55 protein-coding genes and 1 other annotated feature (1 of these 56 running past the window's edge) are annotated in these 57671 nt (G+C 41.1%); of the genes, 17 read left to right on the forward strand and 38 right to left on the reverse strand.

Annotation, left to right across the window (positions count from 1 at the left end):
- The first annotated feature begins 304 nt into the window (after positions 1 to 304).
- Positions 305 to 1219, forward strand: a complete 915-nt coding sequence (locus tag ODU46_RS08510) for an SH3 domain-containing protein (protein WP_395382124.1) — start codon at positions 305 to 307, stop codon at positions 1217 to 1219.
- A gap of 53 nt (positions 1220 to 1272) precedes the next feature.
- On the opposite strand, the gene ODU46_RS08515 is transcribed toward ODU46_RS08510, so the two are convergent.
- Complete coding sequence (locus tag ODU46_RS08515; protein ID WP_398579511.1) at positions 1273 to 1797, reverse strand: hypothetical protein; 525 nt, start codon at positions 1795 to 1797, stop codon at positions 1273 to 1275.
- Positions 1798 to 1908: 111 nt separating this feature from the next.
- Here ODU46_RS08515 and ODU46_RS08520 point away from each other — a divergent pair, with 111 nt between their 5' ends.
- Entirely contained in the window at positions 1909 to 2091 is a 183-nt protein-coding gene (locus ODU46_RS08520; RefSeq protein WP_024384268.1) for a hypothetical protein, read from the forward strand.
- A 39-nt stretch (positions 2092 to 2130) separates the two neighbouring features.
- On the opposite strand, the gene malQ is transcribed toward ODU46_RS08520, so the two are convergent.
- Complete coding sequence (gene malQ, locus ODU46_RS08525; protein WP_208572397.1) at positions 2131 to 3651, reverse strand: 4-alpha-glucanotransferase; 1521 nt, start codon at positions 3649 to 3651, stop codon at positions 2131 to 2133.
- A gap of 301 nt (positions 3652 to 3952) precedes the next feature.
- Between malQ and ODU46_RS08530 the strand changes: the two genes are divergently transcribed.
- The 6 genes from ODU46_RS08530 (at position 3953) to pulA (ending at position 11368) form a co-directional block, all read left to right on the forward strand.
- Positions 3953 to 5212 (forward strand): extracellular solute-binding protein, encoded by a 1260-nt coding sequence (locus ODU46_RS08530; protein WP_024401029.1) that lies wholly within the window; start codon positions 3953 to 3955, stop codon positions 5210 to 5212.
- Between the two features lie 106 nt (positions 5213 to 5318).
- Positions 5319 to 6614: a sugar ABC transporter permease gene (locus tag ODU46_RS08535; RefSeq protein ID WP_024376014.1), complete on the forward strand. Its 1296-nt coding sequence runs from the start codon at positions 5319 to 5321 to the stop codon at positions 6612 to 6614.
- A gap of 1 nt (position 6615) precedes the next feature.
- Positions 6616 to 7458, forward strand: coding sequence for a sugar ABC transporter permease (locus tag ODU46_RS08540; RefSeq protein WP_024407722.1), 843 nt, complete (start codon positions 6616 to 6618; stop codon positions 7456 to 7458).
- A gap of 131 nt (positions 7459 to 7589) precedes the next feature.
- Positions 7590 to 8300 (forward strand): hypothetical protein, encoded by a 711-nt coding sequence (locus ODU46_RS08545; RefSeq protein WP_228377843.1) that lies wholly within the window; start codon positions 7590 to 7592, stop codon positions 8298 to 8300.
- Positions 8301 to 8309: 9 nt separating this feature from the next.
- Positions 8310 to 9293: a LacI family DNA-binding transcriptional regulator gene (locus ODU46_RS08550; RefSeq protein ID WP_002936122.1), complete on the forward strand. Its 984-nt coding sequence runs from the start codon at positions 8310 to 8312 to the stop codon at positions 9291 to 9293.
- Positions 9294 to 9316: 23 nt separating this feature from the next.
- Positions 9317 to 11368 (forward strand): type I pullulanase, encoded by a 2052-nt coding sequence (pulA, locus tag ODU46_RS08555; protein ID WP_398579512.1) that lies wholly within the window; start codon positions 9317 to 9319, stop codon positions 11366 to 11368.
- A gap of 151 nt (positions 11369 to 11519) precedes the next feature.
- Here the strand turns inward: pulA and nrdI are convergent, their stop codons facing one another.
- The 9 genes from nrdI to ODU46_RS08600 form a co-directional block, all read right to left on the reverse strand.
- Positions 11520 to 11972: a class Ib ribonucleoside-diphosphate reductase assembly flavoprotein NrdI gene (gene nrdI, locus ODU46_RS08560; RefSeq protein WP_398579513.1), complete on the reverse strand. Its 453-nt coding sequence runs from the start codon at positions 11970 to 11972 to the stop codon at positions 11520 to 11522.
- A 75-nt stretch (positions 11973 to 12047) separates the two neighbouring features.
- A complete protein-coding gene (locus tag ODU46_RS08565) occupies positions 12048 to 12986 on the reverse strand; it encodes a YitT family protein (protein ID WP_024384275.1) in 939 nt (312 codons plus the stop codon).
- The gene (aspS, locus tag ODU46_RS08570; RefSeq protein WP_398579514.1) at positions 12973 to 14724 is read right to left on the reverse strand and encodes an aspartate--tRNA ligase; all 1752 of its coding nucleotides are present in this window, start codon (positions 14722 to 14724) and stop codon (positions 12973 to 12975) included. The genes ODU46_RS08565 and aspS overlap by 14 nt, the downstream gene beginning before the upstream one ends.
- A gap of 231 nt (positions 14725 to 14955) precedes the next feature.
- The gene (locus tag ODU46_RS08575) at positions 14956 to 15408 is read right to left on the reverse strand and encodes a GNAT family N-acetyltransferase (protein ID WP_398579515.1); all 453 of its coding nucleotides are present in this window, start codon (positions 15406 to 15408) and stop codon (positions 14956 to 14958) included.
- Between the two features lie 9 nt (positions 15409 to 15417).
- On the reverse strand, positions 15418 to 16329 hold the full coding sequence (locus ODU46_RS08580; protein WP_221864984.1) for an aldo/keto reductase family oxidoreductase: 912 nt from the start codon (positions 16327 to 16329) through the stop codon (positions 15418 to 15420).
- A 67-nt stretch (positions 16330 to 16396) separates the two neighbouring features.
- Complete coding sequence (locus ODU46_RS08585) at positions 16397 to 17410, reverse strand: glycosyltransferase family 2 protein (RefSeq protein ID WP_164503943.1); 1014 nt, start codon at positions 17408 to 17410, stop codon at positions 16397 to 16399.
- A 44-nt stretch (positions 17411 to 17454) separates the two neighbouring features.
- The gene (locus ODU46_RS08590) at positions 17455 to 19854 is read right to left on the reverse strand and encodes a glycoside hydrolase family 3 C-terminal domain-containing protein (RefSeq protein WP_114866971.1); all 2400 of its coding nucleotides are present in this window, start codon (positions 19852 to 19854) and stop codon (positions 17455 to 17457) included.
- A 361-nt stretch (positions 19855 to 20215) separates the two neighbouring features.
- Entirely contained in the window at positions 20216 to 20695 is a 480-nt protein-coding gene (locus ODU46_RS08595) for a GtrA family protein (RefSeq protein ID WP_114866972.1), read from the reverse strand.
- 36 nt (positions 20696 to 20731) lie between these two features.
- Positions 20732 to 23641: a glycoside hydrolase family 3 C-terminal domain-containing protein gene (locus ODU46_RS08600; protein WP_398579516.1), complete on the reverse strand. Its 2910-nt coding sequence runs from the start codon at positions 23639 to 23641 to the stop codon at positions 20732 to 20734.
- A 240-nt stretch (positions 23642 to 23881) separates the two neighbouring features.
- On the opposite strand from ODU46_RS08600, the gene ODU46_RS08605 reads away from it, so the two are divergent.
- Positions 23882 to 24595: a LytTR family DNA-binding domain-containing protein gene (locus ODU46_RS08605; protein WP_205026783.1), complete on the forward strand. Its 714-nt coding sequence runs from the start codon at positions 23882 to 23884 to the stop codon at positions 24593 to 24595.
- Positions 24592 to 25899 (forward strand): GHKL domain-containing protein, encoded by a 1308-nt coding sequence (locus ODU46_RS08610; RefSeq protein WP_398579517.1) that lies wholly within the window; start codon positions 24592 to 24594, stop codon positions 25897 to 25899. Before ODU46_RS08605 ends, ODU46_RS08610 begins: the two co-directional genes overlap by 4 nt.
- A gap of 44 nt (positions 25900 to 25943) precedes the next feature.
- On the opposite strand, the gene ODU46_RS08615 is transcribed toward ODU46_RS08610, so the two are convergent.
- The 13 genes from ODU46_RS08615 to ODU46_RS08675 all read right to left on the reverse strand — a co-directional run bounded on the left by ODU46_RS08615 (position 25944) and on the right by ODU46_RS08675 (position 38273).
- A complete protein-coding gene (locus ODU46_RS08615; RefSeq protein ID WP_398579518.1) occupies positions 25944 to 27290 on the reverse strand; it encodes a metallophosphoesterase in 1347 nt (448 codons plus the stop codon).
- 82 nt (positions 27291 to 27372) lie between these two features.
- Positions 27373 to 28887, reverse strand: a complete 1515-nt coding sequence (locus ODU46_RS08620) for a flavocytochrome c (protein ID WP_398579519.1) — start codon at positions 28885 to 28887, stop codon at positions 27373 to 27375.
- A 135-nt stretch (positions 28888 to 29022) separates the two neighbouring features.
- A complete protein-coding gene (locus tag ODU46_RS08625; RefSeq protein ID WP_398579520.1) occupies positions 29023 to 29472 on the reverse strand; it encodes a thioredoxin in 450 nt (149 codons plus the stop codon).
- Between the two features lie 65 nt (positions 29473 to 29537).
- Positions 29538 to 30149 (reverse strand): 30S ribosomal protein S4, encoded by a 612-nt coding sequence (rpsD, locus tag ODU46_RS08630; protein ID WP_024407736.1) that lies wholly within the window; start codon positions 30147 to 30149, stop codon positions 29538 to 29540.
- Between the two features lie 207 nt (positions 30150 to 30356).
- Complete coding sequence (locus tag ODU46_RS08635; protein WP_002938218.1) at positions 30357 to 30608, reverse strand: Veg family protein; 252 nt, start codon at positions 30606 to 30608, stop codon at positions 30357 to 30359.
- A gap of 3 nt (positions 30609 to 30611) precedes the next feature.
- On the reverse strand, positions 30612 to 31967 hold the full coding sequence (gene dnaB / locus ODU46_RS08640; RefSeq protein WP_002938217.1) for a replicative DNA helicase: 1356 nt from the start codon (positions 31965 to 31967) through the stop codon (positions 30612 to 30614).
- Positions 31968 to 31998: 31 nt separating this feature from the next.
- Positions 31999 to 32451: a 50S ribosomal protein L9 gene (gene rplI, locus ODU46_RS08645; RefSeq protein ID WP_012775408.1), complete on the reverse strand. Its 453-nt coding sequence runs from the start codon at positions 32449 to 32451 to the stop codon at positions 31999 to 32001.
- A 10-nt stretch (positions 32452 to 32461) separates the two neighbouring features.
- Positions 32462 to 34423: a DHH family phosphoesterase gene (locus ODU46_RS08650; protein WP_230333834.1), complete on the reverse strand. Its 1962-nt coding sequence runs from the start codon at positions 34421 to 34423 to the stop codon at positions 32462 to 32464.
- 117 nt (positions 34424 to 34540) lie between these two features.
- Positions 34541 to 36457 carry a tRNA uridine-5-carboxymethylaminomethyl(34) synthesis enzyme MnmG gene (gene mnmG, locus ODU46_RS08655; RefSeq protein ID WP_114866978.1) on the reverse strand — a complete coding sequence of 639 codons (1917 nt, stop codon included), beginning with the start codon at positions 36455 to 36457 and terminating at the stop codon, positions 34541 to 34543.
- Between the two features lie 2 nt (positions 36458 to 36459).
- Complete coding sequence (locus tag ODU46_RS08660; RefSeq protein ID WP_105136710.1) at positions 36460 to 36915, reverse strand: NUDIX hydrolase; 456 nt, start codon at positions 36913 to 36915, stop codon at positions 36460 to 36462.
- The gene (locus tag ODU46_RS08665; protein ID WP_114866979.1) at positions 36905 to 37336 is read right to left on the reverse strand and encodes an NUDIX hydrolase; all 432 of its coding nucleotides are present in this window, start codon (positions 37334 to 37336) and stop codon (positions 36905 to 36907) included. Before ODU46_RS08665 ends, ODU46_RS08660 begins: the two co-directional genes overlap by 11 nt.
- Positions 37337 to 37352: 16 nt before the next feature.
- Positions 37353 to 37805, reverse strand: coding sequence for an NUDIX hydrolase (locus tag ODU46_RS08670; protein ID WP_114867046.1), 453 nt, complete (start codon positions 37803 to 37805; stop codon positions 37353 to 37355).
- A gap of 141 nt (positions 37806 to 37946) precedes the next feature.
- Positions 37947 to 38273 (reverse strand): helix-turn-helix domain-containing protein, encoded by a 327-nt coding sequence (locus ODU46_RS08675; RefSeq protein ID WP_014638837.1) that lies wholly within the window; start codon positions 38271 to 38273, stop codon positions 37947 to 37949.
- 125 nt (positions 38274 to 38398) lie between these two features.
- Here ODU46_RS08675 and ODU46_RS08680 point away from each other — a divergent pair, with 125 nt between their 5' ends.
- The gene (locus tag ODU46_RS08680; protein WP_024389859.1) at positions 38399 to 38788 is read left to right on the forward strand and encodes a nuclear transport factor 2 family protein; all 390 of its coding nucleotides are present in this window, start codon (positions 38399 to 38401) and stop codon (positions 38786 to 38788) included.
- A gap of 42 nt (positions 38789 to 38830) precedes the next feature.
- Here ODU46_RS08680 and mnmA read toward each other — a convergent pair whose 3' ends face one another.
- A complete protein-coding gene (gene mnmA / locus ODU46_RS08685) occupies positions 38831 to 39955 on the reverse strand; it encodes a tRNA 2-thiouridine(34) synthase MnmA (RefSeq protein WP_336372628.1) in 1125 nt (374 codons plus the stop codon).
- Positions 39956 to 40169: 214 nt separating this feature from the next.
- Here mnmA and sdaAB point away from each other — a divergent pair, with 214 nt between their 5' ends.
- Positions 40170 to 40841, forward strand: a complete 672-nt coding sequence (gene sdaAB / locus ODU46_RS08690; RefSeq protein ID WP_002938202.1) for an L-serine ammonia-lyase, iron-sulfur-dependent subunit beta — start codon at positions 40170 to 40172, stop codon at positions 40839 to 40841.
- A 12-nt stretch (positions 40842 to 40853) separates the two neighbouring features.
- Entirely contained in the window at positions 40854 to 41726 is an 873-nt protein-coding gene (gene sdaAA / locus ODU46_RS08695) for an L-serine ammonia-lyase, iron-sulfur-dependent, subunit alpha (protein WP_105136707.1), read from the forward strand.
- 40 nt (positions 41727 to 41766) lie between these two features.
- On the opposite strand, the gene ODU46_RS08700 is transcribed toward sdaAA, so the two are convergent.
- The 11 genes from ODU46_RS08700 to yfmF form a co-directional block, all read right to left on the reverse strand.
- Complete coding sequence (locus ODU46_RS08700; protein WP_336372627.1) at positions 41767 to 42372, reverse strand: DUF3642 domain-containing protein; 606 nt, start codon at positions 42370 to 42372, stop codon at positions 41767 to 41769.
- A gap of 111 nt (positions 42373 to 42483) precedes the next feature.
- Positions 42484 to 43152, reverse strand: a complete 669-nt coding sequence (locus ODU46_RS08705) for a response regulator transcription factor (protein ID WP_014638843.1) — start codon at positions 43150 to 43152, stop codon at positions 42484 to 42486.
- The gene (locus ODU46_RS08710) at positions 43149 to 44531 is read right to left on the reverse strand and encodes a HAMP domain-containing sensor histidine kinase (protein ID WP_208498269.1); all 1383 of its coding nucleotides are present in this window, start codon (positions 44529 to 44531) and stop codon (positions 43149 to 43151) included. Before ODU46_RS08710 ends, ODU46_RS08705 begins: the two co-directional genes overlap by 4 nt.
- Before the next feature lie 121 nt (positions 44532 to 44652).
- Complete coding sequence (locus ODU46_RS08715) at positions 44653 to 45207, reverse strand: LysM domain-containing protein (protein ID WP_114866984.1); 555 nt, start codon at positions 45205 to 45207, stop codon at positions 44653 to 44655.
- Between the two features lie 131 nt (positions 45208 to 45338).
- On the reverse strand, positions 45339 to 46133 hold the full coding sequence (locus tag ODU46_RS08720) for an energy-coupling factor transporter transmembrane protein EcfT (protein WP_105136703.1): 795 nt from the start codon (positions 46131 to 46133) through the stop codon (positions 45339 to 45341).
- Entirely contained in the window at positions 46126 to 46968 is an 843-nt protein-coding gene (locus tag ODU46_RS08725) for an energy-coupling factor ABC transporter ATP-binding protein (protein WP_002938195.1), read from the reverse strand. Before ODU46_RS08725 ends, ODU46_RS08720 begins: the two co-directional genes overlap by 8 nt.
- On the reverse strand, positions 46944 to 47780 hold the full coding sequence (locus ODU46_RS08730) for an energy-coupling factor ABC transporter ATP-binding protein (RefSeq protein WP_024407754.1): 837 nt from the start codon (positions 47778 to 47780) through the stop codon (positions 46944 to 46946). Before ODU46_RS08730 ends, ODU46_RS08725 begins: the two co-directional genes overlap by 25 nt.
- Positions 47780 to 48319: a CDP-diacylglycerol--glycerol-3-phosphate 3-phosphatidyltransferase gene (gene pgsA / locus ODU46_RS08735; RefSeq protein WP_014638849.1), complete on the reverse strand. Its 540-nt coding sequence runs from the start codon at positions 48317 to 48319 to the stop codon at positions 47780 to 47782. The genes ODU46_RS08730 and pgsA overlap by 1 nt, the downstream gene beginning before the upstream one ends.
- A gap of 19 nt (positions 48320 to 48338) precedes the next feature.
- Positions 48339 to 49193: a cytoskeleton protein RodZ gene (gene rodZ, locus ODU46_RS08740; RefSeq protein WP_015647575.1), complete on the reverse strand. Its 855-nt coding sequence runs from the start codon at positions 49191 to 49193 to the stop codon at positions 48339 to 48341.
- An 81-nt stretch (positions 49194 to 49274) separates the two neighbouring features.
- Entirely contained in the window at positions 49275 to 50558 is a 1284-nt protein-coding gene (gene yfmH / locus ODU46_RS08745) for an EF-P 5-aminopentanol modification-associated protein YfmH (protein WP_248019119.1), read from the reverse strand.
- Positions 50555 to 51808 carry an EF-P 5-aminopentanol modification-associated protein YfmF gene (gene yfmF, locus ODU46_RS08750; RefSeq protein ID WP_014638852.1) on the reverse strand — a complete coding sequence of 418 codons (1254 nt, stop codon included), beginning with the start codon at positions 51806 to 51808 and terminating at the stop codon, positions 50555 to 50557. Before yfmF ends, yfmH begins: the two co-directional genes overlap by 4 nt.
- 73 nt (positions 51809 to 51881) lie before the next feature.
- On the opposite strand from yfmF, the gene yaaA reads away from it, so the two are divergent.
- Both yaaA and recF read left to right on the forward strand, forming a co-directional pair.
- Positions 51882 to 52265: a S4 domain-containing protein YaaA gene (gene yaaA, locus ODU46_RS08755; RefSeq protein WP_029186223.1), complete on the forward strand. Its 384-nt coding sequence runs from the start codon at positions 51882 to 51884 to the stop codon at positions 52263 to 52265.
- A gap of 2 nt (positions 52266 to 52267) precedes the next feature.
- Positions 52268 to 53362, forward strand: a complete 1095-nt coding sequence (recF, locus tag ODU46_RS08760) for a DNA replication/repair protein RecF (protein ID WP_398579521.1) — start codon at positions 52268 to 52270, stop codon at positions 53360 to 53362.
- Between the two features lie 70 nt (positions 53363 to 53432).
- On the opposite strand, the gene guaB is transcribed toward recF, so the two are convergent.
- Together guaB and trpS are read right to left on the reverse strand one after the other, a co-directional pair.
- Complete coding sequence (guaB, locus tag ODU46_RS08765; RefSeq protein WP_074391306.1) at positions 53433 to 54914, reverse strand: IMP dehydrogenase; 1482 nt, start codon at positions 54912 to 54914, stop codon at positions 53433 to 53435.
- Positions 54915 to 55145: 231 nt separating this feature from the next.
- Positions 55146 to 56171: a tryptophan--tRNA ligase gene (gene trpS / locus ODU46_RS08770; RefSeq protein ID WP_114866988.1), complete on the reverse strand. Its 1026-nt coding sequence runs from the start codon at positions 56169 to 56171 to the stop codon at positions 55146 to 55148.
- A 46-nt stretch (positions 56172 to 56217) separates the two neighbouring features.
- Positions 56218 to 56424, reverse strand: a binding site (T-box leader).
- Positions 56425 to 56525: 101 nt separating this feature from the next.
- Here trpS and ODU46_RS08775 point away from each other — a divergent pair.
- Together ODU46_RS08775 and ODU46_RS08780 are read left to right on the forward strand one after the other, a co-directional pair.
- Entirely contained in the window at positions 56526 to 57398 is an 873-nt protein-coding gene (locus tag ODU46_RS08775; protein ID WP_114866989.1) for a YitT family protein, read from the forward strand.
- 64 nt (positions 57399 to 57462) lie between these two features.
- Positions 57463 to 57671, forward strand: the beginning of a protein-coding gene (locus ODU46_RS08780; RefSeq protein ID WP_012775415.1) for an ABC-F family ATP-binding cassette domain-containing protein. Its footprint extends 1414 nt past the window's final position; the window shows 209 of its 1623 coding nt (coding positions 1–209); the start codon lies at positions 57463 to 57465; its stop codon lies beyond the right edge, outside the window.

The raw sequence follows: 57671 nt of genomic DNA on the forward strand, positions 1-57671 counted from the left end.
AGGCTTGAACACCTTTATTGTATCGCGTTTGGAGTTTTTTTGGTATAACCTTCGTCGCACACCCGCATAGCGGGTGGTTTATTTGTCACGCACCTTACGGAGCGTGACGGACTAAAAGTCACATAATCAAAGCCTTCGGCCATCAGCCGAGGCTTTTTTCTACCACATTGCCTACTATCGTTTCCGATTCCTTATCACAACAACTCCTTATGCCAAATGAAAATCAAAAAGATTCATTTCAATTACGAATATATAGATGGGAGGTACACGTGATACCTCTACATCTACTACACAAGGAGAAATAATGAAAACATTCTTGAGAAGAAAAGGAATCACCTGTCAGCTTCTAGCCGCCATTTTCATTGTCGGTATCAATTTACAATCCCCACCTTCAGCCTCAGCCAATGCGCGAGGAGATGACTATCCCTACACAGCAATTGATGCAGTCGATCCATGGAGACTCTACACACGCCAGTGCACCTCCTTTGTAGCCTTTCGACTTAGCACAGTTAACGGTTTTACATTGCCACCTGCCTATGGTGATGCCAATGTTTGGGGCCATCGTGCCAAGCAAGAAGGTTATCAAGTTAACATGACACCTACTGTCGGCGCCGTTGCCTGGTGGGAAACTCCCATGCATGTCGCATGGGTTTCTGCAGTAAATGGAGATACCGTAGAGATTGAGGAATACAACTACGGTGTTCGCTATACCTACGGAAAGCGAGTTATCCCTAAAAATGCCGTTAGCGGCTACATTCATTTTAAAAACCTCGGAGCGGGAACAACCAACTCTCAACCCGCCTTAGCCCCAAGCGGCACCTATACTTTTACCAGCCAACTGGCCATCAAATCTCAAGCTAGTCTATCTAGCCCTACCCTCGATTACTATTATGCTGGCGAAAGCGTCCGCTACGACAAGGTTCTTGAAGCCGACGGACAACGCTGGATTAGCTATATCAGCTATTCTGGAGCTCGGCGCTATATCGCTATCCAACCTACCATTACTCAATCTATAAACAATAGCCTACCAGCATCAGGAAGCTACACCATCCAGTCCTACTCTAGTGTCCGCAACAATCCAAGTCTGTCCAGTCCTGAAATCACCTTCTACGGAGCTGGCTCAGTCGTTCGCTATGATAAAGTTATTACTGCCGAAGGTCGCACATGGATTAGCTATATCAGTTACTCAGGTGCCCGACGCTACATCGCCATCTCCTGATCACAAAAAAGACAATATTTAAAAGCACAATCTTTTTAGACTGTGCTTTTTCCTTAAATATCTGTAGAATTAATAGCTGTGCTCGGTTTTTCTTTCGGTTTACGCAGATGGAAGAAAATAGTTACCCCAAAATAGATAGCAAATAGGACAACTCGAATAATATAATTCATCATTGCCTGCGCCTCTACTGACTGACGCATAACTGAATCCGTATAAATTTGACCCAACCCTTTCTCACCAATAAAAGCATAGGTCGAAAATAGGAGAGTTACAAAAAGATAACCCAGGTAGGTATAAGAAGCCTGCTCATTTTTCTTGAGGAAAAGCAGCACAATCGTCGCAATCACAGCAAGTAATAACACAACTGCAAATGCCTTATTGACAAGATTCGTCTGGAAATTGATAGATTCTCTCATGTAGGTAAAATATGCCTCATCAATCCCCTCAACATTAAAATTCTGCAACAATTGACGCACAACCGCCTCATCGTACTTCGAAAAAAATATATTAAAGCCACGCAATACGCTCGCAATAGATGACAGCACAACAAAAATATACAAATGAATTGGTCTTTTCATAATAGCCTCCTTTTTTCTATATTTTATACTCATATTTTTGTATTGTCAATCATATATTTCATTTGACTACAAATATAATTTTGTTATACTAAATTCAAAGGAGGAAAACTCATGAAGAAATTGCCCACCTATAGCGGAGTGATTATTTTTGTAGTTACTCTACTGATTAACTGGTTATTGCCAAGTCTTGCTAAAGTGCTGAATACATTTTTCATTTGGACTATCGTAGCCTGCCTACTCTACACCATCTACTACTGGATTCGCTACTGGCTCTATGTCCGTAAACAGAGATAACAAAGACTCCTCTAAGTTAGCTGCTTAGAGGAGTTCATTTTATTCTGACTTTTCATCAACCAAATGCACATTAACCCGACGATAGGTTTCTGTAAGGTCTAGCAATTCCGCTTCAATCTCAGGTGTCAATTGATCTGCCGTCATTCTCCAAGTCCAGTTACCACCAAGTGTATTTGGCAAGTTCATGCGAGCTGAACCATCCAAACCAAGTAGGTCCTGCATAGTAGCCACCGCCATAAAGGCAGGCGAACCAAAGAGCAGGCGGAAAAGAGCATGACTGACCGTTTCGCCCTCACGACGATTGCTGTACTTATCTAAGAATGCACGCGATTCTTTCGTTGTTTCATTTTCGTACCAGCCAAGAATCGTATCATTGTCATGGGTTCCCGTATATGCCACCACATTATTAGGATGGTTATGTGGCATTTCAATGCTGTCGCCCTCAGGGTCAAAGGCAAATTGCAGGACTTTCATACCAGGAAAACCTGTCGTATCACGTAATTGGATGACCTTATCTGTCACAGAGCCCAAATCCTCAGCTATGATATTTAAGTCTCCGAGTTCACGCTTGATTGTATCAAATAATTCAAAACCTGGTGCTTCGACACGATAGCCATTTACAGCTGTTTCTTCACCCGCTGGAATTTCCCAGAAGGAGGCAAAGCCAATAAAGTGGTCGATACGTACCATATCGTATATCTTAAAGGATTCACGTAAACGAGCAACCCACCAAGTAAATCCGTCATGCTTCATCGCTTCCCAATCATAAATCGGATTGCCCCAAAGCTGACCAATTTCCGAAAAGGCATCTGGCGGACAGCCTGCAACCACACTCGGCTTGCCTTCTTCATCCGTTTTAAAGAAATGAGGGTTGGCCCACATATCAGCAGAATCTGCAGCAATGTAAATTGGCATATCCCCAACAAACTCAACACCTTTGGCATTGGCATAAGCCTTTAAAGCCTTCCATTGTGAAAAGAATAAATATTGTGTAATGCGGTGATAATCAATTCGATCTGCTAACAAGTGACGATAATATTCCAAGGTATCGTGGTAACGTAAGCGCGCCCCTTGATCTTCCCATTCTGTCCAAGGTTTGAGATCAAAATGCTCTTTTATAGCCATATACTCCGCAAAGGTATGAATCCAAAAGTCATTCTCCCCTAAGAACATCCAATAATCTTCTGGCAGGCCTTGTGCCTTCATGTTGGCAACTGCCTTCTCCAGTAATGGACGGCGAGCATAAAAAATGGCTGCGTAATCTACCTCTGTAGGATTCTGCCCAAACTCAACACCTTGTAAATCCTCTGCTGCCAGCCAACCTTTATCAATCAATATATCGAAATCAATAAAATGAGTATTCCCTGCAAAAGCTGAAAATGACTGGTAAGGAGAATCTCCATAACTGGTTGTTCCCAAAGGTAAGATTTGCCAATAGCGCTGCTTAGTTCTTACCAAAAAATCAACAAATTCATAGGCCGATTGTCCCATGGAACCAATTCCATATTTTCCTGGTAATGATGAAATGTGCATCAGCACACCACTCTGTCTTACTTTCATAAGCTCTCCTATCTAATCCGCTTACATGACGCAAACGTTTTCTCTTTTTCATTATATACTGAAAACGGTAACAAATCAAGGGATTTTCCTTTAATTCTGTTCGTTCCTACACCATTCCATATTTCTCTTCATTATATATACAAAAAAATTCTTATGTTTTTTAAAACTCAAAAAAATTTTTAAATTTTTTTATAAAAACGCTTGCAAACGGATTCAATCTGGTGTATAATGAAGTCAACTTAGGAAAACGTTTGCGCAAAGCAGACGTCACACAAAACTATTTATCTTCGGAGGGAAGAAAATGAAACACAATCTCCTTAAGAGCGTTGCTCTTCTTGCTGCATCAACTGCTGTTTTAGCTGCTTGCTCAAACTCAGGTTCATCAACAGAGGCATCTAAGTCTGCTGAAGGTAGCAAAGAATTGACTGTCTACGTTGACCAAGGTTATGAATCTTATATCAACGACGTCAAAGCTGACTTCGAAAAAGAAAATGGTGTGACTGTTACAGTTAAAACTGGTGATGCTTTGACTGGTTTGGATAACTTGTCATTGGATAACCAATCTGGTTCAGCTCCAGACGTTATGATGGCACCATACGACCGTGTAGGTAGCCTTGGTTCTGAAGGTCAATTATCTGAATTGACACTTGCAGATGATAGCAAAGCAGATGAGACAACAACAGCTCTTGTAACAAACGGTGGTAAAGTTTACGGTTCACCAGCAGTTATCGAGACACTTGTTCTTTACTACAACAAAGACTTGTTGACTGAAGCTCCTAAGACATTTGCAGAACTTGAAACACTTGCTAAAGATAGCAAATATGCCTTTGAAGGAGAAGCTGGTAAAACAACTGCCTTCCTTGCTGACTGGACAAACTTCTACTACACTTACGGACTTCTAGCTGGTTACGGTGGCTACGTATTTGGTGAAAACGGTACTGATCCAAAAGACATCGGTCTTGCTAACGAAGGCGCAATCCAAGCGATTGAATACGCTAAAACTTGGTATGAAAAATGGCCTCAAGGTCTTCAAGACGGTACTGCTGCAAACAACTTGATTAACACTCAATTTACAGACGGTAAAGCAGCTGCTATCATCGAAGGACCTTGGAAAGCAGCTTCATATAAAGAAGCTGGTGTAAACTATGGTGTAGCAACAATCCCAACTCTTGTAAACGGTAAAAACTACTCAGCATTCGGTGGTGGTAAAGCGTGGATTGTTCCTACAGGCGCTAAAAACCAAGAAATGGCTCAAAAATTTGTTGACTTCTTGACTGCTACAGACCAACAAAAAGCACTTTACGACGCTACAAACGAAGTTCCAGCTAACACTGAAGCTCGTGAATATGCTGTAAGCAAAAACGACGAATTGACAACTGCAGTTATCAACCAGTTCGCTTCAGCTCAACCAATGCCAAACATCTCAGAAATGGGTTCAGTTTGGACACCAGCTGGCAACATGCTCTTCGAAGCTGCAAGTGGTGCAAAAGACGCTAAAACTGCTGCAACAGACGCTGTGAAAGCTATTGCAGACGAAATTGCTCAAAAACACAGCAACTAGTCAAGTTTAAAGTTGGACTGGGAGTTCCTCCCAGTCTACTTTATTACTTAACGATAAACTGAATAGATAAAATCTACCATCTATTCAGAAGCTATATAAGGAGACTATGACTATGAAACAAAATCCAGGTAAGGCACTCCTTTTGTCCCTGATCCCTGGTCTCGGACAAATCTACAATAAACAAAAAGCCAAAGGATACATCTTTTTGGGTGTTACCCTTGCCTTCCTTGTTTATTTTATTGCTATTGCAGCTGGTGAATTAGGCAACTTGATTACCCTCGGTAGTGTTCGTGGACAAGATAATTCACTATTCATGCTGATTCGCGGTTCTTTCCATTTGATTATCACGGTTGTCTATCTCGCTTTCTATGCACTCAACCTAAAAGATGCACGTGATACCGCGAAACGATGGAATTCAGGGATGCCAGTGGCTACCACATTAAAAGAAATGGTAAAAGGTATCTATGAGAATGGTTTCCCATATCTCTTGATTATCCCATCATATATTGCGATGACCTTTGCTATCATCTTCCCAGTTGTCGTTACATTGTTTATCGCCTTTACAAACTACGACTTCAAACACCTGCCACCAGGTGCCTTGTTGGATTGGATTGGTATTACTAACTTTACAAACATCTGGAAACTAAGCACATTCCGTACAGCATTTGGCTCTGTACTTGGCTGGACAATTATCTGGGCACTCTGCGCTTCAACAGCTCAAATTGTTATCGGTATCTTGACAGCCATCATCGCAAATCAGCCATTCATCAAAGGAAAACGCATCTTCGGTGTTATCTTCTTGCTCCCATGGGCTGTTCCTGCCTTCGTAACTATCTTGACTTTTAGTAACATGTTCAACGATAGTGTCGGTGCTATTAACACACAGGTATTGCCATTCCTGAGCAAATTCCTACCATTCATCGATAATTTCCTTATCCCTTGGAAGACCGACCCATTCTGGACTAAAGTTGCTCTCATTATGATGCAGGCTTGGCTTGGTTTCCCTTATATCTATGTTTTGACCTTGGGTATTTTACAATCCATTCCAAACGACTTGTATGAAGCTGCTTACATTGATGGTGCAAGTGCCATTCAAAAATTCCGTAACATCACCCTTCCGATGATTTTAGCAGTAGCAGCTCCAACACTAATCAGTCAATACACCTTCAACTTCAACAACTTCTCTATCATCTACCTCTTCAACAATGGTGGTCCTGGTAGCGTCGGTGGTGGAGCAGGTTCAACTGACATCTTGATTTCATGGATTTATAAATTAACCACAGGTACATCACCTCAATACTCAATGGCGGCAGCAGTTACATTGATTATCTCAATGATTGTCATCAGTATTTCCATGATTGCCTTCAAAAAACTAAATGCTTTTGAAATGGAGGATGTATAAGATGAAATTATCTGTAAAATTTAGACGTAGAATCAATCAGACCTTAACCTATCTCTATCTGATTGTTCTGTCTGTTATCATCATCTATCCTCTCTTGATTACAATCATGTCCGCCTTCAAGTCTGGTAACGTGGTTGCCTTCAAATTGGATAGCAATATCAACTTTACACTAGACAATTTCAGCAAGCTCTTTAGCGAGACTCTATACGGAACCTGGTACCTCAATACGCTTATCATTGCTCTCTTGACAATGGTTATTCAAACAAGTATAGTGGTACTAGCGGGTTACGCTTATAGTCGCTATAACTTCATCGCTCGTAAGCAGAGTTTGGTCTTCTTCTTGATTATCCAAATGGTACCAACCATGGCTGCTCTTACCGCCTTCTTCGTTATGGCCCTCATGCTCAATGCGCTCAACCAAAGCTGGTTCCTCATCTTCCTTTATGTCGGTGGTGGTATCCCAATGAACGCTTGGCTCATGAAAGGCTACTTCGATACGGTGCCAATCTCACTTGATGAATCTGCAAAACTAGACGGTGCCGGTCACTTCAGACGTTTCTGGCAAATCGTCCTCCCACTCGTTCGTCCAATGATTGCTGTACAAGCGCTCTGGGCCTTCATGGGACCTTTTGGAGATTACATCCTATCCAAATTCTTGCTTCGTGAAAAAGAATTCTATACTGTAGCTGTCGGCCTTCAAACCTTCATAAGTGATGTGAAAAACATGAAGATTGCCTACTTTGCGGCAGGTGCCATTCTTATTGCCCTCCCTATCAGTATCCTATTCTTCTTCCTACAAAAGAACTTTGTATCTGGTTTAACAAGCGGTGGCGACAAGGGATAACCCTGTCCCACCTTTTCCCTTTTTAGGGGAAACATTGATATTTATGAAAGGTCCAACGAATGCTCCCATATCCTTTTTCCTATTTTTCTAGTATCTTCTCTCCAAGAAATATGTTTGCCAATCGTAGACTAATGAACCTTTGGCAACGGTTGTTTACAACGCTTTTTTTAGTGGCGCTCTTGCTCATTCCGAGCTCCCTACAGACTGTCAATCTCGAAACCTATCCTTTAGAAAATTTCGTAGAAGGTATCTATGCACCTCTGACAGATCAGGTCGTAGATGACCTCCGTCAACATGCAGTCATCGAAAACAACCACCTAACCTATACTGGAAATACTAACTGGGAGCAAGTGACATTTGGTGATACCGTTAGCTCTAGTTCTGACTTTACTTATCAATTCGCCAATCAGTCTCTGACTATTCGTAAAGGAAGTGATATTCTAAGCGAATTGACTTATGAAGGTTTGAATACTGACGATTTTGCTAGTAAGGAGACATTAACTGCAGCCATCTCTAAAAAATGGTATCAAGCCAACCGAGCAGCTGTCGGACTGTCCATCACTCTTATTTCGACCTTTATTTTAACAACAAACCTACTCTTCATCCTACTAGGAGCCAGCTTCTTCCTCTTTTTGACTAAAAAGTCTCGTTTCTTCCATTTTAAAACGTTTGCAGAGTGCTATAATTTTGCTCTCAACTGTCTGGGCCTGCCTACTCTTATAGCCTGTCTAATTGGACTATTTGGTCAACCTGTGACTACCCTTCTAACCATACAAAATATCCTATTTGTGCTATGCTTGTTATGGGTATTTTTCAAAACAAAATTCAGAGATGAAATCTAGGAGGTCTATATGCGTGCAACCATCAAAGATGTGGCTAAATTAGCTGGTGTCTCGCCATCTACAGTTACTCGTGTCATTCAAAACAGCTCTGCCATTAGCCAAAAAACGAAAGACTTGGTGCGGAAAGCCATGGCGGATCTCAACTACCATCCAAACCTCAACGCTCGAAGCCTAGTTTCTAGCTATACACAGGTTATCGGACTGGTTTTGCCAGATGACTCGGATGTTTTCTATCAAAACCCCTTCTTCCCTACTGCCTTACGAGGAATTTCTCAAGTTGCAGCAGATCATAATTATGCCATCCAAATCTCCACAGGAAAGAATGAAGAACAACGTCTGGAAGCGATTTCTCAGATGGTCTACGGCAAACGAGTGGATGGACTCATCTTCCTCTATTCCAAGCCCGACGATCCATTGGTACAATTGGCTATCCAACACAAATTCCCCTTCCTCATTCTTGGTAAGGCGGATTCTCCATTCATATCACTAGTTGATAATGATAATATCCAGGCCGGCTTTGAAGCTACCAACTACTTCATCAATAAAGGTTACAAAAACATTGCCTTCGTCGCTGGTAACAAAGAGTTGGTCGTATCTCAAGACCGTTATACAGGTTACAAGAACGCCCTTAAATCGCACAATATTCCCCTGGATGAAAACAAGGTCAAGTTTGTGTCTGGCTTCCTTCTCGAAGACAGTGCCTACAAAATTTCTAAGAAATTACTCAAACAAGACCTGGATGCAATCGTCACAACCGACACTTCCGTTGCCGAAGGTGTTGTCAAATATCTCAACGAAGTCGGAGTCAAACTTCCTATCATTTCTTTCGACTCCGTCAAGCCAAAACTAGATATTGAAGCCTACGTTGACGTCCACGCTATTAAACTAGGACGTGTCGCATTCAACACTCTCCACCAAATCATCAATGACAACAAGGAAGACAAGCAAGTCTGCTACCGACGTGTCATTCCACATACCATCACCGAACTCTAACTTAGAAAGGAGCCTTTTGGCTCATGGCATTACGACAATTCCAAGCATTCCTTGATGATGTAGCAACTATTCGCTTGGTCATGGAAAAACGATTCGACTCCGAACATATGAGCTTCTCACTCGAATCAAATGATGCTACGTCTCAACTTTTTATCCATTCCTGTCTAGAAGTAGACAATCTCGTTATCTATTATCTAACCAGCCTCCATGCATTGACATTGGACAAGGACTATACCATCTACGACCAGGATCGTAATAAAGCTGAACTCGGCTATGGTCATATCGTTCGCTCGACACTTTTTGAACAAAGTTATACATACAATGGGCAAGACTTGGGAGCAACCTATCGACCAGAGGCAACAACCTTTAAGTTATGGGCACCTATTTCTAAGCAAGTTTTTCTTGTTCTAGAAGGAAACCCACATGCAATGACTAAGGGAGCAAAGGGAGTTTGGGAAATTACTGTTGAAGGAGACCTAGAAGCGCACAGCTATCACTATCTCCACAAAGTAAACGGTGAATGGATTTCCGTTCACGATCCCTACGCCCTGTCTTCCACAGCCAACTCAGGTAACAGCTACGTTATCAATCCAGATAAACTTCATAAAATCCGTCGTGCTAAGACCCAACGACCTATCTCTCAGGCCATTATCTATGAAATGAGCGTCCGTGATTTCTCATGGCAAAAAGAAGCTGATTTCAAGCACCGCAGTCAATTTCTCGGATTGACAGAGTCTCCTACCATGGATGGGATGAAGCTAGGAATGGATTACATCAGAGAACTAGGCGTTACCCATATTCAATTATTGCCTGTTTATGATTTTGGCAGTGTGGATGAAAATAAACCCCAAGCTGTTTACAACTGGGGCTACGACCCTATGCAATACAATCTGCCAGAAGGTTCCTATTCTAGCCAACCAAATGATCCTTACGCACGTATTCTAGAGCTACAAGAAGCTATTCAGGCCTACCATGATGCAGATATTTCCGTTATTATGGACGTTGTTTACAACCACGTCTATCATGCTGAAAAGTACGCATTTGAGCTCATCGTTCCAGGCTACTTCTATCGCTATGATGACCACGGCATGCGAACAGACGGGACATTCTGCGGTAACGACGTTGCCAGCGAGCGCAGTATGGTCCGCAACTACATCAAACAATCCCTTCGCCAATGGCTAGAACTCTATGGTTTTGATGGCTTCCGTTTCGACCTTATGGGGATTTTAGATAGCGAAACAATCAACCAGATTCAAACTGAATTATCTGCCATTCACCCAAATGTCTACCTCTATGGCGAAGGCTGGAAAATGGCAACAGGCCTCGAATTTGAAAAGCTGGCTCATCAGTACAATGCAGAGCAGTTACCTGAAATCAGCTTCTTCAACGACGATTACCGTGATACCTTTAAGAAACTCTTACTCAATCCAAACCGTCTAATAGATAAGCAATTACACGAAAAGGTACAACATCTCCTGACTGGTAGCCGATTAAGCCATTTCTTAACGCCTCAACAGTCCCTCAACTACATCGAATGCCATGATAATGCTACAGCATTTGACTATTTCCATATTGAGAATCCAAACTGGACACCTCAACAGCAAAAACGTGCTGCAAGTTTTGGTCTCCAGCTCATCTTAATCTCTCAGGGTATGGCCTTCATTCACAGCGGACAGGAATTTTTCCGTACAAAAGATGAAATAGATAATACTTACAATGTCCCTGACCGTATCAACCGTCTGGACTGGACACGAGCTATTCGCTATAAGGAACATATCGAATTCATTCAGGAATTAATTACCTTCCGCAAAAATAATCCAATACTCAGCCAGGATAACTACGAAAGTATCCAAGAAACTTGTGATTTCTACTGGTTAACTGAATATGTTCTTCGCTATCAAGTGACAAGTGAAGAAAAGACCATTCAATTTATCATCAACTTTGCGGATAGCGACTTTACCTATGAACGTGAAAAAAATAAGACAGTTCTCTACAACTATCCTCCAGTCGAAGAGCGTGATCAGCAAGAAATCACGATTGCAGGACAGAGTATTTGCATTTTAGAAGACAAATAGGACTTTAGACCGATGAAACACGATATAGTCTGAGGTATACTATAGTCAATCCTAAATATTTTTCATAATCTCCTTAAAACTCACTGGTCACACTGGTGAGTTTTTTTGTGTGACAAAAAAACAACCCAGCATAAAACTGAGTTGAGGCTCTTTACATCAATTCCATTATCTTCCGACCAATGCGTTCAATGTCATTCTGCATCCCTCTAAGTTCAAAGGTGTCTATAACAGGAAAATTAAATCGCCCAGCATATTGCTTAGCAGTCAGACAATATTGGTTGTTGAAATTTCGATTGCCTGAGCCAACGACACCCAGACAGAGCTCTGCATTGGTCCCCAAAGCGATAAAATCTCCAAGAGGATTGGTCAGAATTTCCACATCTCCGTTGTCCACTCCATTTCCACCTTCTAAGTAGGTTGGTAAAAAGGCGACAAAGGGTGCATCTAGCTGATAGAAAGGAATATCCTGCTTGACCAAATCTTTAACATGGACCAGTTCAACCTCCCAGTCAGTTTGAAATTGTAAAAAGGACTTTAGGCGTTTCACAAAACTTTCTGTATTGCCACTCAAACTGATGTAAACCAAATATATTTTCTTCTTCATACATTTCCTCTTTATATAAAAACACTACATGTAGACTGTAAATACTATTTTACTCCTACATGTAGTGTTTGTCAATCAGTCACTTTCCACAAACCGACCAATAATATTGACGTTGTCAGCTACCGATACAAAGGCTTTGGGGTCTGCCTTTTTCATAATATGCTTGAAATCATTGAACTCTGCACGAGTGATGATGGTAATGAGAATCGTCTTTTGCTCATGGTTATAAGCACCCTCAGCACCGTTGATAATGGTCACACCGCGATTGAGCTTCTTATGGATTTTCTTAATGACTCGTTCAGGATGATTGGTAATAATCATGGCCTGCATCCGTTTTTGTTTCACGAAAATCGCATCTGTCATGCGACTGGAGATAAACAGCGCAACCATTGAATACAGGGCATATTGCCAGCCAAAGGTCATCCCTGCAATCAACATAATCATAATGTTGACAATCAAGGAAATGGAGCCAACTTGACGTCCCGTCTTCTTGCGAATAATAATAGAGACGATATCAGTACCACCACTGGATACATTGTTCCTAAGCGCAAAGCCAATCCCAGTTCCCAGCATGAGACCACCGAAAATAGCATTGACTAACGGATCCGTCGTCAGGGTAACTGGCGGCATAAATTGGATAAAGAAAGAACTGAAGGATACCGTAATAAAGGTAAAGATAGTAAATTTATAACCAATTTTATACCAGGCTAAGATAAGCAAGGGGATGTTCAGACCGTAGTAGACCACCGCAATCGGTACATTCCAACCAGCGTAAGAAGCTGCCAGAGCAGAAACAATTTGTGCAAGACCAGTTACTCCAGACGAATAGACATTCCCTGGTCTAAAGAAAAAATTGACTGCAATACTAGATAGGAGTCCATAAATAATGGACCCCGATATCCGTTCAGCATATTTTTCCTGAGAAATTCCCAAAATGACCGACCAAAACTTATTCTTTCTGGCCTTTCTTAAAAAGCGTACACGCTGTTTTCTGAAAAATTTATTCATTTTCAAGTGTAATGTCTAAAGCCAGTTCCTCTAATTGAGCTGATGCAACCGTACTTGGTGCCTGTGTCATCGGATCAGATGCCTTGTTATTCTTCGGAAAGGCGATAACTTCACGAATGTTATCCTCACCAGCCAATAACATGACAAAGCGGTCCAAACCGATAGCCAATCCACCATGTGGTGGGAAGCCGTAGTCCATAGCTTCAAGCAAGAAACCAAACTGCTCATGCGCATCTTCAGCTGAGAAACCAAGAGCCTTGAACATCTGTTCTTGCATGTCTTTTTGGTTGATACGAAGGCTACCGCCACCCAATTCATAACCATTCAAAACAATATCGTAGGCAACTGCACGCACTTGCGCCAAATCACCATCCAAATGATGAGCTGTTTCTTCTGTCGGCAAAGTGAATGGGTGATGGGCACTCATATAGCGACCTTCCTCTTCAGACCATTCAAACATTGGCCAGTCTACAATCCAGAGGAAGTTGAATTTGCTTTCGTCAATCAAACCTTGCTCTTTTGCCAAGCGGTTACGCAAAGCTCCCAGGGTATTGTTGGCTACTTCCAATTCATCTGCCACAAAGAGAACCAGGTCCTTGTCTTCAAGTTGTAAACTTGTTGTCAAGTTTTCTGTAATGTCTGTCAAGAACTTAGCAACTGGGCCCGCTAATTCTCCCTTGTCTACTTTAACCCAAGCAAGTCCCTTGGCACCAAATTGTTTGGCGTAGTCTGTTAATTTATCAATGTCTTTACGTGAGTAGCTATCCGCCGCACCCTTGACTACAATGGCTTTGACAACTGGTGCTTCTGAGAAGACCTTGAAGTCAACTTCCTTGACAAGTTCTGTCAAGTCTTGCAAAAGCATCTCAAAACGAGTATCTGGTTTGTCTGAACCATAGAAGTTCATAGCATGGTCATAGGCCATACGAGGGAATGGCAAGGTCACATCGATTCCTTTGGTATCTTTCAAGACCTTAGCAATCAAGCCTTCTACGATGTCTTGGATTTCAACTTCATTCAAGAATGAGGTTTCTAAGTCCACCTGTGTAAACTCAGGTTGACGGTCCCCACGCAAGTCCTCATCACGGAAACACTTAACGATTTGGTAGTAACGGTCAAAACCAGCATTCATCAAAAGCTGCTTAGTAATCTGTGGGCTCTGTGGCAGGGCATAGAAATGACCTTTTGACACACGAGATGGCACCAAGTAGTCGCGCGCACCCTCTGGTGTTGACTTAGTCAACATTGGCGTCTCCACATCAATAAATTCCAAGTCGTCCAAGTAGTTGCGAATGCTGTGGGTTACAGCCGCACGTAATTTGAAGTTGTTGAGCATTTCTGGACGACGAAGATCCAAATAACGGTAACGAAGACGGGTATCATCACTGGCTTCAATGCCATCTTTGATTTCAAACGGAGTTGTCTTAGCCGTGTTCAACACTGTTAAGCTGGTTACTTGCAGTTCAACAGCTCCTGTCGGGATATTGTCGTTAGCTTGCTCACGCTCCACAACCGTTCCTGTTACTTCGATAACAAACTCGGAACGAAGACTCTCCGCTTTTGCCATCACTTCAGCTTCAACTGACTCAGGGTTAATCACCAATTGCATAATGCCTTCACGGTCACGCAAGTCAATGAAAATCAGACCACCCAAGTCACGACGACGGCCAACCCAACCTTTCAAAGTAATTTCCTGTCCGACATGTTCTTTACGAACACGTCCAGCGTACATAGAACGTTTCATTTTCTTCCTCTTTTACTGATTTTATACCTATTCATTCTACCATAAAATGGCTGATTTTTGGGGGAAATTGCCGAGAAAAATCTAAGAAACTGTATTCACCGTCCAGCAGACCTATCTTAGACTTTTTATTCAGATACTCAGCCTTATTTTTTCCAAAATACAGGTCATATTCCTTCAAAAAACTATCTCTTATATAACTTGACTTGTGAGTACAGGATTAAAAAACCAGCCTTAAACGACTGGTTTAGTATAAAGCATATCTAAATGCGGAATATCGTCCTCTAGATAGACTTCTGAAACCGCCTCAAAACCTAACGAACTATAGAACTTTTCTAAATGGGCTTGGGCACCGATTTTAATCTGACTTTCTTTCCATTCGTTTGTAATATAGCGAATTGCTTGCTCCATCATTGGTCTTCCTAAGCCTTTTCCACGATGACTTGACTTGATGACCACACGTCCGATGGAAACTTCGTCATAACTTAGACCAGTTGGCAAGATTCTCAAGTAAGCTACTAACTCTCCATTATCCATTCCTAAGAGGTGAAGACAGTTTGGATCCTTACCGTCAACTTCAGGATAGGGACAGGCCTGCTCAACAACAAAGACATCAACTCTCAGTGTCAAGATACCGTAAAGTTCCTGTAAACTTAGTTGGTCAAATGATTTTATTTCCCACTGCATAAGTACCTCCTAGGGCAAGATGTTGCCTGCGCTTCTGTAAATATCGTACCATTCTGGTCTAGCCAAGGTAATCCGACTAGCTTGTGCAATCTTGGTCAAACGATCTGGATTCATGGACCCAACAATGGTTTGAATCTTTGCTGGATGGCGCAAAATCCAAGCTACGACAATTGTTTCATGTGAAACATTGTATCGCTCTGCTATTTCCCCAATGGTCTGGTTTAAAAGAGCATAGTCAGGATGATTGGCAAAAATACCTCGTTGCAAATCAATCAAGAAAGGAGACCAGGCTTGGATAGTGATTTTTTTAAGCTGGCAATAATCAATCAGCCCACCATCACGCATAGTCGCAGCATCATCTTTCATATTGACATGTAATCCAGCATCAATCAAAGGCGTGTGAGCAGGAGATAGCTGCAATTGATTAACTGCAAGCGGTTGATCGAGATAGGATTGAAGTAACTCCATTTGGTAAATGTTTTGGTTGCTGACGCCGAAATGATGAACCTTCCCTGCTTTTTTCAAGAGATAAAATGCTTCTGCCACTTCCTCTGCTTCCATTAAAGCATCTGGTCTATGCAAGGCAAGAACATCTAAATATTCTGTATCCAAGCGCTTCAAAATCCCATCTACAGATTCCAAAATATAGTCTTTTGAGAAATCAAAATAACCTTTACGAATGCCACATTTTGATTGGAGAAGCAGGTCCTCACGCTTGAGACCTGCCAACTTGGTGCCCTGAGCAAAGCGAATTTCTGACTCACCTCCGCCGTAAATATCTGCATGGTCGAAAAAGTTGATCCCCTGTCCAACGACTGTATCTAACACTTTAGCAGTTTCTTGCTCTGTCAGACTAGCCATTCGCATACAGCCTAAAGCAATTCGAGAAACCTGTAAACCTGTCTGTCCTAATTCTTGCATGCGTCTTCTCCTTGTAAGCGTTTTTCTTCTATTCATTATAACAGAAAAACTCAGCCGAAACTGAGTTTTAGTTAAAACCATAAATTCTTTTCGCGATTTTATAGACAGCATTGGAAATTTTTCGGCCTGGATACCCGTATAGGTTAGTTAATTGCCCGAGTAACCCTTTTCGAACGATTTTAAAGAGAGCTGGATTGTTATCACGAATATAGTGCCATAATTCCTGCTTTTTCATCATGTGTTCAGCCGTTCCAGCACGATTGAGAAGGGCACAGGATATAATGGTCGTAATCTCCACATGATTGAGCAAATAACTCCGTAAATCAGGATTGTCAATCGCCCCCAAGTCTAAATTATCCACTAGGATCCGATTGACTTTTAACTGCTGGTCAATGCGCTTAATCATGACGGATTCATTGACAGACTGGTCATTTCGCCCAATAAAGTAACGATAAAAATCTACTGGCAGATAGTACATGGTTTTCACAGCCTGCAAAGGGGTAAATACGAAAATATTATCCACATAGAAAGTATGCTCTGGTAGAACGAGACCAACCTCACGCAATAAATCTGTCCTGTAAATCAAGGAATGCATCATCATGTATTGACCCTTGGAAAAGGCACCTACATCTTCCCAACCGAAGATACGGTTCTCAGGTAGAGTGGATTGATAAGACATGGATTTTTTACGAGATTGTCCCTCTTTTTCGTAAACAAAATTGGAGATAAAGGCATCAACTGGCGTATTTTCGTCTTCCAATGCCTGCAAACTCTCTAGGATCTTCAAATAGGCCCTGGTATCGACCCAGTCATCTGAATCCACGACTTTAAAGTACTTACCCTTGGCCTCACGTATCCCTGTATTTACAGCTCCGCCATGGCCCTTATTGTCCTGATAGATGGCACGTACGTTTGAAAATTGATTCTCTAGTCCCTCTGCGATCTCCTGAGTCCGATCGGTCGACCCGTCGTTAATAATCAGAATTTCAACCTTGTCACCACCCATTACAAGGGAATGAACACAGTAGTGAAGGTAGGCCTCCGAATTATAACTCGGAATGGCAATACTTAGTAAGGTCATCTTTCTCTCCATTTGACACAATTTGTTACTATTTTATCACATTTTCAGGAAAGTTGCTTTTGATATTTTCTTTTTGCTTGATAGGCTTTCCATAGTTGACCTAAGCCCTTGAAAAAATGACCATTGACAATGGTTAGAATCCCTTCCACCATCGGTAAATCGAGCATGTCACCTGTCATCTTGGCCATCGCCCTAAATGGCATATTATAAAGGAATAGCAGGTTCAAGTCAGGAGTCCCTTTCTGCTCTGCTTTTTTCAGTAAGCCAGCCAATAGTTTATGCACGCCACGTGCCAACCCACTCTTAGCAAATTGGAGTTTCAAAACTGGATCGTTCAGGCTCAGTTCTTGACCAATTTTCCAGGTTTCTTCTGGAACTGGACGTCCAAGCAATTGTGCAAAATCCTGCGATGAAACAGCCTGTACTTGGGCTGTCAGATAAGTCGGAAGCTGTTCTGAAGCAGGAAATTGGTCTACTGTACCTTGTCGGATAATCTCACCAACCAAGCGAATATCCTGACTACTTGCACCTACATACAAGAGATAATTTCCAGCCTCTACTTCAAATTGGCCTGTCTCTCTATTAAAATAACGGAAAGTATAGTCCTCAAAAGGGATAAAAATTTGTTTGGACTCGCCTGCTTTTATAAATACTTTTTTAAAGCCTTTTAATTCCTTTACAGGTCGGTAAATCTGACTGTCTTCTTTGCCTACGTACAATTGGATAATCTCAGCCCCATCTACCATTCCTGTATTAGTGATCGTGACGGAAACCCCTGATTCAGACACTTCTAATTGACTGTAAGAAAAGTCTGTGTAGGACAATCCATAGCCAAAGGGATACTTGACAGCCTTGTCAACGCTTGTAAAGTAACGGTAGCCTACATAGAGAGCTTCCTTATAGAGGGCAAATTCTCCCTCCGCAGGATAATCCTCAGAAGACGGAACATCTGCCAACTCAACAGGATAGGTCTCGCTTAGTTTCCCTGACGGGTTGACACGACCTGTCAAGGTATCTAACATGGCTCTAGCGCCAGCTTCTCCTGATAGATAGCCGTGAAGAACCGCATCTACATCCACATCCCAATTCATATCTACAACTGAACCAGCTGATAGGACAACAACAATTTTTTTACCTGTCCCTACCAAGGCATTCAGTAAGGATAACTGGTTTTTGGGGAGACTTAGATGTTGACGATCCAAGCCTTCACTTTCACTCATTTCATCCAGCCCCATATAGTACAGAACAAGTTCTGCTTGGTTAGCAAGGTTGACAGCCTTGTCAACTAATTCCCCATCTTCTTTATCTACACGTTGATAGCCTTGTTCGTAACCAATGACATTTAATGGATAATCCGCGATGCAATCCACTGTTTTATCTAATTGTCTTATATTGATTAAAGAAGAGCCGGCTCCTTGATAGCGAGGATTTTGGGCAAATTCTCCGATGAGGGCTATGTTTATCTCGCTAGATAAGGGCAAGATATTATCCTTATTTTTTAATAATACAATGCTTTCAGCAGCAGCCTGACGGGCCAATTCATGTTGTGCAGAATAATCTACAGTCTGTTTTTCAGCATTGGCCAACTCCAAAACCACATCAAGTAGCTCATCCACGCGCTCATTCAATACTTGCTCGGATAGACGACCAGACTGAACAGCGTCAATAATTTCCTTTTGACCGACCTTTTTAGTACCTGGCATTTCCAAATGACTACCATTTTCAACACCGAGGACATGGTCATTAGAGCCTCCCCAATCCGATACGACAAAGCCAGTAAAGCCCCATTCGTCACGAAGAATGTCACGCAAGAGGCGCTTGTCTTCATTAGCATAGATGCCGTTTATTTTGTTATAGGCAGACATGATTGCCTTTGGATTTCCTTCACGAACAGCAATTTCAAATCCTGTCAGATAGAGCTCTCTCAGCGTGCGCTCATCTACAATGGAGTCTGAAGCCATACGTCGCAATTCCTGACTGTTTACAGCCAAATGCTTAGGCGTTGCCGCAACACCTTGCGACTGCATCCCTCGAATCATTGCGGCCGCCAGTTTTCCCGCCTGATAAGGATCTTCTGAATAATACTCAAAGTTTCGACCACATAAGGGACTGCGCTTGATATTAAGCCCCGGCCCCAAAATGACATTGACACCCAGGCTGCTTGCTTCTGCGCCGAGACCTTGTCCGACACGTTCAACTAGATTCACATCCCAAGAATTTGCCAAGGTAGCAGCTGTTGGGAAACAAGTTGCAGGGACAGAGGCATTCAGCCCTAAGTGATCACCTTCTCCTTCTTGCTTGCGAATTCCATGTGGCCCATCCGACAAAAAGATAGATGGAATTCCTTTTTCAGGGTAAGCCTTGGTTTCCCAAACAGATTTTCCAGACATGAGTGCTGCTTTTTCTTCCAATGTTAAACGATTAATAATCTCCTGATGCTTCATCATCTTTTCCTCATTCTATTTCTTTATCATTATCATATCAGACTAACGGGGCAATTAAAACGCTTTCTTCATAATCTGTACGATTTTAGGCATAATCTGCTATAAAAAATCTCCCCAGAAAATACTAGGGAGACCGCTCCTATTACTTCTTATACTCAATGAAAATCAAAATCAGGCTAGCTCCAACAGTCTGAGAATAGACTGTTGGAGGTGGGAGATAGGACGAACCTTGTTCGTTTCGATATGAGCAGATAGAACTCTGTCACTTTATTATTGTCAAGTGACAGGCTGGAAACCTCCACTGGAGCTTTCCACTCATCAAATCAAGTCAACAACGGCTGAGTTTGATTTTCGAAGAGTATTATTTCATGATTACAAACTTCATCATCGGATAGTTAACAGCCACTTGAACGAAAATATTGACCCAGTTGGCTGCTGTCTGTGCCCAACCCAAACTCAAACCCCATGATGTAAAAAGCTGAGTAGTATAAGGTGGTAGCACAATGGACAAAATTCCTGCAACTAGAACAGTTAAGATATACCAATGGAGGGTCTTGGAAATATCATTTTCTGCACCAAATACCAACTTCCTTTGGACGATATAGTTGACAATCTGTGCCGCTACATAGGCCAAGAGGAAGGAGAGAAAGCCGTTTAAACCGCCATTTTCTACAGAATAGTGAAAGATAAACCAGTCAAATGGCTGACTTGACAAGGCTGTAAAGAGGAAATTTGTTGACAACCACAGAACACAGAAATTTGTGATGGTCGCTATGTTTGATAACACATTAAACTTGATAAATTCCCACAAGTCTGGGTGTTTGGCAATCCATTCTTTCATACTGTCTCCTATGCAAGACAAGGGGGCCCCCCCTTGCTATGCTGCGTTTTTTTCTTCTTTTTTCTTACCTGTCAACTTGACAAGACCGAAACCTGTCAATCCGATGAGGGCAATATTGCTTGCTACTAAAGCTACAATCCACCATTTCGTTTTTGGTTTGTAGATGTCAAAGGCTGCAGAATGAGCAACGGTGTACAAGATATTTTTGCTTGCTTGACGAAGTGCTGCAACACCTTCTTCTGTACCTGTTGATGCTGCTGTAGGGAGGCTTCCCATAGGTGTCAACATGAGGTCACCGCCATTGCGGATAGCTTGGTCTGGACTCATGTAATCCTTACCTGCAAAGTCTGTGATCACCATCCCTTTGAAGCCCCACTCGTCACGAAGGACAGTATTCAAGAGGTCGCTATTACCCCCTGCCCAGAGGGTACCAATACGGTTAAAGGATGACATAATAGCAGTTGCTCCGCCTTCTTTGACAGGAATTTCAAAGGCTTTCAGATAGATTTCACGGATAGCTTGTTCATTAGACCATGTTGCAACTCCATCACGGTTATCTTCTTGGTCATTGAGAGCAAAGTGTTTTGTAAAGGTATAGACTCCATTTTCAAGAGCTTTTGCTACCAGTGAGCTTGCCATTTTACCTGAAATCAGTGGATCTTCTGAATAGTACTCGAAGTTACGACCTGAAAATGGTGAGCGGTGGATGTTCACAGCTGGGGCATATAGACCAACGATACCATGTGCCAATGCCTCTTTGGCAAAAGCATCACCCATTTCTTCAGCCAAGTCAGTATTCCAAGTAGAAGCAACAACGACTTCTGAGTTATATTGAACACCTTTGATACCTTGGAAGATACCGTTGATACCAGCAGGGCCGTCCAAGTCAACAACAGCTGGTTTATCGATTGATTTGACTGCTCCTGTTGCATAGCCTCCGTAACCAATCAAGTTGACCATTTCATCAACAGACATTTGAGCAACGAGTTGTTCCCAACGCTCGTCATCATAGTCTGCACCAATCAAATCAACCAAACGAAGTCCGTTATCTTCTGTTGTCACCGTATCAATCGGTGTTTCTGAAGATTCGTCAATACGGAAGTTCGAACGATCTACCTCAGCAGCAATTTGCTCGCTAGCTTCTTTGTCTTTTGTACGTTCAGTTGGAAGCGTACCTTCCCAATCCGCACGGGTTACATACTTGACATCGCCAACAGCATATTCAAATGCATTAGTTACCTCAGCCTTGTCAGATGAACGTTGCTTCAAGACTTCCTTGCTATCAACTGTGTAGGTTTCTGAATCCAATACATCATGAGCATTATTCATGAGTTTGATTTGGTAGTCACCTTTATCCAAAATGTAGGCTTTTTCAGTCTTTTCATCGTAAGATGCCATGTCATCACGGTCGAAGGAAATTGTCATTTCTTCACTTTGTCCTGGTTCAAGTACATCTGTCTTGTCAAAGCCAGCCAAGACAACATGGGATTTTTCAATGCCACCTTCGGTATATGGAGCAGTGTAATAAACTTGTGCAACTTCTTTACCAGCTACATCACCAGTGTTAGTTACTTTGACATTGACCTCAATCTTGTCACCATTTTCTTTCATACTGGTGATTTCTTGGTCAAATGTTGTATAGCTCAAACCGTAGCCAAATGGATATTGCACTGTTACATCGTAGGCTGCCTCATCTACTTGACCAGTCGCGTTGTCAGCAAAGCGAGTTTCATAGTAACGATAGCCTAGATAGATGCCTTCTTGGTAGTTGACAAATTTGTAGTTAAAGGTCTGAGACTCTTTTGCTCCCCATGGAGTATCTTCGTAAGTAATATTTGTATAAGAGAAGTCCCCTGTATTCCAGTAGGTTGGGTTGGTCTCCAAGTCATAGGCATAGGTATCGACCAAGCGACCAGACGGGTTGACATCTCCTGCCAAGACATTGGCTACACCGTTCAAACCAGTTGAACCTGGTCCTCCAATCCATAGAGCTGCATCGACACCTGCATCTTCCAAGAATCCAAGTTCCATAGCATTTGAAGAGTTGACTAAGACAACAACCTTATCAAAGTTTTCGGTTACAGTTTTCAACATTGCTTTTTCAACATCTTGAAGTTCAAGATAGTGCTTGTCCTTGTCTCCCTGTTGGTATTCTGTCATATTTTGTGGAAGGTCTGCACCCTCACCTCCGTTACGAGAAATGACTACTAAAGCTGTGTCTGAGAAATTCTTCGCATTTGCTAGCAATTCATCTGTGTATTTGTCTTGAGTTGGCTCATAGATATTGTAATCTCCACCATTGAGGGAGAAGATGTTGGTACCTTCTTTTTCTGGGAGGTTTTCTGTATAGAAATCGGTCAATTCACTGTTGACTTCAAAGCCAGCATTTTCAAGACCTTGTTGCAGATTAACGTTTTTAGACTCATCCGCAGCACCTGAACCAGATCCTCCGTAAGTAATGGCTACAGAAGAAATACCAAAGACATTGACCTTAGATGATTTTTCAAGCGGTAGGATCTGATTTTTGTTTTCAAGCAAGACAGTGCCTTCTTCTTGAATGGTTGTTACCAAAGATTTAGAAACCTCTTCTGCCTCAGCTATTTTTGTCTCATCTGCATAAGATGGCGCAAAATAGGTGTCAATCACATTGACAAACATATTGACAGCATAGTTAGCACCAATGATTATTACACCTAATAATGCCAAAAGTGAAGTAAAGATCTTTGATTTTTTGGAAACAAATGCCTTATTCTTCACACCTTTATAAATATAGTATGCGAATAAAGCTACGACTGCTAAACTAGCACATATTAAAACAATCTTTGCAATCCCTGCTGCATCCCATGCTTGATAGGAACTAGCATAATCTTCCGCAAATACCGTTACTCCGACATTTCCTATCAGAGTAACTAAACTTGCTAAACCAAGTTTTTTCCAAGCCTTCATAAGACTTCCTCCTAAACGTTTCGGCTTTCATGTAAGCCTTTTCTTTTTCTTGAGTCCACTATATCAATTAACATACTTAATGAAAACCCTTTCTTCATAATCTGTCATTTAACCTTCATAATTTGTAAATTGAGAAAAATAATCCTACTCTTGCTATTTTATCATTTGATTTTTCTAAAATATAGCTAACAATTTCATTTTAATTTTGATATACTGATAGAAAATAAAAGGGGGTGTTTTATGAAAATCGCGATTGTAGAAGATCAAAAAATCGAGCAAGAGAGATTGTCCAACTACATCAAAACCTACTGCCAAAAAGCTGGGATTGCAGTGGAAATCAGCTGTTTTAATGACGGTCTCCATATCACTAGTGACTATCAAAAACAATTTGATCTGATTTACCTAGATGTCGAGATGGAGATTATGGACGGGATGACCACTGCTCAAAAGATTCGGTCTGTGGATAAAGATGTTCTCATCGTCTTTGTGACCAATCATTCCCATGTCGCTATTCAGGGTTATTCTGTTGAGGCCATTGATTTTCTTCTCAAACCACTGAGCTCCTTCGTCTTTGAGGAACATTTTAAAAAAATTCTTAGAAAATTACCCGATAGCCAAGAGAAACAAAGTTTGTATATAAAAAGCAAACAGTCCACCGTAAAACTCTATCAAGAAGATATTGTTTACCTAGAAAGTCAAGGACATCAGGTTCACATCTACACAGTTGACGGTGGCCTAACGATTACCCATAATAGTCTCAAGAATCTCGAAGCCATGTTAGACAGTAAAGTGTTTGTACGAGCCCACTCAGCCTATATCATCAATCTATCCCACGTTCAAAAAGTGGAAGGTAGCCTTGTTTACGTCACAAATACAGCCTTGCCGATTAGCCGCCCAAGAAAAAAAGAATTTATGACAGCTCTAACCAACTTCATCGGAGATAGCCTACTATGATCAATTTCCCTGATATTCCGCGTTTCTATACTGCTCTAACAGAAAGCTTGGCCTGCCTACTGGTCTGTTCCTCACTTGTTTTGTCTGAAAAATGGTCACGCAAACAGGTACGCATCCTCCTGATTTTCCTCATACAAATCTTACTTCAACTATTGGCTGGCAAACTCCCCTTGCTTTTTTGGACTGTGGGAATGGGCATCAATATCGCTTGGATGTTTGTTTCCATTCGATTGCTTGGAGTTATCCACAAGAGGACTAGTCTCTATTTGACAGCAAAAGCCTTTATCATTGCCGAATTAGTAGCCTCCATTACTTGGCATCTCTACTGTTTGACGATTTATCAACAGCCTGTGGATAACTTGTGGACACAAGGGGTATTTCTGTTGATAACTTCTCTGCTTTCCTACTGGCTCATCTATCTACAAGATCGAAAAGTTCGCTTAGAAGAATTGGATAAATTCATTGAGCAGCGAGATGTGACGGTAGCCGTCTTTACAACCTTATCTATCTTTGTTCTCAGTAATATTGGCTTCATCCTCTCAGGCACGCGCCAATTTCAAGACTCGACCAGCATTTTCATTCTTCGGACAACCGTCAATCTCTCTGGTCTTCTGCTCCTATTCACCCAAGAATCTCAACAATACGATCGCTATTTACGGCAGGAATTGACTTCTATCAATAATATGTTCCAACTTCAATACAAGCAATACCAAGCCTATCGTGAAAACAGTGAGATTCTTGACCGTAAGGTCCATGATTTAAAGCATCAACTGGCCATCATTCAGCAAGAATCGGATAAAACAAAAAAGGAGAAATACCTAGAGGAAATGAGCGAGGTGATCCAAACCCTTGATGCCAAGATTGAAACAGGAAATCCCGTTCTAGATACCATTCTCAGCCAGAAAAATTATTACTGTTTGCAAAATGGAATCAACTTTACCTGTATTGTTCAGGGAGAACCCCTCCATTTTATGGATGTAATGGATATTTCAGCTCTGTTTGGAAATGCCATTGACAATGCCATAGAGGCTGTTGAAAAAATAGATAATCCTGAACAACGCTTGATTACTTTAAAGGTTGCCAGCCATCAGCAATTTCTCATCATTCGATTAGACAACTACGATACTTCTTCACTAGACTTATCCACAGGACAGCTCCCTGAAACCTCAAAAACAAATAAGGACTACCATGGATTCGGTCTTAAGAGCATGGAGTATGTTGCCAATAAATACGGTGGCAGTCTCACACTTAGCAAGGAAGATAATTGGGTGCAACTAAAAATCATCCTCCCCTTACAAGCATAAGAATAGAAAAATCCCGTTTAAAAGCGGGATTTTCTTTCTATTCGTCATTTAGAAACCGTCACTTGCTCCACATCTCGACCTTGACTCCGTTTTATAATCACATCAAGATAATCAGCCAAGAAACTTCTCGGTGATGCTGCTTGCAAGGTCTGATAGGCTTGGCTTGGAAATACTGTCTCATCAAGCCAAGTCTGATCCAATTTTTCTCCTGAAAAATAAGCACGATTGGCTGGCATGATAAATTGTGAAATTGCATCTGCCGTCTCGCCATCATACCAACGTTCATCGTTCAACACATTGTGGACCATGATGTCACTGGTATTGTCAAAGACGGTTTGTAAGTACTTTACGTGATCCTGCAAATTTGGATCACTAGGTTGGTGTTTTTCTGTCCACGAAGCCATATCAAGTTGAGTTTTTTGATAGTGAATGCTTGCATTACCAAGGCTCAATTGGCCGATAATTGCTGGATAAATAGAAAATGCACCATTGACCACTTCAGAATAGCTGACTTGCCCCAAGTCTTCTTCAACAATATTCTGAGAATGAGTGTGGCCTGAAAAACCAAATTGAATGCCATATTGATTGAACAAGGCCTTCAAATCGGCAGCATTATCCAAAGTATAGCCTTTTGAGAGCATGGCATGCTGTTGCAAGACATTGTGATGGACAACAGGTATCAAGCTCACTCCAGCTTCCTTGGCTGCCTGAAGCTGTACTTCTATCCAATCCAAGGTCTCTTTTTTGATACGTCCATTGGTTGGAGGAGCTCCTTTACCGTAGCCGTCAGAGTAGATGTTACTGTCTATCATCAGAAACCAAGCATTGGAAAATGGCTTGGCCAGATAGCTCAATGAGGCTTGATCACGACTGCTGGCTTGTTGATAGCCATGATCGTCAAATATATCTGAAAATTGCTGAGCGTTGACCTGATCTGTCACTACCTGCTGATCTCCCTTAAAAGCCCTAGCCCAGCCACTGGCAATATCATGGTTACCAGGAATGACCAAAACCTCTGTTCCTTTTTCTTCAATCTGGGTAAAATACTGCGCCAACTCAACCATGCTCTGCTTTTCACCATTGAGAGTCAAATCCCCACTGACTAGTAACAAGGACGGTTGCTCACGCTCAACCTGCTCAACCAAGGCCTCCATCCGCTCTTTTCCATAACGTAAATCCTTGCCAGCAGCTGTTTTTTCGATATAAGAAAAAGCCTCTCCATCATCAAATAAATCCTGTGATAAATAATGCAAATCTGTGATAATCCAAATTTTATCTTGGTCTCTTAATTCAGCCTCGACATAGGATTGCTGACGCTGGCCAGCAATAGCAGACCAAATCAAAAGAATGGCTACAATAGCTCCTAACAATAATACTATTTTCTTCTTCATACCTTAAAAGTATATCATCTTAGATGAATGACGACAATACAAAAAGAGGAGTTAGACTGTAGCCAACTCCTCATATTAAAATTTATTTCTTAGCAAATCCAGCTGCTTGTTCACCAGCCTGACGACCAAATACGATGATGTCTGCTACAGCATTACCACCAATACGGTTTTGACCATGAACACCACCAGTTACTTCACCAGCAGCATAAAGACCAGAAATTACTGAACCATCTGTTTTCAATACTTCAGTATTGGTATTGATTTTCACACCACCCATTGTATGGTGAACACCAGGTGCAACTTTAATCGCGTGGTAAGAACCAGTATTCAAAGCATGGTCCATACCTGATGTACGACCAAATGCCGCATCATTCTTATCTGCTACAGCCTTATTCCAAGTATCAAGTGTTGTTTGAAGTGTATCCGCAGGTAGGTCAATTTCTTTAGCCAAATCTGCAAGTGTAGCACCCGTTTTTACAAGACCTTTTTCTTCGTATTGAGCAATAGCTTTCACACGATCTTTCAAGGCATCATCAAAGATAACATAAGCATAGTTTGGCTCCAAGCTATTGATAGCCGCAGAAACTTTATCACGAGTTTCCAATTCGTTAACAAAACGCTCACCTTTTGAATTGACAAGGATAGCACCCTCACCACGAACAGCTTCCGTAATCAAGTAAGAAGTTTCTTGCTCAACAGTTGGGTGAATTTGGATTTGTTCCATATCAACAGTCGCAGCACCTTCTGATTCAGCAAGCGCAATACCGTCACCTGTTGAACCTTCTTGGTTAGTAGTGACATAACCTTCAAGTGCTGGATTGAATTTAGCAACCATATCTAAGTCCGCACCGAAACCACCTGTAGCCAATACAACTGCTTTTGCAGAAACTTTCTTAGTTTCACCAGCAATCTTCACTTCAACACCTGTTACAACTCCATCTTTATCTTGAAGTTTTGTAACATCTGCATTTACAAAAATTGGTACTTCACGTTCAACAAGATTGTGGTAAAGACCATTTACTAAGTAGCCACCAACAGCTGAACCATCTGCAGGACGGTGGGTACGTTTCTCGCTCATACCACCAGTTGTAGTTAGGTTGCTAAGAGTGATCCCCATTCCATCCAACCAGTCAATTGCACCAGCTGAGTTATCTACAAGGTAACGAAGTAATTCCGGATCATTTGTTCCTTTACCACCTTTAAGTGTTTCTTCATAGAATTTATCGTTTGAATCAGCAATGCCTTCCGCTTCTTGGAATTTAGTCTGTGAAGCATTCATACCAGCTGATGATTTAGCCGTATTACCACCGATTACAGGCATTTTCTCCAACAAAACAACACTAGCACCAGCATCTTTAGCTGAGATAGCTGCTGACATACCTGCACCACCTGAACCAACAACGATAACATCGTAGCTATCTTTCAACTCAGATGGATCTGTATAAACTTTCTCAGATGCACCTGAAACTGCTTCTTCTGAAGAAGACGAAGTTGAAGATGATGATGTAGCTGTCTTTTCAGACTTGCCTCCACATGCCACTAAAAACACAACAGCAAGTAGACTCAATAATAAGCCTAACCAAGCTTTCTTTTTCATGATAAACCTCCAATTTTTATCTGATATTAGTATTATACAAGATTGTGAAATGTTTTTCAATCTATTTTGAAATATTTTTCACAAACATGAACAAAAAAAATGTATGATATTCGCTTCATACATTCTTAAAACTATTTACTGCCCTTGAAGAGCTAAAAAATTCTCTATTTCAGATAGCGTTGCTTGACTCCCTTTACGAAGTATTCCAGATAATTTACCCGATTTATAATAGATTAAGCTAGGAACCGTAGCAAGACCTTGACTCTGTCGAAATTGTTGTATTTTTCCATTCGGATCCGACTCGCTATCTAAATAGTAGATCGTCGCATGTGATTGCTCTACTGCCTCTGTTAATTTAGGAACAAAATCACGACAATATGGACATGTCTCCCGGCCTATGTATAATATAAATTCTTCCTCATCTTGGACCTTTTGCTCCACTTCGTCTATCGAAATAGCCTGGTAACTCTTTACAGCCTTCACATAGTCTGATTCATTTGGCGTAGCCGCTGATTGAGATAGAAAGAAGGCCCCACCTACGACCAAAATAGCTAATAGCACTAGCAAAAAATACTTACGCCACATAATCCCTCCTAAAATACAGACAAAAAGCCCTTGTAAATAGGGCTTTTAAAATATCGATACAAATCTTAAAGCATTTTGTTGTAGAATTCTACGACAAGAGCTTCGTTGATTTCTGGGTTGATTTCGTCGCGTTCTGGCAAGCGAGTCAATGAACCTTCAAGCTTTTCAGCATCGAATGATACGAAAGCTGGACGGCCAAGAGTTGCTTCAACAGCTTCAAGGATAGCTGGAACTTTGATTGACTTCTCACGAACTGAGATAACTTGACCAACTTCAACGCGGAATGATGGGATATCAACGCGTTTGCCATCAACAAGGATGTGACCGTGGTTTACGAATTGACGTGCTTGACGACGAGTAGTTGCCAAACCAAGACGGTAAACAACGTTGTCCAAACGACGCTCCAAAAGAAGCATGAAGTTGAAACCAAGAGTACCTTGTTTGATTTTAGTAGCTTGTACGAACAAGTTACGGAATTGTTTTTCACCCAAACCGTAAGAGAAACGCAATTTTTGTTTCTCAGCCAATTGCAAACCGTATTCTGACAATTTAGAACGGTTGTTTGGTCCGTGTTGACCTGGTACGTAGTTACGACGTGCCAATTCTTTACCTGTACCTGTCAATGACAAGCCAAGACGACGAGCTTGTTTCCAAGATGGTCCTGTATAACGTGACATGTGTTATGTCCTCCTAAAATAAAAAATAATTATTGTAGGAAATAACGTTTTAAGCAAACCTGATTCGTGCAGGAGGCCTTCATCGAAACAGCAACGATTACTCTTCTTGCTGACCTTCTGTTGACGAGCTTCATTTTGCCCTGCTGTTATTTCGCACAAAGATTAGTATAGCACAAAAAAAAGGCTCTGTAAAGCCTTATATAGCGATTAATCCAAATAATGAATCAAAATCTTTTCTGTCAAAATGTCTGAGTAAGTATAAGATTCCACAAAGGTATTGTTTGGATCTTCAAATTCAACGATAAAGAGAGACTGATAAACCTCCACAATACGCCCCTGCTTATTCTTCTCACGCTTACGACCATTTTCAAGGGTCAACTCAACAATTTGTCCCTCATGGTCTTTAATATCTTGTTTGATTTGCTTCATTTTAGCAACATCTGTAAATGCATCACTCATTCTCTATCCATCCTCCCTCTTGGAAATACTTGCAAATTTATTGTATTCTTTTTGGAACATCAGTTCCACGGTACCACGCGCACCGGAACGGTTTTTTTCGATGATGACTTCAACCGTATTATTGGGAATACCACCGTCTTCCTGCTCACCGCGCTCATAGTAATCATCACGATATAAGAAGGCAACGATATCCGCATCCTGCTCGATAGATCCCGATTCACGAATATCAGACAGAACAGGTCTCTTATCCTGACGTTGCTCAACTCCACGAGACAACTGACTGAGGGCGATAACTGGTACTTTCAATTCCTTGGCCAAAATCTTCAACTGACGGGAAATCTCAGAAACCTCTTGTTGTCGGTTTTCACGACCTGTTCCCGTAATCAATTGAAGATAGTCAATCAAGATCAAGCCCAGATTGCCCGTTTCCTGAGCCAACTTACGTGAACGCGAACGAATCTCTGTAATCTTGATACCTGGTGTATCATCAATATAGATACTAGCCCGAGCCAGGTTAGCTTGAGCCACCATGTACTTATTCCATTCTTCCTGCGTCAAATGCCCCGTACGAATAGCCCTCGAATTGATAACTCCCTCAGAAGCGAGCATACGGTCAACCAAGCTTTCTGCACCCATCTCCAAAGAAAAGATGGCAACTGTCAAACCCAGTTTTGTACCGATATTTTGTGCAATATTGAGCGCAAATGCCGTCTTACCAACCGCAGGACGAGCCGCAAGAATAATCAACTCTTCCTCATGCAGACCCGTTGTCATGGCATCAAGAGCAGGATAACCAGTTGCAATCCCTGTAATATCCGACGTCTGCTTAGCACGAGTTTCAAGGTTGTCAAAGTTGATATTCAAGACATCATCAATCCGCTTGAAACCACTTCGACTGGCTCCCTCACTGACATCAATCAAAGCTTTTTCAGCATTGGCAATAATGTCATCTGAACCATCCGCACCCTCATAAGCTTGATTAACTGCATCCGTCAAACGGGCAATCAGTTTACGGAGATTAGACTTTTCAGCAACAATCTTGGCATAGAATTCCGCATTGGCTGCCGTCGGCACGGAACTAATGATTTCAGCCAAATAGGCCAAGCCACCAATATTTTCCAAATCACCATGGTTCACTAAATAGTTACGCATGGTAGTCGCATCAATTGCCTCATTTCTATCAGAAAGAGCAATCATAGCTTTAAAAATTAGCTTATGAGCATGTTTGAAAAAATCTTCAGCTTCGATGTATTCACGAACGAAGACCAGCTTGCCTTCATCAAGGAAAATAGCTCCTAATACCGATTGTTCAGCTAGAATATCCTGCGGTTGCACCCGCAATTCATCCAACTCTGCCAAGATCTCACCTCCTCACTGGCTAGATAAATAATTAAGCTTCCTTAATACTCAAATTAATGATGCCTGTTACATCTTGATAGATTTTAACTGGTACATCAATGAGACCAATCGCACGAATTGGGTGATCCAGCTGAATATGGCGTTTATCAATCTTGATGCCAAATTGCTTGTCCAATTCTTCAGCAATTTTCTTGCTGGTAATAGAACCAAAGGTACGACCATCTGGACCAACTTTTTCGACAAATTTCACTAAAGTAGCTTCCTCAGCCAGCTTAGCCTTGATAGCCTCTGCTTCTGCAATCATCTCTGCATGAGCCTTTTCCTTAGATTTTTCCTGACCACGAAGGGCGCTGATCGCTTGATTTGTTGCTTCCTTAGCCAAATTTTTCTTAATCAAGAAATTTTGGGCATAACCTGTTGGAACTTCCTTAATCTCACCCTTTTTACCTTGACCTTTAACATCTGCTAAAAAGATTACTTTCATATCTGTTCTCCTAATTTCCATTTATTTCTTCGCGGATTTTATCCGTCAACTTTTCACATACTTCTGCGATTGTCTGGTCATATACCTGAGCGGCAGCTAGGTTAAAGTGGCCACCTCCACCCATTTCTTCCATAATGCGTTGAACATTGATTTTACTATGACTCCTTGCAGAAATAGATACATACCCTTTGGTATTTCTTGTTATAACAAATACCGCCTCAATTCCTGCCATGTCCAATATTGTATTGGCAGCCTTGCTCGGAATAATATTATCGTATTCTTTAGTATCACCTGCACACACAATAACAACATTGGACTCAATTCTCTGCCCACTTAAAATCAGTTCATTGATTTGACGATATTCCTCAAAATCTGTCGCAGCAATCTGCTGAATTTCCAAGCTATCGCTACCACGAGTCCGCAAGTAACTAGCCACATCAAAAGTACGACTGGTCACACGAGATGTGAAATTTTTTGTATCAAGCATAATCCCAGCCATCAATAAACTAGATTGAATGCGATTAAGCTTATGGTGTTTGTCATTCTGGAACTGAATTAATTCCGTTACTAACTCACTCGCAGAACTAGCACCACTCTCTATATAAGTCAAAACTGCATTATTTGGGAAATCTGTATCGCGACGATGATGATCAACCACCACAACCTGGGTAAATTGTTCATAGAAATCCTTATCCAAAGTCAAGCCAATCTTTGAATGATCTACCATGATTAACAACGACTGGAAAGTGACCATCTTCATGGCTTCCTCAACCGTTAGCAAATTAGAACAATTTTCATCACTCAACTTCTTGATAGCACGTGCAATATCTGGTGCCATTTCATCTGGATTATACACCGTATAGGCATTGTTCATAATATTTTGAGCAAAGTACTGCATACCGACCGCGGATCCAAGCGCGTCCATATCTAAATTACGATGTCCCACCACAAAAACAGCATCAACCGATTTGAGTTTATCTGATACAGCAGTCATCATAGCACGAGTCCGCGTACGTGTTCGTTTAACGGAAGAAGCCGAGCCACCGCCAAAGAAAAGTGGCTGTTTACTCTCATCATTTTCCTTGACCACAACCTGGTCTCCACCACGAACCTCAGCCATATTGAGATTTTGGAGCGCAACCTGTCCGATTTGGTGATGATTTTCATTACCATACGCCAATCCCATACTCAAAGTCAAACCTAAATCTAACTTTTTAGCCTCCTCGCGGAACTTATCAATAACTGAAAACTTATTCTCTATCAATTTTTCCAACACAGCATAATCTGTAAAGAAATAGAATCGATCCATTGTGCCGCGTCGGTAGTAGATACCGTAATCATGGCAAAATTCCGAAACAAATTGAGCCAAGAAGGAATTGACTTGGCTGATTTGAGAATCTGTTACAGCATCCTCAAGCTCATCATAGTTATCAACTGAAATAATCCCTATAACAGGACGGCTTCCGATCAAACTATTTGTCGCCGAATACTCTGTTGACGCATCAAAAAAGTAAAATAACCCTTGATCAAAATCAACGTTAACAGCGTATCTCTTGCCTGAAAAGTTCGCATAAATTCGCTCCTCATCCAGACCAACGTCAATAATTTCACGTAGTTTTTTTTGATCAAACTCACCATTTTCTTGAGCAAAAATCAGCTCAGCAAAGGGATTAAACCATTCTACCTGATTACTATCTGGTCGAACTTTGATAACTCCCACTGGCATTTTATCCAAGAGCATCATCAAACCAGAATTGGCCTGATTATTGAGATATTCAATCTGTTCTAGCTCACTAAATTCATAAGAATGTTTTTGATAAATAAACAGCGCAATCAACACCAATAGGCTGATGAGTAGCGCAAAAACTGTACTGGCACCAATTGGAAAAAGTCGGTGGACAAGAGCCACCAACCCAAATAAAATGACACCTATCATGACAAAGTGAATTGTCGAAAATCGAAATCTTTTCATCACTAACCTCTGCCTGCCATTCTACCATAAATTCAGTAAAAAAGCTACTTTTCACATGATTTTAAAGTAGTTGACATATAGCTGACATATAGCTGACATACAGCGAAAAGAACAGCCTTAGTGACTGTCCTTTGATTTGTTTTTAGAAATGGAACGACTGCGTCCTTCCAAGTAAACCATGAGAATGGATATATCCGCTGGATTGACACCGGAAATCCGACTAGCCTGGCCAATGGTTTCTGGTGAAATCAGCTTGAATTTCTGACGAGCTTCCGTCGCTATGGAATCAATATCATCCCAGTCAATATCTGCTGGAATGCGTTTTTCTTCCATGCGTTTCATCTTCTCCACCTGATCCAAGGCCTTGGCAATGTAGCCCTCGTACTTGACCTCTGTTTCAATCAACTCAATGGTCTTGGCATCCAAGTCCTCTGCCGCAGGACCGATAAAGGCTACCGCATCTGCATAAGTCACATCTGGACGACGCATGAATTCCTTGGCGGTCAAAGCGTCTGTCAAGGGCTTGAAGCCCATAGCAACAACTTTTTCGTTAGTTTCCTTGATTGGCTTGAGTTTGATAGATTCCAAGCGTTTCATTTCATTGTCAAATTGATTTTTGTGAATCTGGAAAACCTGCCAGCGTTCATCATCTACCAGGCCGACATGACGACCAATCTCCGTCAGACGCATATCAGCATTGTCATGACGCAAAATCAAGCGGTACTCTGCCCGACTGGTCAAGAGGCGATACGGCTCCACCGTTCCCTTGGTCACCAGGTCATCAATCATAACACCGATGTAGCCGTCGCTTCGTTTCAAAATCAACTCAGGCTTACCCTGTACCTTAAGGGCTGCATTGATTCCAGCGATAATTCCCTGACCTGCTGCTTCTTCATAACCTGATGTTCCGTTGGTTTGACCTGCTGTAAAGAGCCCAGAAATCTTCTTAGTTTCCAGCGTCGCCCGCAACTGATGAGGCATAACCATATCGTACTCAATGGCATAGCCCGTCCGCATCATCTGAGCATTTTCCAAGCCTTTAATGGAGTGGATCAAGTCCTGCTGCACATCTTCTGGCAGACTGGTTGACAGCCCTTGGACATAGATTTCATCGGTATTACGACCTTCTGGCTCTAGGAAAAGCTGGTGGCGTTCCTTGTCGGCAAAACGCACAATCTTGTCCTCGATTGACGGACAATAACGGGGCCCAATCCCCTTGACAATCCCTGAAAACATAGGTGCCCGGTGGAGATTGCTGTTGATAATCTCATGGCTAGTCGCATTGGTATAGGTCAACCAGCAAGGGATCTGGTCCTGCAAATAATCCTCGTCCTTGGACAAGAATGAAAAGTGATTTGGCTTTTCATCGCCTGGCTGAATCTCGGTTTCGTCGTAATTAATGGTGCGGGCATTGACACGCGGTGGTGTCCCTGTCTTGAATCGACCGATTTCAAGCCCCAATTCTTTCAGATTATCCGCCAGCGTGATAGAAGCTAGGCTATTGTTAGGGCCTGACGAATACTTGAGGTCACCGATGATAATCTCGCCACGCAGGGCTGTACCCGTCGTCACCACAACCGCCTTGGCAGAAAATTTCTGGTTGGTAGCCGTGCGGACACCGATAACCTTACCATCCTCCACCAAAATCTCATCAATCATGGTTTGACGTAGGGTCAGATTTTCCTGACGCTCCACCGTCCGCTTCATCTCCGCTGCATACTCTGCCTTATCCGCCTGAGCCCGCAAGGCACGAACAGCTGGCCCCTTACCCATATTGAGCATCTTCATCTGGATATAGGTCTTGTCAATGTTGCGGCCCATTTCGCCACCTAGGGCATCGATTTCCCTTACCACAATCCCCTTGGCAGAACCACCAATGGAGGGATTACATGGCATAAAAGCCACCATATCCAAGTTAATGGTCGCAAGCAGGGTCTTACAGCCCATCCGACTAGCTGCCAATCCCGCCTCTACACCCGCATGCCCCGCACCGATTACGATGACATCGTAGTTTTCTGCAAATGTGTGTGTCATTTTTATTTCTCCTTTATGTTCATGATATGTTTGACTTGCCCATTCCAGTTTGGCAATTCTTGAGCCAGAAAAGCTGGTACGACATCTAGGTTGACAAGCTTGTCAACGTCAATCCATTCACAAGCTTGTTTCAAGCTTTCTTCAATCATCTCCTTGGGCAATTCTCCAATAGGCTCAACGATAAAATGAAATTCGATATTGTGAAAATCTATGCCTTCATGTGTAAACTGATTTTCAACGACAAAAGCTAGCTGGTTGACACAACTGTCAACTCCTAATTCTTCTTTGACTTCCCGAACAACCGCATCTTGTGCCGTTTCGTTGACTGCTATTGCACCACCAATGGTATAATAACGCTCCTTAGCGTCCTTGGTGAGAAATATTTTCCCATCTTTTATAATCAATGCAGTCGCCCGAACACCAAAAATCTGATTGTCAATTCTAGTCCTAAAATCCATTCTTCCTTCTCTTTTCTAAAATTTCTTCAAGATATGGAACTAAATTTTTCTTATTTTCATCGCGACTAGTAAACCATATAAAATCAGTATGCTCTTCTGGATCAAGAAGAATGGTTTTTACCTGTTCTGTAAGTGTTCCTTCATAGACCAGCCTTGTAAACACCGTCTGTTTTTCTTCATCAAACTGACTATCTTCATGGATAATGATCAGATTTTCCTTTTCTATCGAAATACCTGTTTCTTCAAAACACTCTCTCACTGCAGCATCACGGGGTAACTCATTCTCCTCGACACGACCGCCTGGAATGTCCCAATATCGGGGAAAAACATTGGGTTTGCCACGCTTAATCTGCGAACGTTGAATAATCAAGTGGCTGTCTGCAACAGTCAGCAAGACATGGGCAATCAATTTAACAGGCATGGTTTCCTCCGCTACTTTAGTTGTCTTTGTTCATAAAATGCTTTAGTTGTCCGTCCCATTTGGCTAGTTCGGTCTTAAGAAAGGCTGGATTGAGATCCAGTTTCTCTAAGTTCGCAAAAGTAACCCATTCACACTGGCGAACAGAATTCCCTTCTTCCAGATTGGGAGCTTGATTAGACAGCGGGGTAACTATATAGAGAAATTCAATCTGATGATAGGATTTCTCCTGTAAGGTGAACTGATTTTCAACGATAAATGCTAGTGGTCCAAGTTCCACCTCAATTCCGATTTCTTCTTGCATTTCCCGCAGGACAGCCTCTTCCGTCGTTTCACCAAGCTGAATAGCTCCACCTAAGGTGTAGTATTTCCCCTCAGGTGACTTAACAAGATATAACTTCTCATCTTGTACCACCAAGCCCGTCGCACGAACACCGAAGATTTGATTGTCGTGTCTCGTTCTGAAATCCATCTTCTCTCCCCAATCGCAAAAAATAGCCAAAACTCTCGAAAATTGCAGGACAAAAAAGCCTACAATTCCCATGAGCTTTGACCATCATGATAATTGTTACTCTTATTCTATCAAAAGATTTGTAGAATTTCAAATCTAGTGTTACGCTAACGTTTCAATATATTCTAAGCCCCAAGCCTCAACAGCATCCAGTACCGAACGAAATTTTTCGCCCATCTCAGTCAAGCTATACTCTACACGAGGAGGGACTTCTGCATAGACCGTGCGACTAATAATGCGATCCTCCTCCAATTGTCTAAGGTGCCTTGTTAACATGGTTTGAGTAATACCTGGAATCAGTCGCTGTAATTCATTGAAGCGTTTCGTTCCTGTACTGAGTTGGTAGATAATCACCAATCCCCACTTACCAGTCAAGACTTTTTGTGTTGTTGCAAAAGGGCAAATACCATATTCACTAACTTTTTTCAAAAAAATTCTCCTTTATTTATCACAATAGTATCACTTTTGATACCAACGAATGCAAAAGTACCTACTTGCATAATGGAATGCTTCAGCTATAATTGTACTATATCAAAAAAATTGGAGGACATCAAATGTCAACAAACTTGGAAATTTTTAATGCCTATAACAATGCTCTCATCGCTGGTGATTTTGCAGCTCTTTTTGAAACAATGGCTAATGACATTATCTGGCATCAACCCGGAAATCATTCAACATCTGGTGCTAAAATTGGTAAGGAAGTACTCGGAGCACATCTAGCAACTTTCGCCGAAAAAACAAATGGAACTTTCAAAGTAGTGACAAACTGGGTATCCGATAATGATACTCTTGTTGCCGCTAACGTAACATTCCTCGGTACTCGAACAGATGGTGAAGAACTAAACATGAATGGCATCGATCTTTTCCGTATGGAAGATGGCAAAATCAAGGAAGTTTGGCTCTTCTCAGCCGACCAAAAAGCCGAAGATGCTTTCTGGGGATAAGATAAAAAGCTTAGCATGAGGGTGCTAAGCTTTTATTTTTGATTAAATATACTGACAAGCAACCCCATCTTTGTAGGCCATGTCGATCATGCCACCGCCCAGACACTTTTGACCGTCGTAGAAAACAACGGCTTGACCTGGTGTGATGGCTCGTTGTGGCTCTGCAAAAACAACCTCTGCCTTGTCACCTTTTACCTTGACAGTTACTTGACTATCTGGTTGACGATAGCGGAACTTAGCCGTGCATTCAAGCGTGAATTCTTCAGGCATATCACGTGTAAAGTGCACTTGACTGGCCCGTAAAGAAGTTGACATCAAGGAGTCATGATAAAAGCCTTGGCCGACATAGAGGATATTTTTTGACAGGTCTTTCCCGACAACAAACCAAGGCTCATTGTCCCCACCGATTTGTCCTCCGATACCTAGCCCTCCCCGCTGACCAATGGTATAGTACATAAGGCCTGTATGCTCTCCCATATCACGACCGTCAACCGTCATCATCCGGCCGGGCTGGGCTGGCAAATACTGCCCTAAAAATTCTTTGAAGTTCTTTTCACCGATAAAGCAGATGCCTGTCGAATCTTTCTTTTTAGCCGTCGCCAAGCCTGCTCGCTCTGCTATTTCCCTCACCTGAGGCTTTTGTAAATGGCCGAGCGGAAACATGGTTTTCTGCAGTTGTTCCTGTGAGAGTTGGCTAAGGAAATAGGTCTGATCCTTGCCATTGTCTGCCCCACGTAGCATATGAACGGTGCCGTCCTCGTCGCGTGATATCTGAGCATAGTGCCCCGTCGCCACATAGTCCGCCCCCAAGTTCATAGCGTAATCCAAGAAGGCCTTGAACTTGATTTCCTTGTTACACATGACATCTGGATTGGGGGTGCGGCCAGCCCGATACTCTGCTAAAAAGTACTCAAATACGCGGTCCCAATACTCTTTTTCAAAGTTGACAGAGTAGTAAGGAATGCCGATTTGGTCTGCCACTGCAGCCACGTCCTTGTAGTCTTCTGTTGCTGTACAGAAGCCATTTTCGTCCGTGTCGTCCCAGTTTTTCATGAAGATGCCGATCACATCGTAGCCCTGCTCCTTGAGCAAGAGAGCCGTAACCGATGAATCTACACCGCCACTCATACCGACAACAACACGGGTTTTAGAATTGTCAATTGACATAATCTTCTCCCATCTTTTCGTAGAAATAACGATTTGAAGGTCGTATTCCAAAATTTGATTATCCAAAAACGATTGACGATTTTGAACAACTTGTATTATACCATACAAAAAGGGTAAGCGATAGGATTTTAACATAAGAAAACACATTCATCTAGGCATATTCTCTAACTGGAAAATTTGATATAATAGTACCAAGAAAAACGTGAGGATTACTATGACAAACTTAAAATTTCAGTCGGTCTTTGATATTATTGGACCTGTTATGATCGGTCCATCTTCTAGTCACACAGCTGGTGCGGTCCGCATTGGAAAAATTGTGTCTTCCATCTTCGGCGATGAGCCGACAGAGGTGGAATTTCAACTCTACAATTCCTTTGCCAAGACCTATCGTGGTCACGGTACGGATGTAGCCTTGGTAGCAGGTATTCTGGGCATGGATACGGATGATCCCCGCATTCCTGACTCTCTTGATATTGCAAGAGAACGAGGTATTAAGGTTTACTGGCGTGTCAACAAGGACAGCAATACCCCACATCCCAATACCACCAGAATCATCATAAAAAACGATAAAAAATCCATCTCAGCCACAGGCGTTTCCATCGGTGGGGGAAACATTCAAGTAACAGAGCTCAACGGTTTTTCTGTCAATCTCAATATGAATACGCCAACTATTATTATTGTTCACCAAGATGTCCCTGGTATGATTGCGAAAGTGACCGATGTCCTTTCTAAGTATGACATCAATATCGCCCAAATGAACGTGACACGTGAAAAAGCTGGCGAAAAAGCCATTATGATTATTGAAGTGGATGCTCGCCAATGTGAAAATTCTATTGCAGAGATTGAAAAAATTCCACACCTGCACAATGTAACCTTCTTCAACTAGAAAGAGAAAGACATGTTTTATACTATCGAAGAATTAGTTCAGCAAGCAGACAACTTTTCTGGTAATGTAGCTGAACTCATGATTGCTACTGAAATTGAATTGACCGGTCGCAGCCGCGAAGAAATATTGACAATTATGTCAAGAAACTTGACAGTTATGAAAGCCTCCATCATGGATGGACTTACTGAAAGCAAATCCGTATCTGGTTTAACAGGAGGTGATGCTGCCAAGTTAGATGCCTATATGAAATCTGGTAAAACCTTGTCAGATTCCGCTGTCCTATCCGCCGCAAGAAATGCCATGGCCGTTAATGAGTTGAATGCCAAAATGGGCTTAGTCTGTGCCACTCCGACAGCAGGATCTGCAGGCTGTCTACCAGCTGTGCTAGGAGTTGCTATTGAAAAGCTCAATTTGACAGAAGAACAGCAACTTGACTTCCTATTTACAGCTGGAGCCTTTGGACTAGTTATCGCCAACAACGCCTCCATCTCAGGTGCAGAAGGAGGCTGTCAGGCAGAAGTCGGGTCTGCCTCTGCTATGTCTGCCGCAGCATTAACTCTTGCAGCAGGTGGAACTCCCTACCAAGCCAGCCAAGCCATCTGCTTTGTCATCAAAAATATGCTGGGTCTGATTTGCGATCCCGTCGCTGGTCTGGTAGAAGTCCCTTGTGTCAAACGTAATGCAATGGGAGCAAGCTACGCCTTGGTTGCTGCCGATATGGCACTAGCAGGTATCGAATCCAAAATCCCCGTTGACGAAGTTGTCAATGCCATGTACCAAGTTGGTTCAGCCCTCCCAACTGCCTTCCGTGAAACTGCTGAAGGTGGCCTTGCAGCTACACCGACGGGTCGTCGCCTTGCTCAAGAAATTTTTGGAGAAGATTGACAATAGTGTAAACCAAAAAGGACCTTAACGGTCCCTTTTCTTATTGTTTCGTGAATGTTAGTTTCTCTAAGGTTGTATCATTGGCATCAATTTCTGTCAAAGTAAGAGTTGGACCATTCAAGGTATAACTATCTGCTTCGCCATCAATGTAGGCAAGTTTTTTATCTAAATCAAAGATAACTTGTTCAATATCTTGATCTCCGTCTTTGTCAACTTCTGTCAAGGTTGCTTGATTCCCTTTTACAGTCAACGTGTAGGTATCATTTCCAGATGTTGCTGTATAAGTACCATCTAGCTCAGAGGTGTCAACTAACTTTACACCGTAACTTGTTGCGAGTTGACTAGCAGAAGTTGTATTTACTGATGAGGCTGATGATGCATTAGCTTGTGCTATTACCTGTTGATTGTCATCATCATCTGCAATTCCAACTTGTCGCTCAATTTGGTTCTCCAAAGCCTCAAGTTTATTTTCATACACTTCTGCTGCGACAAAACCAATCGTTGCGAAGGTCAAGGCACCTACTGACAATAAGATAATTGATTTCTTACTCATGCCTGTAACCTTCTGTTTGACTGATTCCCAGACACCTGTTCTCTTACTTTCTACCACTTTAATAATTTCTTGTTGTTGATTGTTATTTTCCATTTTGTCCTCTTTTTAACTTGTTTTCTTCAGCTCTTGCTGATAAGTCTATTATAGAGGATAGGTTTTAACACTTTAGAGAAACTTTCTAAACAAATTCTAAACACTTATAAATTAATCATTAAGACGATAGCCTGCTCCCCAGACAGTCTCAATCAAATCGGCTCCCAATTTATCTCGGAGCCGATTGACATGAACAGCAACTGTCGCACTATCTCCAACATAGTCATATCCCCAAATGGTTTCAAACAAGTGATCTTTAGAGAATACTCGGTTAGGGTGTTTTGCTAGATAAACCAGCAATTCAAATTCACGATTGGGCAATTTGATTTCCTGACCATCCAAAGTCACTTTCCAATTATCCAAGAAAATAGTCATATTCCCAACTGTTAATTCATTATGATCATTATCCTTTTGAAAACGCTGGTAGCGAGCCAAATGAGCCTTTACACGCGCCACCAACTCCATGGGATCAAAAGGTTTGCTGATGTAATCATCCGCTCCCAAGCCTAGCCCTCTCACCACGTCCATAGTTTCTTGCTTGGATGTAACCATTAAAATAGGGAAATCCACCTTATCCCGTAAATCACGACAAAGATCGTAGCCAGTTTTATTTGGGAGCATGACATCCAGCATTAAAAGAGCATAATCCTCTTTTTTGAGTTGGTCCTCTACAAGACCACCGTCATGTACCAAATCTACTTGGTAGCCCTGCATTTCCAGATAATCTCGCTCCAAATAAGCAATCTCTACATCATCTTCTGCGATTAAAATCCGTGTCATTTCGTATCCTTTCTAGGTAATCTAAAGATAAATCGAAGACCTGGAGTCGCCTCAACAGATACCTGACCATCCAGTCTCTCCATAATATTTTTTACAATCGCTAACCCCAGACCATGGCCTTCTACTTGCTGTCTGGTATCGTCTTCCCTGTAAAATTCTTCAAAAATTAAGTCAAGTCTATCCTTTGCTACACCTTTTCCGTTATCTGTAAAAGTCCAAACAACTTCTTGCTCCTGCATTTGTCCAGTAATACTGATTATCAGGGGCTTTACAGCGGCATATTTTCGTGCATTGTCCACCAAATTATCTAGAATTCTACGAAATTGAATTGGATCAATCTCAACTGGCAATCCATCTGATACTTCCAAACTAAACCGAATGTCCTCATCTACTAATTCCTCAGTTTTCTCTCTTACATAGGACTGTAAAAAGATAGCCAAATCAAGCTGGACTTTATCAAATGGCATTTTATCTGTCTGCAATTGTGAAAAAGCAAATAATTTTTCCAGTAATTTCTCCATCACCTGAGATTTTTGATAGATAACAGTCAAATACTGATTGCGTTTTTCGTCCGTATTGGCAATACCATCCAAAATTCCCTTGGCATAACCTTTGATAGAAGTCAAGGGAGTCCGCAAATCATGCGAAATATCTGCGACCATCTGGGTTCGATTTTGTTCATACAGTCGATTTTTCTCACGGGCATCTAACAAAGAAGTCTGCATTTGATTGAACCCTTGGGTCAATTCTTCAAATTCCTTATCACCTTGATAGGTCAGAGGTACTGTATAATCTCCCTGCTGGATACGTTCTACACCGCTGTGCAATTCCTCCAAAGGACGCATGATGACATCTAGGAGACGGCGAGTAAAGAAGAAGTTAAGCACTACTACGACCACGATACCTATTCCACCAACTAACAAAAGCTGTATCAGGAAGGCTTGAAATTCTTGGTTTTCTTGCTGATCTTCCAAATCTTCTAACAAGGCATATAAATAATAAACTTGCCCATCCGTGGCGAGTTTACGGCTAATCACAATTTCTCCATCTACATAGGAGGTGTGAGTGGTTGATGATACTGTCACTCCCAATATCTCATCCGCATCATCTTTCAGATTTGAAAAGACAGCCTCACCATTACTTTCTACATAGAGTCGTGCATCATCCGATGCTAACTCATCTGCCAATACTGCAAAATCTAATCCCGAAAATTTTTCTAAACTCTGTTGGCTGCTTGCTGTCTTCTGGCTAGTGGACTGCCATGTTTCTTGGTTACGATAAATACTATTAACCACATAAACACTTACCCCCAGCATAGCAACCAAGGAAAAAATAAGCATAATCATATTTAATCGAAAAATTCGTTTTTGTAATTTCATAGTTCTTCTTTTCTAGTCAATTTTTTCACAATTATAAACAAAACAACCCTAACTGTAAAGCTAGACAACTTTCAACAATAGAAAAAAGTCTAGCATCGTGCTAGACCTCTTCTAATTTATCTTAGTACCAACCATTTGCCAACCAGAAAGCCTTGGCTGCAGACCATGAACCATAGCGACTAGCAACATAAGCATCTGCTACGCGCTCTTGGTTTTCTGGTGAGTAATCACCATTCAAGTAGGTATTTGTCAACTGGTAACGACCAATGTAGATACCGTTACGGGCATCATAGCTACCGCTTGATTCCTTCATTGCAATCCATTCTTTTGCTGCTGCATCCTCAGCACTCAAATTTGAAGAATAGGTGCTAGTTGTTGCAGTAGAAGTTGATGATGTTGTTGATTGAGTTTGTTCAACTGAACTCTCTACTGCCTTCACTGCCACATCACCCAATTCGATAACTTGACCGACATGGATAAAATCTAAGTCGGTAATCTTATTCTGCTCTGCTAATTTTTCAACAGTAGTATTGTGTGTTTCAGCAATTTCAGACAGGGTATCACCAGACTTTACAGTATAGGTTTCTGCACTGACTACACCCGCAGTCAAAAGGGAGATTCCCGCTACCAAACCAGCAATAGTTGTTTTTAAGTTTTTCTTTAATGTAATGTTCATAATAGTCACATTCCTTTCTGTCATGTGTCTATCATACCCTCTAACTATTACTTAGACTTTGTGAAATTGTTACAAATATTACAGACAAATTGAGATTAGACAATAAAAACGCTATTTCTAGCGTTTTTTACTCATTTTTTCAATATAAATAAGAGTCCAGCTAAAGCTAACATAACTAAAATTGCTAACGTATCTGCTAACCTCCATTCCAAAATCCGGTACTTGGTTCTCCCATCTCCGCCTTGATACCCACGCGCCTCCATCGCCGTTGCAAGAGCATCTGCCCTCTTAAAACTTGATGCGAACAAGGGAATCAAAATAGGAATAACTGACCTTACCTTCTGAATAAGATTTCCCTCATTAAAGTCCACTCCACGAGCTCTCTGAGCATTCATAATCCGAGTGGTATCATCCATCAAGGTCGGTACAAAACGCAAACTCATGGACAACATCAAACCAATTTCATGCACAGGAACTTTAAATTTCTTCAAAGGTGCAAGACCTGATTCAATACCATCTGCCAAGCTAAGGGGTGTCGTCGTCAAGGTCAACAAGGTCGAGAAGAAAATAATCAAAACAAAGCGAACAAAAATAATCGCCGCCTGTTGCAAACCCTCAACTGATAATTTAAAAATCCAAAATTCCCATAAAAGTGTCGCTCCAGGTGTAAAGAAAACCTGAAAGAAAGTTGTAAATAGAATAATTCCTATCATCGGTTTCAAACCATTAATAAAAAATGATAAGCGAATACGAGATAAAACAACCATTCCTAAAACAAATGCTATCAACAAGGCATTGGTGACCAAATTATTGGCCCAAAAAATCATCAATAGAAATCCAAACATTGCTAAAAGCTTACTTCTTGGATCCAAGCGATGAATAATTGAATCCCCAGGAATATAGCGACCTAAAATTAATTTATCCATGTGTCACCATCCCCGTAAATTCTTCAATTGTAATAGGAAGACGTTCAAATACAAAGCCTCTTCTCTCCAAATTAGCTGCAAACTTAGTAATCTTAGGTACTCCCAACTGAATACTCTCTAAAAAATCTACCTCTTGAAAAATATCAACTGGTTTACCAGAACGGACTAGCTTTCCCTTTTCCATAATGTAAACAAAATCAGCATAGTTAGCCACATCGTCCATCAAATGAGTTACCAAAACGATTGTCATGCCTGATTCATGAAGCTTTTTGAAAATATCCATCAATTCCTGACGACCCGCAGGGTCCAAGCCAGCTGTTGGTTCATCCAAAACTAAGATACTTGGTTCCATTGCCAGAATCCCAGCAATAGCCACCCGACGCATTTGACCACCAGATAGTTCAAAAGGACTACGCTCAAACAAGCTTTCATCAATTCCAACCAAGGCCAACTTTTCACGCGCAATCGTTTCAGCCTCTTCCTGAGAAACTCCGAAATTTTGTGGACCAAAAGCAACATCTTTCAAAACTGTCTCATCAAACACTTGACTTTCAGGAAATTGGAACACCAGCCCCACTTTCTTCCTTACTTGCTTAATATCCTTATTTTCAGACGTCGCTGTAATCACAACATCATCAATGACTACTCTTCCTTCTGTTGGTACATTTAATCCATTCAAGAGTTGTAAAATCGTTGATTTGCCCGAACCCGTATGCCCAATAAGGGCCGTGTAAGAGCCATCAACAATCTCCAAATCCACACCAAAAAGCGCACGCCCCTCAAAAGGAGTGCCAGCTTGATAGGTATAGCTTACTTCTTGGAGATCAATTCCCATAAAGTTTCCTCTAATTCTTCCTCTGTAAAATAGCGGAGCGGTAAATCAAGTCCAGTCTGGCGCAAAGATGAAGCCAGTTCTGTCGTAAATGGTCTATCCAAGTCTAAATCTACCAAATCTTCTCGCATAAATAGTTCATTTGGAGTGCTAATTGATTCAACCTGTCCATTTTTCATCACGATAACTCGGTCACTCAATGCAACCTCATCCAAATCATGTGTTATAGAGATAACCGTCATACCATGACGCTCCTTAATTTCACGGACAATCTTAATCAAGTCGAGACGACCTTCTGGATCCAACATAGACGTAGCCTCATCCAAAATAATAATTTTTGGACGCAAGGCAACCACTCCAGCAATCGCCACCCTCTGCTTCTGACCACCAGATAAACGAGCAGGCTCACGTGTTTTGAAATCAGTCATTCCAACTAATTCCAAAGCTTCGTCAACTCGACTACGCATCTCCTCCAAAGGGATTCCCTGATTCTCTAAACCAAATGCAACATCATCTTCAACTGTAGCGCCTACAAATTGGTTATCTGGATTTTGAAAAACCATACCAATCAAGCGTCGCTTATCCCATACATTATCAATGGTTAAGGCATCACCGTCAATATAAATATCACCTGATTCAGCTTCCAACAAACCATCAATCAAACGAACTGTTGTTGATTTACCCGAACCATTATGTCCAATAATAGACAACCATTCTCCCTGTTTCACGTGAAACGAGACATCATTTAGGGTATAGCGCTCATCCTCTTGGTCGTATTTATATTTAAGATTTTTTACTTCGATAATATTTGTCATCATTTAAAAGTATCTTTGAATAAGTAAGAGGCACCCCTGAAATAATCATAGCCTGAATATAGGGTGAAGAAAAGTGCAATATAGAGTGTTATTTGCCCCACGACGTTCCAGTGTAAGAGCAGGAAAATAACCGCAAACATCTGTGAAAATGTTTTGATTTTTCCTGGCATAGCCGCAGCTAGAACTGTTCCTCCATTTTCCACCAAGAGTAGACGAAGACCTGTCACTGCCAATTCACGACAAATAATAATTGCAACTACCCAAGCTGGGGCAAATCCAAGCTCTACAAGCATGATAAACGCCGTCATCACCAAAATCTTATCTGCCATCGGATCCGCAAATTTTCCAAAGTTTGTTACAACCTGCCATTTACGAGCCAAATAGCCGTCTAGATAATCCGTAATACTAGCTAATGCAAAAATAAGTGCTGCCAACACATGACTAATTGTTGAATCCCAAACGGTCAGTAACAAGATAAAAATTGGGATTACCAAAATCCTACCTATCGTCAATGCATTGGGAATATTTTCTTTTTTCATTCTAATACCTTTATTGCCCTTATTCAAAATTTAAAGTGACCGACCCTGTATCGGCTGTCAGAGCTGATATATCTAACTTTTGGCCACCTACACTTACCTCTACTCCTTTGACAACACCAAGAACAAGTGTAGTAGAAGTCACTCCTTCTTCAATAGTAGTAGTTACTGTTGGATTATCAGGTGTTAGTGTAACGCCCCCCTCTAACAAGGTGTCAGAAAGGCTGATCCAACTCGTTGTATTTTTTGCTGTTACAGTTACTTCTACTGGATAAGTCACTGTTTTAAGGGTCGCAACAATGTTAGAACCTGATCCTGAAATAGTCACATTTTCTGTAGCGGAACTACTTGAACTCGTTGAATTTGACTGCGCCTGCTCAGTAGAACTCGTCTCTGTGCCACTACTTGCTTCAGATACAGATTGCTCAACTATACTATATGACGTTGTAGTAGGCGTAATAGATGCTCTATTTTGGAGCCTGCTATGAACAATATAAGTCACAAAAATAATTATCAAACCCGTCGCAAGTAATAAGTAAATCAACGGAAGATAAGAGTTCTTTTTACGTTTACGAACCTTATAGCTTCTTTTCAATTCTGAAGATCGGAGTTCTTCTTCTCCATCTTCATAATATTTCACTAAACTATTGGTCTCGTAAGCATCCAGTAGGACATCTGCATCTAATTCCAAAGCCTCAGCATATGCTCTTAAAATAGAATGAACATCATCTGAGTTTGCAATAAAATCAAAATCATTGTATTCAAGTGCCTGCAAATATTTAGCTTGGATTTTTGTTATCCGTTGCAAATCAACGAATGTCCAACCCCGTCCTTCTCTAGCTGTTCTAAGTACTTCCCCTATACTCTTTTGTCTCATAATACCCTCTCTCTATCGCTCATCATGTACAGTATACTATTCTAACAAAATTCCAAGGAAATTTCGACGGGTTGCGCCCACTTATTTTGGAAAAATCGTGAAATCTGTCATATCACAGTGATCAATAAAGCGACGACCTGCCTCTCTGATGTCATCTAACTGAAGACTTTGTATCATTTGAGGTATATCAAAAACATTTTCATATTCTGAATACTGAGAAACAAAGTGACTAGCTGTAAACTCAAGAGAATTTAAGCTACGAATAAAATCTCCATACATCTCGTTTTTCAACAATTGTAAATGATCCTCTGTCACATCTGCATCATCCTCAAATTTCCTAAGTGCTTTCATCAGTATACTAGAAAGCGTAATGGGTTCTTGAGTATCTCCCGAGATAATCAAATAGTGGTACTCAGGTGTAACCTCTAATTGGAACTGGAAAGAAGAATCAATTTTTCCCTGCTCGTATAACTGTTGGTATCGTTTTGAAGTCCAACCAAACAACATGGCAAATAAAAATTGTAAACTGAGCCGATATTTCTGAATAGTCTCCTTATCAACCTCGTCATTTCCCCGTAAACCAACAGCCAATTTTGGGGTAGATACTTCAAATTGTTCTGAGAGATGCTCCTGTATCGGCAACTTTTGGACACCTGCCAATTCAAACGACTGAGCTGGATTATCCATCTGAGCTACTTGATAACTTGAAATTTGTTTCCAAACTGCCTCTAAATCAAAATTACCAATAACGAATAAATTCATGTTACTTGGATGATAAAACACATCAAAATTCTCATGTAAATCATCCGCAGTAATTGCAGCAATTGATTCAACTGTCCCTGCTATATCATAGGCCAAAGGACTTTCTGGATAAAGCGATGATAAAATTCCCGTAAACAAGCGATAATCTGCATCATCTTGATACATCTCAATTTCTTGTTCAATAATCCCCTGTTCTCTTTCTACATTGTCTTCTGTAAAATACGGTTCTCGAACAAAAGATTGTAAAAGTGATAGAGACTCCAATACTTTCTGAGTCGTTGAAAATAAGTAACTAGTCTGTCTAAAACTGGTATAAGCATTTGCGCTTGCTCCCAATTTAGCAAACTCATTCATAATATCCTCTTCATTCTCAGTTTCAAACAGCTTATGTTCTAAAAAGTGTGCAATCCCTGCAGGATAAACAACACTATTACCATTAGCCAATGTAAATCGAGTATGAATACCCCCAAAATTGGTCGTTAGAATTCCATATGTCTCATGGAAATCTACTTTAGGAAGTAAAACAACTGTCAACCCATTGTCAACTTTCCCATAAAAGACAGATTCTTTCATGTAAGGATACTTCTTCTCAACTAACTTCATTCTTCTGTCCCCTCCATAAAGTAAACAGCCTGTAAATTAATCATCTGTCCTACTCGAATGACATCGTCTATTGATACCGATTTGATAGCCTCAATCCAATCTAGCCAACTTAAATTTCTATTTCCTAAGGTAACTTGATTATATACTTGTTCTATCAAATTATTCTGCCTATCTTGAGCCAAGGTTGCTGAATGAATCAACATGTTTTTTGTCAACTCTAATTCTTCTTCTGTAAATTTACCACATTTTAAATCAAGTAGTTGTTTACTAATTAACTTCATTACCCTGAGTCTATTTTCGCGGCTAATTCCAGCATAGACCTTCAGCATTCCTGAAAAAATAGAGACCTGACTTCCAATTGTATAGGCCAAACTTTCTTTCTCACGAACATTCATAAATAATTTCGAATGGGAGAAAGCACCTAGTAGACCATTAAATACCATCAAAGCTGGATAGTTTACATCATTGTAAACCACCTGTAAATGATATGCCAATTCCAAAATGGACTGCCTTGCCTGTTTACGCTCGATTTTTTCTTGCGTTATGTTTGAGTATTCCTGATGATATTCTAACTCTAATTTTGGATTTCTATAAGTAAAACCAAAATCTTCAAGTTTTCTTTTGACTTGCTCTCTGTCAACCTTCCCTAAGACAAATATATCAATTTTATCCATACGCAACATATTCCGATAAATCTGAAAGGTTGATTCTGCTGTTTCTTTTTCAACCAAATCAAGCCTACCGACGCGTGGAATTTGAAGAGAGGGATCTTTATAAAAAAGCTTACTCATTTCAACATCTGCATGATAAAAATTATCTTCTATCTCTGACTGAAGAAAATTGATTAAATTCGTTTTTTCAACCTCGAAAATCTGGCTATCAAATCCTCGTCCCTTTTTCAGTGGTCTAAATATACACGTGTATAAAAAATCAAGAATCTCTACTGTAATATCCTCATTTTCTGGCAAGTGACGAGGACTGACATATGAAATTGTCACATCTACACAGTGCACCCTACCACGTTTTGAAACTGAGGTCGAGAACTGAGCACCATACAATTCTGCCAATCTTCTCCGAACAGCCTGAGCAGTCTGAAATTCTTGGTTACCCATTTCAAAAATATTTGCAACTAACACACGACCAGCAACGGTAGCCTCACTCATTTCAGCTGCAAAGCGAATACGTATACGATTTGTCGTAAACTGATCTGTATCAATAAAATGAAGATCTACTCCCTCTTGTAATTTCATCTTCTTCCTCTTTCAAACATTGTACCTTCCATTATACCATTTTGTGATATAATATTCTGTAACGAGGTGACTTATGGAATTTAAATTATTTGATGACTACATCACATTACAAGCATTATTAAAAACGACTGGTATTCTCCATTCAGGAGGGGCCATTAAAGGATTTTTAGAAGAAAATACCATTCTTTTCAATGGAGAGGATGAAAAAAGACGCGGTAAAAAAATCCGTGTCGGAGATGTTATCACACTCCCAGACCACAACACCAGCATCACAATCGTCGCACCTAGTGCAGAAGAAATACAGCAACACCAAGAAGATCAAGCTGAAAAAGAACGTGTGGCTGCAATCGTTAAAAAGTTAAATCAAGAAAATAAAAAGAATAAGAAACAGGTAAAAACTCCTAAAAAAGCAACTAAAAAGACTGAAAGAAAACCTGTTCGTTTCCCTGGTATGTAGACATGTGGCTAGAACGATTAGAGTTACAACATTTTCGCAATTACAACCAATTAGATATTGAGTTCCACAAAGGGCTCAATGTCTTTTTAGGCGAAAACGCCCAAGGAAAAACCAATATTCTAGAATCTATCTATGCTTTAGCTTTAACACGAAGTCATCGAACACGGACAGATAAGGACCTGCTACAGTTTCAAGAAAAGGAATTATCTATTTCTGGTTTACTCCATCGCACAAGCGGTAAAGTTCCCCTTGACATTCACTTGACAGACAAGGGGCGAGTGACCAAGGTCAACCATCTCAAACAAGCCAAGCTTTCCAACTATATCGGCCACATGAATGTTGTTCTCTTCGCCCCTGAAGATTTACAGCTGATAAAAGGTGCGCCTGCTTTGAGAAGAAAGTTCATCGATGTCGAGCTCGGGCAAATCAAACCACTCTATCTCTCTGACCTATCGAATTATAACCACGTTTTAAAACAAAGAAATACTTACCTCAAATCTACAGATAAAATTGATGAGAACTTCCTATCCGTGTTAGATCAGCAACTTGCTGAATATGGTAGTCGTGTTATCCAACATCGTATTGACTTTCTAAAGAAATTAGAGGAATTCGGAAATAGAAAAGTTCAAGAAATATCTGGCAATCGGGAAGAATTGACAATCGAATACAAAACCTCAATCGAATTGACAGATGATGTCAATTTAATTGACAAATTCTTGACGGAATTGGAAAGGTGTCGCAAACGTGATTTATTTAAGAAAAATACAGGAGTTGGACCACATCGAGATGATGTAGCTTTCTTTATAAATGGAATGAATGCCCATTATGGTAGCCAAGGTCAGCACCGCAGTCTCGTTCTGTCACTCAAACTGGCTGAAATTGAGCTGATGAAGGAGGTCACACGAGAATACCCAATTCTACTCTTAGATGATGTTATGAGTGAGCTAGATAATAATCGTCAAATCAAACTACTAGAAACTATTACAGATACGATTCAAACATTTATTACAACGACCTCTTTAGACCATTTACATAAGCTACCTGATAGTTTAAAAATCTTCCATATTGAGTCTGGTAAGGTTACTGAGTCAGAATAAGATTGTTTACACTATTGTCAATAAAATTTACAAAAAAGTAAAGACCCTGTCAAGAGGGTCTTGTTTTTGTTTACTGTACTGAATAGTTTGGAGCTTCGTTTGTAATTTGAACATCGTGTGGATGGCTTTCTTTCAAACCAGCACCTGACATTTCGATGAACTGAGCATTTTCATGCAATTCATTCAAGTTACCAGCACCTACATAACCCATACCTGAGCGAAGTCCACCAACCATTTGGAAAATCATATCTGCAACAGAACCTTTATAGGCTACACGTCCTTCAATTCCTTCTGGAACAAGTTTATTGGCTTCATTTACAGATGCTTGGAAGTAACGGTCTTTTGAACCTTGTTTCATGGCAGCGATAGAGCCCATACCACGATAGGTCTTGAACTTACGACCTTGGAAGATTTCTGTTTCACCTGGTGCTTCATCTGTACCAGCAAACATAGAACCAAGCATAACGGCATGACCACCCGCAGCAAGTGCCTTGACAATATCTCCCGAATACTTGATGCCACCGTCAGCGATAATGGTTTTACCATATTCACGCGCAACACCAGCTGCATCATAGATAGCTGTCACTTGTGGTACACCGACACCTGCGATGACACGTGTTGTACAGATTGAACCTGGGCCAATACCGACCTTGACAACATCAACACCAGCTTCATAAAGAGCACGAGCTCCTTCAGCTGTGGCAATATTACCGGCAATCAAGGTACGAGTTGGGAAGTGGTCACGGATTTCTTTAATCTTACGAAGAACACCAGCTGAGTGACCATGAGCAGTATCGATAACAATGGCATCTGCACCCGCTTCAAAAAGGGCTTCTGCACGTTCAAAAGTATCAGATGTGACACCGACAGCACCTGCAACCAAAAGACGACCAAATTCATCCTTCGCAGCATTTGGGAACTCAATCACTTTCTCAATATCTTTGATGGTAATCAAGCCTGACAAACGACCATTTTCATCAACCAATGGCAATTTTTCAATACGATGCTTGTGAAGAATAGCCTCTGCAGTCGCAAGATCTGTTCCAACTGGCGCTGTTACCAAAGCATCGCTTGTCATGTTTGTCGAAATTGGCTGTGAGTAATCTGAAATGAAACGCATATCACGGTTGGTGATAATACCGACCAACTTACGATTTTCTAATGTTTCAACGATTGGCACACCGGAAATACGATAAGTAGCCATCAATTTCTCAGCTTCAGCAATGGTGTGTTCTGGTGTTAAGAAGAATGGATCGATAATGACACCATTTTCAGAACGTTTTACCTTACGCACCTCATCAGCCTGCTCTGCAATGGACATATTCTTATGGATGACGCCCAAACCACCTGCACGCGCCATAGCGATAGCCATTTTGCTATCTGTTACTGTATCCATGGCAGCAGAAATAATCGGAAGATTAAGGGTCAAATTTGGTGCTAATTGTGTTTTTAAATCAATATCATGTGGTAATACATGACTTTCAGCCGGAATAAGTAATACATCGTCGAAAGTAAAGCCTTTTTTCAAAAATTTAGTGTCCCAGTTTGACATTTTCTTCCTCTTTTCTTATTTAATATGTAGCGTGATTGCTATTTGTATTTTAATTATGATAACATTTTGAAATCATTTGTCAATCATTATTCGCTTTAATATCATCATTCCTAAAAATTCAGAAAATTCTATTCAGTTTTATATATAAAATTCGAACGTTTGTTTTTTGCTACGTCGTAAAATAAATGAAAAAAGCAACATTTTCTCAACATTGCTCTCTCATTGTTAACCTTATTTAAAATAGTTAATTCCCATAGCAGATTTCACTTGGTCAAGAGTTGTAGCAGCAACTTGGCGAGCTTTTTGGCTACCTGCTTCCAACATTGCATAGACCTGTCCCATGTCTTTGGCAAACTCGATTCGACGTTCACGGATTGGTCCCAATTCACGTTCTAAAATGTCAAGAAGATAGCGTTTGGTTTTCACATCACCCAAGCCACCACGTTGGTAATGTTCTTTCATGGCTTCAATCTCAGCCTTATCTTCTTCACGTCCGAAAACATCAAGATAGTGGAAAACCATATTTCCTTCAATCTGACCTGGGTCTTCTACACGAATGTGGTTTGGATCTGTGTACATGGACATGACTTTCTTTTTGAGTGTATCCATGTCATCGGCTAAGTAAATCCCATTTCCAAGTGACTTAGACATCTTGGCATTACCGTCCAAACCTGGCAAGCGACCAGCTGCCTCATTTTCAGGATAGATCCCCTCTGGCTCCACCAAAATATCCGTCTGATAAGCATGGTTAAAGCTACGAACGATTTCACGGGTCTGCTCAATCATCGGTTTCTGGTCATTTCCTACAGGGACAAAATTTGCCTTGAAGGCTGTAATGTCCGCCGCTTGTGACACAGGATAGACCAAGAAACCAGCTGGAATTCCTTCACCAAATCCCTTCTGAGCAATCTCCGTCTTAACCGTTGGATTGCGTTCTAGACGTGCAACAGATACCAAGTTCATGTAGTACATGGTCAACTCTGCCAATTCAGGAATTTGACTCTGGATGAAAATCGTTGTCTTAGCTGGATCAAGTCCTGCCGCTAGATAATCTAGTGCTACGTTTCCAACGGATTCAACAATCTTTTGCGGTTCCTTTGCATGATCTGTCAAAGCTTGTTGGTCTGCTAAAAAGACAAAAAGTTCATGTTGACCTGCATCCTGTAATAAAACACGATTTTTCAACGAACCAACATAATGTCCAATATGTAATTTGCCTGTTGGACGGTCTCCTGTTAGGATAATCGGTTTACTCATAAAATATTCTCCTTTTACATAATAAAAGCCCACGCACAGAAAACTGTGCGAGGGCGTCAAGGACACGGTGCCACCTCACTTATAAGCATTAAATAAGCTTACATCTTTTTGCACATAAGGCCTGCTAGCCGAATCCTTATTTATTCAGATTCTATTCACTCAGTCCATTCATAAGCGACTCTTGTTTGTTTCCACCAACCACAAACTCTCTAAAAATTATCCACTTACTACTCTTCTGATTGATTCCTATTATAACCGCAAAAAATTAGAAAGTCAAGCTGACAAAGCCTTGACGATACTGTCTAAATTAGGGATAATAGAAATTGCTTTTATAACACTAACCAAGGAGAATATATGAAAGAACGTATAAAGGACTTTATCTCTGTCACACTCGGATCAGTTGTCATGGCCATTGGATTTAACAGTTTTTTTCTAGAGAATAATATCGTATCTGGTGGGGTCGGAGGTTTAGCAATCGCACTCAATGCTCTTCTGGGGTGGAGTCCGTCTGACTTTGTCCTCTACTGTAACATCCCTTTATTAATCATCTGTTGGTTGTTCTTAGGAAAATCTGTATTTATCAAAACTGTCTATGGTGCTGTCATTTATCCTCTTTGCATCAAGTTGACAGCAGGTTTACCCAACTTGACAGAAAATCCTCTCCTAGCTGCTATTTTCGGTGGAATTATCCTAGGTTTTGGACTTGGGCTTGTTTTCCTTGGAAATTCTTCTACTGGTGGGACAGGTATTCTTATTCAATTTATTCACAAGTACACCCCTTTATCATTAGGTCTGACAATGGCTATTATTGATGGTATTATCGTTGGTCTTGGATTTATTGCCTTCGATACTGATACTGTTATGTACTCGATTATTGCCCTAATGACCATTACTTATATTGTCAACCGCATGATGTCTGGTAACCAATCTTCTCGAAATGTCATGATTATTTCTCAAAAATCAGAAGAAATAAAAGACTACATCACAAAAGTTGCTGATCGCGGTGTGACAGAGCTCCCAATTATCGGTGGCTTTACAGGGGTTGACAAGCGCATGTTGATGACCACCATCTCTATTCCAGAAATGCAGAAACTGGAGACAGCGGTATTAGAAATTGATGAAACTGCCTTTATGGTTGTTATGCCTGCGAGTCAGGTGCGTGGACGTGGCTTCAGTCTTCAAAAAGACCATAAACATTATGATGAAGATATTTTGATTCCAATGTAATTCATTGAAAATTCAAGTTCTTTCTAGTACAATAAAACTAATAGACAGAAATAGAGGAGAAACTATGCTTACAGTATCAGACGTGTCGCTTCGCTTTAGCGACCGCAAATTATTTGACGATGTCAATATCAAATTTACAGCAGGAAATACCTACGGTTTGATTGGTGCAAACGGGGCCGGTAAATCTACATTTTTAAAAATTCTTGCTGGTGACATCGAGCCATCAACAGGTCATATTTCACTTGGACCAGACGAACGCCTTTCTGTGCTACG

Origin of the sequence: Streptococcus sp. 2020WUSS089, assembly GCF_044427405.1 — a bacterium.
Taxonomy (GTDB): Bacteria; Bacillota; Bacilli; order Lactobacillales; family Streptococcaceae; genus Streptococcus; species Streptococcus hashimotonensis.

What these genes read in the sequence shown, in the direction of transcription:
- ODU46_RS08510 (WP_395382124.1), top strand. Translation starts at nt 305, where the DNA reads ATGAAAACATTCTTGAGAAGAAAAGGAATCACCTGTCAGCTTCTAGCC.
- ODU46_RS08515 (WP_398579511.1), bottom strand. Translation starts at nt 1,797, where the DNA reads ATGAAAAGACCAATTCATTTGTATATTTTTGTTGTGCTGTCATCTATT.
- ODU46_RS08520 (WP_024384268.1), top strand. Translation starts at nt 1,909, where the DNA reads ATGAAGAAATTGCCCACCTATAGCGGAGTGATTATTTTTGTAGTTACT.
- malQ (WP_208572397.1), bottom strand. Translation starts at nt 3,651, where the DNA reads ATGAAAGTAAGACAGAGTGGTGTGCTGATGCACATTTCATCATTACCA.
- ODU46_RS08530 (WP_024401029.1), top strand. Translation starts at nt 3,953, where the DNA reads ATGAAACACAATCTCCTTAAGAGCGTTGCTCTTCTTGCTGCATCAACT.
- ODU46_RS08535 (WP_024376014.1), top strand. Translation starts at nt 5,319, where the DNA reads ATGACTATGAAACAAAATCCAGGTAAGGCACTCCTTTTGTCCCTGATC.
- ODU46_RS08540 (WP_024407722.1), top strand. Translation starts at nt 6,616, where the DNA reads ATGAAATTATCTGTAAAATTTAGACGTAGAATCAATCAGACCTTAACC.
- ODU46_RS08545 (WP_228377843.1), top strand. Translation starts at nt 7,590, where the DNA reads ATGAACCTTTGGCAACGGTTGTTTACAACGCTTTTTTTAGTGGCGCTC.
- ODU46_RS08550 (WP_002936122.1), top strand. Translation starts at nt 8,310, where the DNA reads ATGCGTGCAACCATCAAAGATGTGGCTAAATTAGCTGGTGTCTCGCCA.
- pulA (WP_398579512.1), top strand. Translation starts at nt 9,317, where the DNA reads ATGGCATTACGACAATTCCAAGCATTCCTTGATGATGTAGCAACTATT.
- nrdI (WP_398579513.1), bottom strand. Translation starts at nt 11,972, where the DNA reads ATGAAGAAGAAAATATATTTGGTTTACATCAGTTTGAGTGGCAATACA.
- aspS (WP_398579514.1), bottom strand. Translation starts at nt 14,724, where the DNA reads ATGAAACGTTCTATGTACGCTGGACGTGTTCGTAAAGAACATGTCGGA.
- ODU46_RS08575 (WP_398579515.1), bottom strand. Translation starts at nt 15,408, where the DNA reads ATGCAGTGGGAAATAAAATCATTTGACCAACTAAGTTTACAGGAACTT.
- ODU46_RS08580 (WP_221864984.1), bottom strand. Translation starts at nt 16,329, where the DNA reads ATGCAAGAATTAGGACAGACAGGTTTACAGGTTTCTCGAATTGCTTTA.
- ODU46_RS08585 (WP_164503943.1), bottom strand. Translation starts at nt 17,410, where the DNA reads ATGACCTTACTAAGTATTGCCATTCCGAGTTATAATTCGGAGGCCTAC.
- ODU46_RS08590 (WP_114866971.1), bottom strand. Translation starts at nt 19,854, where the DNA reads ATGAAGCATCAGGAGATTATTAATCGTTTAACATTGGAAGAAAAAGCA.
- ODU46_RS08595 (WP_114866972.1), bottom strand. Translation starts at nt 20,695, where the DNA reads ATGAAAGAATGGATTGCCAAACACCCAGACTTGTGGGAATTTATCAAG.
- ODU46_RS08600 (WP_398579516.1), bottom strand. Translation starts at nt 23,641, where the DNA reads ATGAAGGCTTGGAAAAAACTTGGTTTAGCAAGTTTAGTTACTCTGATA.
- ODU46_RS08605 (WP_205026783.1), top strand. Translation starts at nt 23,882, where the DNA reads ATGAAAATCGCGATTGTAGAAGATCAAAAAATCGAGCAAGAGAGATTG.
- ODU46_RS08610 (WP_398579517.1), top strand. Translation starts at nt 24,592, where the DNA reads ATGATCAATTTCCCTGATATTCCGCGTTTCTATACTGCTCTAACAGAA.
- ODU46_RS08615 (WP_398579518.1), bottom strand. Translation starts at nt 27,290, where the DNA reads ATGAAGAAGAAAATAGTATTATTGTTAGGAGCTATTGTAGCCATTCTT.
- ODU46_RS08620 (WP_398579519.1), bottom strand. Translation starts at nt 28,887, where the DNA reads ATGAAAAAGAAAGCTTGGTTAGGCTTATTATTGAGTCTACTTGCTGTT.
- ODU46_RS08625 (WP_398579520.1), bottom strand. Translation starts at nt 29,472, where the DNA reads ATGTGGCGTAAGTATTTTTTGCTAGTGCTATTAGCTATTTTGGTCGTA.
- rpsD (WP_024407736.1), bottom strand. Translation starts at nt 30,149, where the DNA reads ATGTCACGTTATACAGGACCATCTTGGAAACAAGCTCGTCGTCTTGGC.
- ODU46_RS08635 (WP_002938218.1), bottom strand. Translation starts at nt 30,608, where the DNA reads ATGAGTGATGCATTTACAGATGTTGCTAAAATGAAGCAAATCAAACAA.
- rplI (WP_012775408.1), bottom strand. Translation starts at nt 32,451, where the DNA reads ATGAAAGTAATCTTTTTAGCAGATGTTAAAGGTCAAGGTAAAAAGGGT.
- ODU46_RS08650 (WP_230333834.1), bottom strand. Translation starts at nt 34,423, where the DNA reads ATGAAAAGATTTCGATTTTCGACAATTCACTTTGTCATGATAGGTGTC.
- mnmG (WP_114866978.1), bottom strand. Translation starts at nt 36,457, where the DNA reads ATGACACACACATTTGCAGAAAACTACGATGTCATCGTAATCGGTGCG.
- ODU46_RS08660 (WP_105136710.1), bottom strand. Translation starts at nt 36,915, where the DNA reads ATGGATTTTAGGACTAGAATTGACAATCAGATTTTTGGTGTTCGGGCG.
- ODU46_RS08665 (WP_114866979.1), bottom strand. Translation starts at nt 37,336, where the DNA reads ATGCCTGTTAAATTGATTGCCCATGTCTTGCTGACTGTTGCAGACAGC.
- ODU46_RS08670 (WP_114867046.1), bottom strand. Translation starts at nt 37,805, where the DNA reads ATGGATTTCAGAACGAGACACGACAATCAAATCTTCGGTGTTCGTGCG.
- ODU46_RS08680 (WP_024389859.1), top strand. Translation starts at nt 38,399, where the DNA reads ATGTCAACAAACTTGGAAATTTTTAATGCCTATAACAATGCTCTCATC.
- mnmA (WP_336372628.1), bottom strand. Translation starts at nt 39,955, where the DNA reads ATGTCAATTGACAATTCTAAAACCCGTGTTGTTGTCGGTATGAGTGGC.
- sdaAB (WP_002938202.1), top strand. Translation starts at nt 40,170, where the DNA reads ATGACAAACTTAAAATTTCAGTCGGTCTTTGATATTATTGGACCTGTT.
- sdaAA (WP_105136707.1), top strand. Translation starts at nt 40,854, where the DNA reads ATGTTTTATACTATCGAAGAATTAGTTCAGCAAGCAGACAACTTTTCT.
- ODU46_RS08700 (WP_336372627.1), bottom strand. Translation starts at nt 42,372, where the DNA reads ATGGAAAATAACAATCAACAACAAGAAATTATTAAAGTGGTAGAAAGT.
- ODU46_RS08705 (WP_014638843.1), bottom strand. Translation starts at nt 43,152, where the DNA reads ATGACACGGATTTTAATCGCAGAAGATGATGTAGAGATTGCTTATTTG.
- ODU46_RS08710 (WP_208498269.1), bottom strand. Translation starts at nt 44,531, where the DNA reads ATGAAATTACAAAAACGAATTTTTCGATTAAATATGATTATGCTTATT.
- ODU46_RS08715 (WP_114866984.1), bottom strand. Translation starts at nt 45,207, where the DNA reads ATGAACATTACATTAAAGAAAAACTTAAAAACAACTATTGCTGGTTTG.
- ODU46_RS08720 (WP_105136703.1), bottom strand. Translation starts at nt 46,133, where the DNA reads ATGGATAAATTAATTTTAGGTCGCTATATTCCTGGGGATTCAATTATT.
- ODU46_RS08725 (WP_002938195.1), bottom strand. Translation starts at nt 46,968, where the DNA reads ATGGGAATTGATCTCCAAGAAGTAAGCTATACCTATCAAGCTGGCACT.
- ODU46_RS08730 (WP_024407754.1), bottom strand. Translation starts at nt 47,780, where the DNA reads ATGACAAATATTATCGAAGTAAAAAATCTTAAATATAAATACGACCAA.
- pgsA (WP_014638849.1), bottom strand. Translation starts at nt 48,319, where the DNA reads ATGAAAAAAGAAAATATTCCCAATGCATTGACGATAGGTAGGATTTTG.
- rodZ (WP_015647575.1), bottom strand. Translation starts at nt 49,193, where the DNA reads ATGAGACAAAAGAGTATAGGGGAAGTACTTAGAACAGCTAGAGAAGGA.
- yfmH (WP_248019119.1), bottom strand. Translation starts at nt 50,558, where the DNA reads ATGAAGTTAGTTGAGAAGAAGTATCCTTACATGAAAGAATCTGTCTTT.
- yfmF (WP_014638852.1), bottom strand. Translation starts at nt 51,808, where the DNA reads ATGAAATTACAAGAGGGAGTAGATCTTCATTTTATTGATACAGATCAG.
- yaaA (WP_029186223.1), top strand. Translation starts at nt 51,882, where the DNA reads ATGGAATTTAAATTATTTGATGACTACATCACATTACAAGCATTATTA.
- recF (WP_398579521.1), top strand. Translation starts at nt 52,268, where the DNA reads ATGTGGCTAGAACGATTAGAGTTACAACATTTTCGCAATTACAACCAA.
- guaB (WP_074391306.1), bottom strand. Translation starts at nt 54,914, where the DNA reads ATGTCAAACTGGGACACTAAATTTTTGAAAAAAGGCTTTACTTTCGAC.
- trpS (WP_114866988.1), bottom strand. Translation starts at nt 56,171, where the DNA reads ATGAGTAAACCGATTATCCTAACAGGAGACCGTCCAACAGGCAAATTA.
- ODU46_RS08775 (WP_114866989.1), top strand. Translation starts at nt 56,526, where the DNA reads ATGAAAGAACGTATAAAGGACTTTATCTCTGTCACACTCGGATCAGTT.